Origin of the sequence: Micromonospora rosaria, assembly GCF_001567585.1 — a bacterium.
In the GTDB taxonomy this organism is placed as follows: Bacteria; Actinomycetota; Actinomycetes; order Mycobacteriales; family Micromonosporaceae; genus Micromonospora; species Micromonospora rosaria.
This window is the reverse complement of record NZ_LRQV01000002.1, coordinates 1-54,674: the sequence shown is the minus strand read 5'-3', so window position 1 is coordinate 54,674 and position 54,674 is coordinate 1. Positions and strand designations below refer to the sequence as shown.

56 protein-coding genes, 1 tRNA gene and 2 pseudogenes are annotated in these 54,674 nt (G+C 73.7%); 32 read left to right on the top strand and 27 right to left on the bottom strand.

All coding sequences use genetic code 11. The annotated features are described in order from the left end of the window. Positions 1–266: 266 nt before the first annotated feature. Positions 267–635, bottom strand: a pseudogene (locus AWW66_RS36285) (glycosyltransferase); the annotation flags it as partial. A gap of 713 nt (positions 636–1,348) precedes the next feature. Between AWW66_RS36285 and AWW66_RS34750 the strand changes: the two are divergent. Next, entirely contained in the window at positions 1,349–1,891 is a 543-nt protein-coding gene (locus AWW66_RS34750; RefSeq protein WP_211271807.1) for an SRPBCC family protein, read from the top strand. Continuing rightward, positions 1,888–3,063, top strand: a complete 1,176-nt coding sequence (locus tag AWW66_RS00990; RefSeq protein ID WP_067359375.1) for a zinc-dependent alcohol dehydrogenase — start codon at positions 1,888–1,890, stop codon at positions 3,061–3,063. Before AWW66_RS34750 ends, AWW66_RS00990 begins: the two co-directional genes overlap by 4 nt. Positions 3,064–3,275: 212 nt before the next feature. On the opposite strand, the gene AWW66_RS00985 is transcribed toward AWW66_RS00990, so the two are convergent. Next, a complete protein-coding gene (locus AWW66_RS00985) occupies positions 3,276–3,872 on the bottom strand; it encodes a TetR/AcrR family transcriptional regulator (RefSeq protein ID WP_067359374.1) in 597 nt (198 codons plus the stop codon). 95 nt (positions 3,873–3,967) lie between these two features. On the opposite strand from AWW66_RS00985, the gene AWW66_RS00980 reads away from it, so the two are divergent. The 3 genes from AWW66_RS00980 (at position 3,968) to AWW66_RS00970 (ending at position 6,621) form a co-directional block, all read left to right on the top strand. After that, positions 3,968–5,017: an NAD(P)-dependent alcohol dehydrogenase gene (locus tag AWW66_RS00980; RefSeq protein ID WP_067359373.1), complete on the top strand. Its 1,050-nt coding sequence runs from the start codon at positions 3,968–3,970 to the stop codon at positions 5,015–5,017. Between the two features lie 349 nt (positions 5,018–5,366). Continuing rightward, positions 5,367–5,442 (top strand) — tRNA-Arg (locus AWW66_RS00975). A 318-nt stretch (positions 5,443–5,760) separates the two neighbouring features. Further along, positions 5,761–6,621, top strand: a complete 861-nt coding sequence (locus tag AWW66_RS00970; RefSeq protein WP_083978115.1) for a pPIWI-associating nuclease domain-containing protein — start codon at positions 5,761–5,763, stop codon at positions 6,619–6,621. A gap of 524 nt (positions 6,622–7,145) precedes the next feature. Here the strand turns inward: AWW66_RS00970 and AWW66_RS00965 are convergent. After that, positions 7,146–8,117: a PaaX family transcriptional regulator gene (locus AWW66_RS00965; protein ID WP_067359371.1), complete on the bottom strand. Its 972-nt coding sequence runs from the start codon at positions 8,115–8,117 to the stop codon at positions 7,146–7,148. A gap of 477 nt (positions 8,118–8,594) precedes the next feature. On the opposite strand from AWW66_RS00965, the gene AWW66_RS00960 reads away from it, so the two are divergent. Together AWW66_RS00960 and AWW66_RS00955 are read left to right on the top strand one after the other, a co-directional pair. Next, complete coding sequence (locus tag AWW66_RS00960; RefSeq protein WP_211271806.1) at positions 8,595–9,932, top strand: extracellular catalytic domain type 1 short-chain-length polyhydroxyalkanoate depolymerase; 1,338 nt, start codon at positions 8,595–8,597, stop codon at positions 9,930–9,932. A gap of 188 nt (positions 9,933–10,120) precedes the next feature. Continuing rightward, positions 10,121–10,570, top strand: coding sequence for an SRPBCC family protein (locus AWW66_RS00955; protein WP_169807037.1), 450 nt, complete (start codon positions 10,121–10,123; stop codon positions 10,568–10,570). 212 nt (positions 10,571–10,782) lie between these two features. Here the strand turns inward: AWW66_RS00955 and AWW66_RS00950 are convergent, their stop codons facing one another. Continuing rightward, complete coding sequence (locus AWW66_RS00950; protein ID WP_067359370.1) at positions 10,783–11,799, bottom strand: DUF1996 domain-containing protein; 1,017 nt, start codon at positions 11,797–11,799, stop codon at positions 10,783–10,785. Positions 11,800–12,106: 307 nt separating this feature from the next. Next, complete coding sequence (locus AWW66_RS00945; protein ID WP_067359369.1) at positions 12,107–13,027, bottom strand: sulfite exporter TauE/SafE family protein; 921 nt, start codon at positions 13,025–13,027, stop codon at positions 12,107–12,109. A 209-nt stretch (positions 13,028–13,236) separates the two neighbouring features. Between AWW66_RS00945 and AWW66_RS00940 the strand changes: the two genes are divergently transcribed. Then, positions 13,237–14,214: a zinc-binding dehydrogenase gene (locus AWW66_RS00940; protein ID WP_067359368.1), complete on the top strand. Its 978-nt coding sequence runs from the start codon at positions 13,237–13,239 to the stop codon at positions 14,212–14,214. Beyond that, a complete protein-coding gene (locus AWW66_RS00935) occupies positions 14,211–15,614 on the top strand; it encodes an MFS transporter (RefSeq protein WP_157527043.1) in 1,404 nt (467 codons plus the stop codon). Before AWW66_RS00940 ends, AWW66_RS00935 begins: the two co-directional genes overlap by 4 nt. A gap of 85 nt (positions 15,615–15,699) precedes the next feature. Here the strand turns inward: AWW66_RS00935 and AWW66_RS00930 are convergent, their stop codons facing one another. The 3 genes from AWW66_RS00930 to AWW66_RS36280 form a co-directional block, all read right to left on the bottom strand. Further along, complete coding sequence (locus AWW66_RS00930) at positions 15,700–16,299, bottom strand: ATP-dependent Clp protease proteolytic subunit (protein ID WP_067359367.1); 600 nt, start codon at positions 16,297–16,299, stop codon at positions 15,700–15,702. Between the two features lie 147 nt (positions 16,300–16,446). Continuing rightward, the gene (locus tag AWW66_RS00925) at positions 16,447–17,193 is read right to left on the bottom strand and encodes a methyltransferase domain-containing protein (protein WP_067359366.1); all 747 of its coding nucleotides are present in this window, start codon (positions 17,191–17,193) and stop codon (positions 16,447–16,449) included. Positions 17,194–17,394: 201 nt separating this feature from the next. Then, a complete protein-coding gene (locus AWW66_RS36280; protein WP_067359365.1) occupies positions 17,395–17,820 on the bottom strand; it encodes a helix-turn-helix domain-containing protein in 426 nt (141 codons plus the stop codon). Between the two features lie 249 nt (positions 17,821–18,069). Here AWW66_RS36280 and AWW66_RS00915 point away from each other — a divergent pair, with 249 nt between their 5' ends. Next, positions 18,070–19,083: a potassium channel family protein gene (locus AWW66_RS00915; RefSeq protein ID WP_067359364.1), complete on the top strand. Its 1,014-nt coding sequence runs from the start codon at positions 18,070–18,072 to the stop codon at positions 19,081–19,083. A gap of 132 nt (positions 19,084–19,215) precedes the next feature. Here AWW66_RS00915 and AWW66_RS00910 read toward each other — a convergent pair whose 3' ends face one another. From AWW66_RS00910 to AWW66_RS35875, 3 genes are all read right to left on the bottom strand, one after another. Next, positions 19,216–20,250, bottom strand: a complete 1,035-nt coding sequence (locus AWW66_RS00910; RefSeq protein WP_067359363.1) for a 2-oxoacid:ferredoxin oxidoreductase subunit beta — start codon at positions 20,248–20,250, stop codon at positions 19,216–19,218. After that, a complete protein-coding gene (locus AWW66_RS00905) occupies positions 20,243–22,087 on the bottom strand; it encodes a 2-oxoacid:acceptor oxidoreductase subunit alpha (protein WP_067359362.1) in 1,845 nt (614 codons plus the stop codon). The genes AWW66_RS00910 and AWW66_RS00905 overlap by 8 nt, the downstream gene beginning before the upstream one ends. A gap of 253 nt (positions 22,088–22,340) precedes the next feature. After that, positions 22,341–22,472, bottom strand: a complete 132-nt coding sequence (locus tag AWW66_RS35875; RefSeq protein ID WP_281179549.1) for a hypothetical protein — start codon at positions 22,470–22,472, stop codon at positions 22,341–22,343. A gap of 220 nt (positions 22,473–22,692) precedes the next feature. Here AWW66_RS35875 and AWW66_RS00900 point away from each other — a divergent pair, with 220 nt between their 5' ends. Beyond that, positions 22,693–23,070, top strand: coding sequence for an NADH-quinone oxidoreductase subunit A (locus AWW66_RS00900; protein ID WP_067359361.1), 378 nt, complete (start codon positions 22,693–22,695; stop codon positions 23,068–23,070). Between the two features lie 36 nt (positions 23,071–23,106). Here the strand turns inward: AWW66_RS00900 and folP are convergent, their stop codons facing one another. Beyond that, positions 23,107–23,976: a dihydropteroate synthase gene (gene folP, locus AWW66_RS00895; protein WP_067359360.1), complete on the bottom strand. Its 870-nt coding sequence runs from the start codon at positions 23,974–23,976 to the stop codon at positions 23,107–23,109. Positions 23,977–24,180: 204 nt separating this feature from the next. Between folP and AWW66_RS00890 the strand changes: the two genes are divergently transcribed. The 5 genes from AWW66_RS00890 to AWW66_RS00870 all read left to right on the top strand — a co-directional run bounded on the left by AWW66_RS00890 (position 24,181) and on the right by AWW66_RS00870 (position 27,603). Beyond that, entirely contained in the window at positions 24,181–24,903 is a 723-nt protein-coding gene (locus tag AWW66_RS00890) for a DivIVA domain-containing protein (protein WP_067359359.1), read from the top strand. Then, positions 24,900–25,418: an SRPBCC family protein gene (locus tag AWW66_RS00885; RefSeq protein ID WP_067359358.1), complete on the top strand. Its 519-nt coding sequence runs from the start codon at positions 24,900–24,902 to the stop codon at positions 25,416–25,418. Before AWW66_RS00890 ends, AWW66_RS00885 begins: the two co-directional genes overlap by 4 nt. Positions 25,419–25,508: 90 nt before the next feature. Continuing rightward, a complete protein-coding gene (locus tag AWW66_RS00880; RefSeq protein ID WP_067359451.1) occupies positions 25,509–26,090 on the top strand; it encodes a DNA-3-methyladenine glycosylase I in 582 nt (193 codons plus the stop codon). Positions 26,091–26,103: 13 nt separating this feature from the next. Then, positions 26,104–26,733: a hypothetical protein gene (locus AWW66_RS00875; RefSeq protein WP_067359357.1), complete on the top strand. Its 630-nt coding sequence runs from the start codon at positions 26,104–26,106 to the stop codon at positions 26,731–26,733. Between the two features lie 117 nt (positions 26,734–26,850). Then, positions 26,851–27,603 carry an SDR family NAD(P)-dependent oxidoreductase gene (locus AWW66_RS00870; protein ID WP_067359356.1) on the top strand — a complete coding sequence of 251 codons (753 nt, stop codon included), beginning with the start codon at positions 26,851–26,853 and terminating at the stop codon, positions 27,601–27,603. Positions 27,604–27,640: 37 nt separating this feature from the next. Here AWW66_RS00870 and AWW66_RS00865 read toward each other — a convergent pair whose 3' ends face one another. Then, positions 27,641–28,426: an enoyl-CoA hydratase/isomerase family protein gene (locus AWW66_RS00865; protein ID WP_067359355.1), complete on the bottom strand. Its 786-nt coding sequence runs from the start codon at positions 28,424–28,426 to the stop codon at positions 27,641–27,643. Positions 28,427–28,429: 3 nt separating this feature from the next. Further along, the gene (locus tag AWW66_RS00860; RefSeq protein ID WP_067359354.1) at positions 28,430–29,248 is read right to left on the bottom strand and encodes a PaaX family transcriptional regulator; all 819 of its coding nucleotides are present in this window, start codon (positions 29,246–29,248) and stop codon (positions 28,430–28,432) included. 189 nt (positions 29,249–29,437) lie between these two features. Between AWW66_RS00860 and AWW66_RS00855 the strand changes: the two genes are divergently transcribed. Both AWW66_RS00855 and AWW66_RS00850 read left to right on the top strand, forming a co-directional pair. Continuing rightward, complete coding sequence (locus AWW66_RS00855) at positions 29,438–29,605, top strand: DUF3117 domain-containing protein (protein ID WP_007455245.1); 168 nt, start codon at positions 29,438–29,440, stop codon at positions 29,603–29,605. A gap of 153 nt (positions 29,606–29,758) precedes the next feature. Further along, a complete protein-coding gene (locus AWW66_RS00850) occupies positions 29,759–31,234 on the top strand; it encodes a leucyl aminopeptidase family protein (RefSeq protein WP_067359352.1) in 1,476 nt (491 codons plus the stop codon). 46 nt (positions 31,235–31,280) lie between these two features. On the opposite strand, the gene AWW66_RS00845 is transcribed toward AWW66_RS00850, so the two are convergent. After that, positions 31,281–31,889, bottom strand: a complete 609-nt coding sequence (locus tag AWW66_RS00845; protein WP_067359450.1) for an O-methyltransferase — start codon at positions 31,887–31,889, stop codon at positions 31,281–31,283. Positions 31,890–32,491: 602 nt separating this feature from the next. Between AWW66_RS00845 and AWW66_RS00840 the strand changes: the two genes are divergently transcribed. Together AWW66_RS00840 and AWW66_RS00835 are read left to right on the top strand one after the other, a co-directional pair. Further along, on the top strand, positions 32,492–33,739 hold the full coding sequence (locus AWW66_RS00840; RefSeq protein WP_245647805.1) for a S1C family serine protease: 1,248 nt from the start codon (positions 32,492–32,494) through the stop codon (positions 33,737–33,739). A gap of 75 nt (positions 33,740–33,814) precedes the next feature. Next, positions 33,815–34,255: a twin-arginine translocase TatA/TatE family subunit gene (locus AWW66_RS00835; protein ID WP_067359350.1), complete on the top strand. Its 441-nt coding sequence runs from the start codon at positions 33,815–33,817 to the stop codon at positions 34,253–34,255. 186 nt (positions 34,256–34,441) lie between these two features. Here the strand turns inward: AWW66_RS00835 and AWW66_RS00830 are convergent, their stop codons facing one another. The 3 genes from AWW66_RS00830 to AWW66_RS00820 all read right to left on the bottom strand — a co-directional run bounded on the left by AWW66_RS00830 (position 34,442) and on the right by AWW66_RS00820 (position 37,613). Next, positions 34,442–35,587 carry an Mrp/NBP35 family ATP-binding protein gene (locus AWW66_RS00830; protein ID WP_067359349.1) on the bottom strand — a complete coding sequence of 382 codons (1,146 nt, stop codon included), beginning with the start codon at positions 35,585–35,587 and terminating at the stop codon, positions 34,442–34,444. Positions 35,588–35,752: 165 nt separating this feature from the next. Continuing rightward, positions 35,753–36,334 (bottom strand): DUF1003 domain-containing protein, encoded by a 582-nt coding sequence (locus tag AWW66_RS00825; protein WP_067359449.1) that lies wholly within the window; start codon positions 36,332–36,334, stop codon positions 35,753–35,755. Then, positions 36,327–37,613, bottom strand: a complete 1,287-nt coding sequence (locus AWW66_RS00820; RefSeq protein WP_067359448.1) for a magnesium transporter MgtE N-terminal domain-containing protein — start codon at positions 37,611–37,613, stop codon at positions 36,327–36,329. Before AWW66_RS00820 ends, AWW66_RS00825 begins: the two co-directional genes overlap by 8 nt. Before the next feature lie 33 nt (positions 37,614–37,646). On the opposite strand from AWW66_RS00820, the gene AWW66_RS00815 reads away from it, so the two are divergent. Continuing rightward, a complete protein-coding gene (locus AWW66_RS00815) occupies positions 37,647–38,516 on the top strand; it encodes a PhzF family phenazine biosynthesis protein (protein WP_067359348.1) in 870 nt (289 codons plus the stop codon). A 152-nt stretch (positions 38,517–38,668) separates the two neighbouring features. Continuing rightward, complete coding sequence (locus AWW66_RS00810) at positions 38,669–39,133, top strand: hypothetical protein (RefSeq protein ID WP_396890420.1); 465 nt, start codon at positions 38,669–38,671, stop codon at positions 39,131–39,133. 324 nt (positions 39,134–39,457) lie between these two features. On the opposite strand, the pseudogene AWW66_RS00805 reads toward AWW66_RS00810, so the two are convergent. Then, a pseudogene (locus tag AWW66_RS00805) lies at positions 39,458–40,144 on the bottom strand (HAD family hydrolase); the annotation flags it as partial. Positions 40,145–40,274: 130 nt separating this feature from the next. Between AWW66_RS00805 and AWW66_RS00800 the strand changes: the two are divergent. Both AWW66_RS00800 and AWW66_RS00795 read left to right on the top strand, forming a co-directional pair. Further along, positions 40,275–41,195 carry a DMT family transporter gene (locus tag AWW66_RS00800; RefSeq protein ID WP_211271810.1) on the top strand — a complete coding sequence of 307 codons (921 nt, stop codon included), beginning with the start codon at positions 40,275–40,277 and terminating at the stop codon, positions 41,193–41,195. A gap of 99 nt (positions 41,196–41,294) precedes the next feature. Beyond that, entirely contained in the window at positions 41,295–41,717 is a 423-nt protein-coding gene (locus AWW66_RS00795) for a VOC family protein (protein WP_067359345.1), read from the top strand. A 157-nt stretch (positions 41,718–41,874) separates the two neighbouring features. On the opposite strand, the gene AWW66_RS00790 is transcribed toward AWW66_RS00795, so the two are convergent. Both AWW66_RS00790 and AWW66_RS00785 read right to left on the bottom strand, forming a co-directional pair. Further along, the gene (locus AWW66_RS00790; RefSeq protein ID WP_169807036.1) at positions 41,875–42,705 is read right to left on the bottom strand and encodes an SDR family NAD(P)-dependent oxidoreductase; all 831 of its coding nucleotides are present in this window, start codon (positions 42,703–42,705) and stop codon (positions 41,875–41,877) included. Between the two features lie 234 nt (positions 42,706–42,939). Beyond that, complete coding sequence (locus AWW66_RS00785) at positions 42,940–43,455, bottom strand: DUF4190 domain-containing protein (protein ID WP_067359343.1); 516 nt, start codon at positions 43,453–43,455, stop codon at positions 42,940–42,942. 117 nt (positions 43,456–43,572) lie between these two features. On the opposite strand from AWW66_RS00785, the gene AWW66_RS00780 reads away from it, so the two are divergent. Then, complete coding sequence (locus AWW66_RS00780; protein ID WP_067359342.1) at positions 43,573–44,478, top strand: SDR family NAD(P)-dependent oxidoreductase; 906 nt, start codon at positions 43,573–43,575, stop codon at positions 44,476–44,478. Positions 44,479–44,511: 33 nt separating this feature from the next. On the opposite strand, the gene AWW66_RS00775 is transcribed toward AWW66_RS00780, so the two are convergent. The 3 genes from AWW66_RS00775 to AWW66_RS00765 all read right to left on the bottom strand — a co-directional run bounded on the left by AWW66_RS00775 (position 44,512) and on the right by AWW66_RS00765 (position 47,691). Then, on the bottom strand, positions 44,512–45,033 hold the full coding sequence (locus AWW66_RS00775; RefSeq protein ID WP_067359341.1) for a DUF4190 domain-containing protein: 522 nt from the start codon (positions 45,031–45,033) through the stop codon (positions 44,512–44,514). 175 nt (positions 45,034–45,208) lie between these two features. Beyond that, positions 45,209–45,616 carry a CoA-binding protein gene (locus AWW66_RS00770; RefSeq protein WP_067359340.1) on the bottom strand — a complete coding sequence of 136 codons (408 nt, stop codon included), beginning with the start codon at positions 45,614–45,616 and terminating at the stop codon, positions 45,209–45,211. A 26-nt stretch (positions 45,617–45,642) separates the two neighbouring features. Next, positions 45,643–47,691, bottom strand: a complete 2,049-nt coding sequence (locus tag AWW66_RS00765) for an intein-containing Rv2578c family radical SAM protein (RefSeq protein ID WP_067359339.1) — start codon at positions 47,689–47,691, stop codon at positions 45,643–45,645. Between the two features lie 92 nt (positions 47,692–47,783). Between AWW66_RS00765 and AWW66_RS00760 the strand changes: the two genes are divergently transcribed. Next, positions 47,784–48,203 carry a thiol-disulfide oxidoreductase DCC family protein gene (locus AWW66_RS00760; protein WP_067359338.1) on the top strand — a complete coding sequence of 140 codons (420 nt, stop codon included), beginning with the start codon at positions 47,784–47,786 and terminating at the stop codon, positions 48,201–48,203. 50 nt (positions 48,204–48,253) lie between these two features. Here AWW66_RS00760 and AWW66_RS00755 read toward each other — a convergent pair whose 3' ends face one another. The 3 genes from AWW66_RS00755 to trxA form a co-directional block, all read right to left on the bottom strand. Continuing rightward, a complete protein-coding gene (locus AWW66_RS00755; RefSeq protein WP_083978112.1) occupies positions 48,254–49,204 on the bottom strand; it encodes an HTTM domain-containing protein in 951 nt (316 codons plus the stop codon). Next, the gene (locus AWW66_RS00750) at positions 49,201–49,641 is read right to left on the bottom strand and encodes a hypothetical protein (RefSeq protein WP_067359337.1); all 441 of its coding nucleotides are present in this window, start codon (positions 49,639–49,641) and stop codon (positions 49,201–49,203) included. Before AWW66_RS00750 ends, AWW66_RS00755 begins: the two co-directional genes overlap by 4 nt. Before the next feature lie 142 nt (positions 49,642–49,783). After that, positions 49,784–50,146 carry a thioredoxin gene (trxA, locus tag AWW66_RS00745; protein WP_067359336.1) on the bottom strand — a complete coding sequence of 121 codons (363 nt, stop codon included), beginning with the start codon at positions 50,144–50,146 and terminating at the stop codon, positions 49,784–49,786. 638 nt (positions 50,147–50,784) lie between these two features. Here trxA and AWW66_RS00740 point away from each other — a divergent pair. The 6 genes from AWW66_RS00740 to AWW66_RS00720 form a co-directional block, all read left to right on the top strand. Continuing rightward, positions 50,785–51,321, top strand: a complete 537-nt coding sequence (locus AWW66_RS00740; protein WP_067359335.1) for a hypothetical protein — start codon at positions 50,785–50,787, stop codon at positions 51,319–51,321. A gap of 53 nt (positions 51,322–51,374) precedes the next feature. Continuing rightward, on the top strand, positions 51,375–51,998 hold the full coding sequence (locus tag AWW66_RS00735) for a TrmH family RNA methyltransferase (protein WP_067359447.1): 624 nt from the start codon (positions 51,375–51,377) through the stop codon (positions 51,996–51,998). Between the two features lie 196 nt (positions 51,999–52,194). Next, a complete protein-coding gene (locus AWW66_RS00730) occupies positions 52,195–52,893 on the top strand; it encodes a DUF6758 family protein (RefSeq protein WP_342671905.1) in 699 nt (232 codons plus the stop codon). 116 nt (positions 52,894–53,009) lie between these two features. Further along, positions 53,010–53,168 carry a hypothetical protein gene (locus AWW66_RS34180; protein WP_169807035.1) on the top strand — a complete coding sequence of 53 codons (159 nt, stop codon included), beginning with the start codon at positions 53,010–53,012 and terminating at the stop codon, positions 53,166–53,168. Positions 53,169–53,174: 6 nt separating this feature from the next. Beyond that, entirely contained in the window at positions 53,175–54,047 is an 873-nt protein-coding gene (locus AWW66_RS00725) for a PH domain-containing protein (protein ID WP_067359333.1), read from the top strand. Positions 54,048–54,147: 100 nt separating this feature from the next. Next, positions 54,148–54,674 (top strand): SigE family RNA polymerase sigma factor (locus AWW66_RS00720; RefSeq protein WP_157527039.1); only part of this gene is annotated, 527 nt, incomplete at its 3' end.

Sequence of the window (54,674 nt, the reverse complement as noted above, 5' to 3'; positions counted from 1 at the left end):
TCCACCGCGTGCGTCCCGGCCTGGCCGCGAATGCGAGTGCAGACCAAGCGCCGTTGTTCCATCAACGATGCTTCTCCAGCGCGGGCACCACCGTGGCCGGCGCCGGCATGGCAGCGATCTGCGCAGCGACCTGCTGGGCCGCGGTCCGCATCGCGTCGCCGGTCAGACGAACTCGGCGTCCACCTCGGTAGCCGCGGCGATGACGGCAGGACCGGGATCGCCTTCGTTCGGGCCGGCGAGGGTACTGCGGCTGACAGGACCCGGGGCCGGTCACCGGCGGTCCGGAGCCAGTCGGGGACGGCACCGCCACCGGAAAAGGGGACCGGCCGCATGCTGAGCCCGTCCGCCGCCGGGATGCCGTGCAGGCTGGGCGGTGTCGTGGTGATGGTCAGGGCGGGCGCTGGGACGTCGAGCCCGGCGAAGGCCAGACTGCCCGTCACCGCCCGGAACAGCTCGGCGGCCGGCCACAGCGACGTCTCCTGCAGGGTCGACGCGATCCCCAGGCGGCCGGCGACGACGGCGCCGGCCTCGGTCAGCGACTCGTAGACGATCAGGTCGGGCCGTTCCCGTTCGGCGAGCGCCAGCAGCGGGTCGATCAGGGCCCGGTTGGCGCGGCCGAACAACTCGCCGACCATGCCGTAACCGGCGGCCCCACGCATCTCGGCGCGAGCAGGTCAGCTCCTGGTCCGCCGGGGGCGCCGGCCGGTCGCAGTGACGATGAGTCCTCTCCGACGCCCGCTGAGCCGCCCCGGGCCCGTAGTGCGGTCTCCGCCAGCAGTCGATTGGCGAGGTTCAGGTGGTCTGCGGCGGGTATGCCGGCTCCATAGTTCGCCGCCCGGTTCGCCGCGGAGCGGGAGGCTCGGCCGGGTGCGATCGGATACGGAGGCTACCTGTGACTGGACTGGCAGTCCGAGAGTCAGCAAACGCGAGGCAGGCGGAGGTGCAGCGGCGGGGGCGCGGGCTCGGCTGGATGAGTCTCGGTCTGGGCGTGGCACAGCTGGCGGCGCCGGAGGCGGTGCGCCGGATCAGCGGCGTGGACGACTCCGCGACGTCTCGGGCGGTGGTTCCGCTGGTCGGGGCGCGGGAGCTGGTACACGCGGCCGGGCTCCTGACGAGCCGGCGGAAGGGCGTCTGGGCGTGGACGCGGGTCGTGGGTGACGCGATGGACCTGACGTCGCTCGGAATAGCCATCGCCCACCGCTGCGGGCACCGTCGGCGGCGGCTCCTCGGTGTCACCGGCGCCGTCGTCGGGATCACGGTGCTGGACCTACTGACCGCCGTGCAAGCCACCCGGGCGAGGGCGGTCGGCCCCGGGCCGGCGGTACGGGGCGCACGCGGAGGAGGACCCATGGAGCTGACAGCCACGACGACCGTTCGTAAGCCCTCGCAGGAGGTCTACGCGTTCTGGCGCGATCTGGGCAATCTTCCGACGTTCATGGCTCACCTGGAGGAGGTCCGGTCCACCGGTGGCCGTACGAGCCATTGGTCGGCCAGCGCTCCGTTCGGTAAGAGCGTCGAGTGGGACGCGGAGATCGTCGACGAGGTGGCCGGCGAGAAGATCGCGTGGCGGTCGACCGGGAACCCCGACGTGCCGAACGCCGGTACGGTCCGGTTCGTGCCCGCCCCCGACGGCGTGAGCACCGAGGTACACGTCCTGCTGACCTATGACATTCCGGGTGGAGCGGTCGGCAAGGCGGTGGCCAAGTACTTCGGCGAGGAACCGCACCAGCAGCTCGACGACGATCTGCGCCGGCTCAAGCAGGTGCTGGAGACCGGCGAGGTGCTCCGCTCCGAGGGCGCCCCGTGGGGCAAGCGGGCCCGCAAGGAGTTCCCGCAGCGTCCGGCGCAACCGCTGTCGGATTCCGAGCTCGCGAAGGGAGCGGACGCGTGAGGGCGAACACCTGGGCGGGCCGCAACAAGGTCAAGGTCCGTGACGTACCGGACCCGAAGATCCTGAACAAGCGCGATGCGATCGTAAAGATCACCTCCACCGCGATCTGTGGCTCGGACCTGCATCTGGTGGACGGATATGTCCCCACGATGCAGAACGGCGACATCATGGGCCACGAGTTCATGGGCGAGGTGATCGAGGTCGGATCGGGAGTGCCCGCGGACAAGCTACGGGTCGGCGACCGGGTCGTCGTGCCGTTCCCCATCGCCTGCGGCGCGTGCGGCGCCTGCGCCGCCGAGCTGTACTCCTGCTGCGAGAACTCCAACCCCAACGCCGGGATCGCGGAGAAGATGTTCGGTCACCCGGTCGCCGGGATCTTCGGCTACTCGCATCTGACGGGCGGCTTCGCCGGCGGTCAGGCGCAGTACGCGCGGGTGCCGTTCGCCGACGTCGGTCCGTTGAAGATCGAGTCCGACCTGACCGACGAGCAGGTGCTGTTCCTCTCAGACATCCTGCCAACCGGCTTCATGGGTGCCGACCTGTGTGACATCCAGTCCACCGACGTGGTGGCGGTGTGGGGCGCGGGCCCGGTCGGGCAGTTCGCCATGGACAGCGCCCGGGTGCTCGGCGCCGCGAAGGTCATCGCCATCGACAAGGAGCCGTACCGGCTGCAGATGGCGGAACGGGCGGGCCACACGACGATCAACTTCGACGAGGTCGACGTGCGGTCCCGCCTGCTGGAGATGACCGGCGGGCGGGGACCGGACAAGTGCATCGACGCGGTGGGCATGGAGGCGACCCACGGTGCCGCGCACGTCCACGCCTACGACCGGGTCAAGCAGGCGGTACGCCTGGAAACCGAGCGCCCCCACGCGCTGCGGCAGGCGATCCTGTCGTGCCGCAGCGGTGGCATCGTGTCGGTGATCGGCGCGTACGGCGGCTTCCTCGACAAGTTTCCCGCCGGCGCGTGGATGAACCGGGCGCTGACCCTGCGTACCGGGCAATGCCACGTGCAGCGTTACATGAAGCCGCTGCTGCAGCGCATCGAGCGCGGCGAGATCGACCCGACCCGGGTCATCACCCACACCCTGCCGCTCGACGAGGCCGAACGCGGCTTCGACATCTTCAAGAACAAGCAGGACCACTGCGAGAAGGTCGTCCTCAAACCCTGACGATCACCCGCATCCGGCGACGCCGGCGTGCGCGGTGGCCGGACGCGGCCTCTACCCGGAGGCGCCGGTCATGCTGACTCGCATGACGGCGACCACAGGCCAGCGGCTATCGCTACGAACAGGAGCACCGGCGACGCGGCGACAGTGCCGAGCACCATCCCCGGGAGTGTGTCGAGATGACACACTCCCCGGTCCGTGATCGCGGTCGACAGTCAGGCCTGCGGCGTGGTGGTCGGTGAGATCGCCCCGCGCACGCATGCGGCCAGGAGTGTGCGCCGCCGGTCGTGGTCCTCATCGGGTTCGTCGGCGGTCGCGGCGTAGACGACGCTCGCCGCCGACCAGGAGAACGCCATGCTGAGGACCAGGGTGAACAGGTCGAAGGGGTCGCCCGCCCGCACTCTGCCGGCGGCCTGTGCCCGGGCGATCGCCGTCAGCTTCGGCTCGTGGTCGGCTGCCCGGCCCAGGCCGCCGGTGGGCTGCCGTTCCAGGCGCAGCCATGTCAGCAGCCGGACCAGCTGCGGGTTGCGCAGGTTCTCGTCGTACATCGCCACCGCCGATCCGGGCAGGTCGTCCGCGTCGAACGGGATCGCGTCCATGAGTTGACGCGCGCGGTCGGCGATGACGGCGTCGAACAGGCCGTCCTTGTTGCCGAAGTAGCCGTACATCTGGGCCTTGTTCGTGCGCGCCGCTGCGGTGATGCGGTCGATCCGGGCTCCGGCGATGCCTCGTTCGGCGAACTCGGCGGCGGCGGCGTCCAGGATGCGGCGACTGGTGGCTGCGCCCTTGGCGGTTACGGGACCTGGGGACATGGAACCACTCTAACTAACCGACGAGTCGGTTGCTTTCGGCGCGCCAGCCGTCTACGTTGAGAAAAGACAGAACAGTTTGTTTGGAGGGGGTTCCCGTGCGGACGACCATCGGATGGCAGAGCGTGGACGGTACTGCCGCCCTGCAGCGGGCGGCGTTCGAGCGGCGGGATCTGCGCAGCGACGACATCGCGGTCCGCATCGACTACTGCGGCGTCTGCCACAGCGACCTGCACCTCCTCAGCGGCATGATGCCGCACTACAAGAATGCCGCCGGCATCGTGCCCGGCCACGAGTTCACCGGCACGGTCGCCGCCGTCGGCGCCGCAGTGACCCGCTTCGCTCCCGGCGATCAGGTCGCCGTCGGCACCCTCATCGACTCATGCGGGGCCTGCCGCATGTGCCAGGTCGGCCAGGAAAACTTCTGCCACGCGGGCCCGACCAGCACGTACGGCAGTCCCGACCGGATCGACGGCACGATCACCAAGGGGGCGTACAGCCGCGAGTACGTGCTGCGGGAGAAGTTCGCGTACCCGTTGCCCGACGGCCTCGACCCGGCCGGCGCGGCTCCGCTGATGTGCGCCGGCATCACCATGTGGGAGCCGCTGCGCGAGGCGGGAATCGGCCCTGACAGCCGGGTGGCGGTCGCCGGCCTCGGGGGCCTCGGCCATCTCGGTGTCAAGCTCGCCGCTGCGCTCGGCGCTGAGGTGACCGTCCTGAGCCGTACCCCCGGCAAGTCCGACGACGCCCGCAAGCTCGGCGCCACCGATCTGCTCGCCACCACCGACGACGCCCAGCTCGCGCGGGCCGCCGGCAGCTTCGACCTCATCCTGGACACCATCTCCGGCCCGCACGACCTGTCGCCGTTGCTGCGGCTGCTGACTCTCAACGGCACTCTCAGCGTGCTCGGCTTCCCCATGCAGACTCCGGTGAACCTCATGGAGCTGACCTCCGGCCGCAAGAAGCTCAGCTCATCGGGGACCGGCGGCACCAGGCACACGGCCGAACTGTTGTCCTTCGCCGCTGAGCACGACATCACCGCCGACATCGAGCTGCTGCCCTCCGCCCAGATCCAGCAGGCCTTCGACCGCCTCGAACGCGGCGACGTCCGCTACCGCTTCGTGCTGGACCTCGCCGACCTGGACTGACACCACCGCCGCCGACAACTCCCACCACCAGTTCTGGCTCTTCCGCACCGACGCCTGCACGGCCACGGAGCGGCCCGCGCCGAGAGGCACGGGCCGCTCCGGCGCGTCCCCTGAAATCTGATCTCCGCTGATGCGCGCGCCGTGTGCTCGCCAGCAGAGACCACCACCGGCCAACCGGTACCAACACGGTTCACCACGGCCGACCGCCGGTCGAAAACCGGGTACGTGTGCTCGAGATGTGGTCCTGGCTGGAAGAACAGCGCCCGGACGACGCGGGCGACCCCGGGTCAATGCGGGCCACGCCCTGCCACCCCAGGTGAACCCCCAGGTCGCTAGACTAGGCCCTCGCGCCCCCGTAGCTCAGGGGATAGAGCATCGGTTTCCTAAACCGTGTGTCGCAGGTTCGAATCCTGCCGGGGGCACCATTGCGAGGCTCTGACCAGCAAGAATTTCGACAATGCATAGATCTTCCGCTATGGAGTTCTGAGTCGCCCCCCGAGAACCCCCCCAGTAACGCAGGCGGGCGACCAGGTTCGGCAGTCTAGGTGGACCGCAACATGGGCGAGCGTGGGCGACGGCCGACATGGCGGTCGCTGGCGGACCGGCCGCGTCTCCACACCTTGATCTTGGTCCCACTCGCCCCGCGCGAAACTCCGAGAACATGTCGGACGCCCGCCGTAACATTGGCGCGGACATCGGAGGTCAGGGTGCCACGGAAGATTACCCCTGCGCAGTACAAGCGCATGATCGACGACGAGAACCGCAGGCGGAAGAAGGCCGTCGACGACTACAACCGCCAGGTCCGCGCGCACAACCGTGAGCTGCAGCGGGTCGTCGACAAGCACAACCGCGAGGTGCGCGCGCACAACGCGCGGGTGCGTTCCAATCGGCAGCGACTGGCCACCGAGATCGCGCGGCTCAACCGCCAGCGGTCGGCGACCCGCTACGTCACCGTGCAGACCTCCGCCATCGCGCTGCACACCGCGTACGCCCTCGTCGACGAGCAGTCCGAGCAGTGGAACGAGCGCGGGCAGGAGCTGGCCGATCTGGCGGAAGCCGAGACTGCTAACAGCGCGCAGGTCGTCAACACCCTGCTGGGCGAGTCGGATGCCGATGCGGAGGGCATCGAGGAGACGTCACTCACCGACGAGCTGTCCGCGCTGTCAGCGGACCTGCACTCACGTTGGGAAGGCGCACGGTTCGCAATCAACCCGCGCAATCCTGACGCCGCGCGGCACTTCTGCACGAGCGCCCGCGAGGTCATCGTGGAGTTGCTCAACCTGGCGGCGCCCGACGCCGCGGTGTTGGGCGCCAAGCCGGACTGCAAGCGAGGACCGGACGGAGTGCAGGTCGCACGTCGGGAGAAAATCAACTACTTGCTCGACCGCAACGGCGCTAGCTACGAGGCCCTGGGCGACTTCGTGGAGACGAACGTCAACGACGTGATGAACCTGTTTTCCCAGTTCAATAAGGGCACGCATGGTGCTGCGGGACGCTTCGACATCCCCACCCTACGGACGATCAAGCACCGCGTGGAGGACTCCATCCGGTTCCTGTCCTCGCTGGTCCGAGGTGTCCAGCTGTCAAGCGGCGACGTCGGGTAGAGCCCCACGGCGCAAAGCCGTATCACCCGGTGGGCGGTACGGCTGGCCCCGGACGTCGAGGGCAACGAGTTTTGTTGTGGACTGAAGGGCCGGGAGAGCTGCCCCGGTTCCGTGTCCGCCGGTCACGGTGGGCGCGCCCGGGATCGCCGCGCCACGGCCGCGATACGCCATCAACGCTGCCGCCGGGCCGGGTACGCCGCTGAGCCGGCCGAGGTGTCCCGCTGGGAGGGGCGGCAGGCAGAGCCCGCTCCAGAGGACCACTCCTGCATCGAACGACCGTCTCCATGTCCGTGAGGACAAGGAAGTAGGGCGACGCAGCAGGAGGCGTACGCCATGGGCGGCGAGGACCGAGCCGCCGACTCCCCACAACATCTGGAACACGTCCCGGGGGGCATGGGCCTGCCTAACCGAAGGGCCCGGTGAACAACCGGGTCGAGGCGTGGCCGGGGCGGCAGGCACCAGTCGTGACCTTCGGCGTGAGCGAGGCGGCACCGGGCGCATCGCCCGCTGCCCGGCCCGCCCGGCTACCGGTCCGTGCCCTGCTCGGTGGGCGCGAGGGTGCCGAGGTCGGCGACCGTGTGGGCGCGAATGTCGACGCGCGCCCCGGCGGCGTACCGCTCGGCGACGGCGCGGACGTGGTCCTGCGCGGGTTCGGCGAGCCCGTCGTACACCGCGACGAAGGCGGCGCGGGCGTCGTGCCGGGGCAGCCCGGCCGGCATCACCTCGGCGGGCAGGAGCGGGTCCAGGGTCGGGAAGCGGCGGTACGCGTCCATGACCTCGGTGCGGGCCCGGACGGCCGCCGCGCCGGTGACGTCCCCCGCCCGGACGTGGGGCAGCAGGGCGGTCCAGTGCCGGATGAAGGCGTCGTACTGCCGGGCGAGGCCGGCGGTGTCCCAGGCGTCGATCGGGGCCCGGTTGCCGGCGGCCTCGATGTCGACCTGGCGGGCGCGGAACACGCTGGTGGCGCCGAGCGCGACGGTCGAGAGCGCGGCCCGGGACGTGTCGTCCAGCTCGTGCGGGGACACCCACAGCCCGTCGTACAGCGGGGCGTACCCCAGCCAGCGGAGCTGGCCCCGCAGGGCACGGCGCTCGGCGGTCGCCTCCTGCGGCAGGGAGAACGCGACCAGGGTCCACCAGCCGTCCCAGGACTCCGCCTCGGCGGCGAACCGGGCGATCCGGCCACCACCGTGGGCGAGGTTGTCGGCGGCGGGTCGGGTCAGCCGGTAGGAGCTGTGGCGGCCGTGCCGGCCGCTGTCGAGGACGCCCCGGCGGGCCAGGCGGCTGATGGCGGTCCGGGCGCCGGCGGTGGTGACGCCCGACTCGGCCAGCAGCGCCACCAGGGCGGCGGAGGGCAGCCAGGAGCGGGTCCGCAGGGTGTAGTCGGCCAGCAGCGTCACGGCCAGGCTCTGCGGTGAGCTGCCGGCCTGTCTGCGCGGCAGGACGGCGTCGGCCGCGGCGTCCCGGAGGATCTCCTCGATGCTGAACGGGCTGACCACGCGACACTCCGGCGCAGATCGGGGTGGACACCAGTGTCCTGGCCGCCCCGATTATCGCAGCCGCCCCACTGTGGACGCCGCCCGCGCCCGTGTCACCGGGGCACCCGGACTGCGGGCGACCCGTGCCACGGAGGCGTTCGGGCCGTGGGCGTGCGGGCAGCGGAAACAGCACCCCTGCCCATCGGCATCAATCGATTGACAGTTCCGTGGACCGGGAGAAGAATAACTGCCACACGTCTGGTGCTGTGGGAGCCGGCGACACCGACGGGGACCGCGACCGACCCTTCCCGGGCGAGGGGGACCGGCCGGCGGATTCCCGGCACCGGCACGCCCCCGGTCATCTCCACCGTCGACCGGATGCTCGACGGTGGGGCCGGTCCGGCGTGTCGTTTCCGAGCACGGTGCGGTGCCACCTCCGGCGGTCTGCCGGCCGGTGACGCGCGCACCGCCCATGAGGCAGCAGAGGGAGTGAGACGCGTGAGAACCCATCGCCGGCTGCTGGCCGGCTGCGCCGCGTTCGTCGCGGTGATCGGCCTGGCGCAGGTACTGCCAGGTCTGGCCACCCCGGCCGTCGCGGCGTCGCTGGTCGAGGTGACCAGCTTCGGCAACAACCCGGGCGGGATGCGGATGCACGTCTACGTGCCCGACGTCCGCCCGGCCAACCCCGCGATCGTGGTGGCCATGCACGGCTGCGGCGGCTCCGGGCCGGGCTTCTACTCGAGCAGCGAGTTCGCCGCGCTGGCCGACCAGTACGGCTTCGTCGTCATCTACCCGACCGCCACCCAGCAGGCCGGGTTCGGCAACTGCTTCGACACCTGGTCCGAGGCGGCCAAGCGGCGCGGCGGCGGCAGCGACCCGGTGTCGATCCTGTCGATGATCAGCTACGTCCAGCGGCAGTACGGCGGTGACCCCAACCGGGTGTACGCCACCGGCAGTTCCTCCGGCGGCATGATGACCAACCAGATGCTCGCCCTGCACCCCGACGTGTTCAAGGCCGGGGCGGCGTTCATGGGGGTGCCGTACAACTGCTTCGCCAACGCGGCCGACTACCCGCCGGGGGCCAGCAGGTGCACCGGCGGAAGCATGGACCGGACCCCGCAGCAGTGGGGGGACGCGGTCCGGCAGGCGTACCCGGGCTTCACCGGCGTCCGGCCCCCGGTGCAGTTGTGGCACGGCACCAACGACACCTTCGTGCCGTACCAGCTGTTGCAGGAGACGATCGAGCAGTGGACCGACGTGTTCGGCCTCAGCCAGACTCCGACGTCCACGGACACCCCGCGCGCCGGCTGGAACCGCCGTCGGTTCGCCGACACCACCGGCACCGTCCGGGTCGAGGCGTACAGCATCCAGGGTGCCGGGCACAGCCTGCCGTCCGCCGGCATGGCGGCGTCGGCGATCGCGTTCTTCGGTCTCACCGGCACCCCGCCGACCACACCCCCGGTCACCCCGCCCACCACGCCGCCCACCACCCCGCCGACCACGCCTCCGGTCACCCCGCCCACCACCACCCCACCGGTCACCGGGGCCTGCTCGGCGAGCTACCGGCAGGTCAGCTCGTGGCAGGGCGGCTTCCAGGGTGAGGTCACCGTCCGCGCCGGCACCTCGGCCGTCAACGGCTGGACCGTCGGGCTGACCTTCCCCGGCGGGGTCACCGTCAGCCAACTGTGGAACGGCACGCTCTCCGGCAGCGGCCCCGCCTACACCGTCCGGAACGTCTCCTACAACGGCGCGATCGGCGCGAACGGCTCGACCGTCTTCGGCTTCCTCGCCAGCGGTACCGCCAGCACGCCGACGCTCACCTGCGCCAGCCCGTGACCTGTCCGCCGCCCCGGCGGCGCCGGCGGGACCGCCCCACAGGGCGGACCCCACCGGACGCCGCCGGGGCGGCCACCGGCCGGGTGTAGCCGACGGGCCGGTACGCGGAGGGCCTCACACCACGCGGAGTCCGCAGGGTGCGGCCTCGACGGAACCGGCCGCCCCGAATCGTGCCTACGATGTGGTGCATGTCGATGACGGTCGAGTCGATAACGGTCGAACGGCGCGTCCAGTCCGACCGTGGCACCGTGTGGCGGACGATGAGCGACCTCGACCGGTGGGCGGAGCTGGTGCCCACCGTGACGGAGATCAGCCGGATCGACGGCACCGGGCCGATCACGGTCGGGAGCCGCTTCCGGGTACGCCAGCCGGGGCTGATGGCCGCGACGTACGAGATCACCGACTGGCGCCCGGAGGAGGGGTTCACCTGGGTGGCCCGCTCGGCGGGTGTCCGGACCAGGGCGGACCACTGGCTGCGGTCGGACGGGGCCGCCGTGCGGCTGCGGTTGGGCATCGAGTGGACGGGTGCCGGATCACGCCTGGTGCGGCTGCTGTACGGCAGGCGCACCCGGCGCTACCTCGAACAGGAGGCCGCCGCCTTCGCGCGGCTGGCCGAGCGCCCCGACGGTGAGCGGTAGCGCCGACGGTGAGCGGTAGCGCCGACGGGTCGGTCGGGCCGCGCCACGGCCCAGCCGGGGAGCCCGCCGAGGGGCAGGACGGCATCCGGACCAGGTGTAGGGCGGCCCCGACACGCCGTGTCGGGGCCGCCCGGCGACGGCCGGTGGGTGCGGGTTCGTCTCCGGTCAGGGGCCGGTCGGTGTGCCCGGGGCCGGCGGCGTGATCCCGACGGTCACTGCTGGATCCACTGCCCGTTGGTGCCGCAGACGTACCCGGCGACGATGCAGTTCTCCACCCGGTACCGCAGGGCCGCCACGTCCCAGGCGTTGAAGAAGTCCCCGTGGAACGTGTACCCGGGGGCGGTGGTGACGTTGGCGCCGTTGCGGGTACCGGCCAGGGTGAGCCCACCGCCGGTGACCGGGTACGTGATCAGGAACTCCAGCCTCGGCACCGGCACCGGGTGGCTGGCCGGGCAGGTGCCGCCGAGCCCGCCGAGGCCGAACGCCATGTGGCTCTTGTGGTCGGCGCTGTCCAGGTTCCGCCCGTCCCAGCAGGTCGGGAAGTCGAGGTACGTCTCCAGTTTCGAGCCGGCCGGGCAGGCGAGGAAGTCCCGGCTGGACTGGCTCTGCCCCCGGCAGGACCAGCGGGCCGCCGGGTTCTGGTCGGCGGAGGTGGCCAGCGGGTTGCCGACCACCATCTTCAGCCCCTGCGGGTGCGGCTTGACGTTGAGCCGGTCGGTGATCCCCTGGTAGTAGATGGTGACCGACTCGGGGGCGACCGGCCGGCCGTTCTGGTACAGCGTCGGCACCCAGTACGCGGAGCGGTCCGCCTGCGGGTCACAGTTCGTCCCGCCGTTCACCAGCGAGGCGAGGTTCGTGTACGCGTTGGTGGTCAGGTTGCCGAAGAACTCGTGCACGTGCGAGGCGCCCGCCTGGCCGGGGCGCACGATCGGGTCGTCGGGGGAACGGCCCTTGCTCGCGCAGTTGGCCCGGAACTCCGAGCCGCGTACCGGGGCCGCCTGGAGGGCCAGCGCGGCGGCCTCCTGCTCCGGGCTGAGCTCGTACCGGTGGTCGGCGTGGCTGTCGGTGACGGCCGGGCCGCCGGTGGTGGGCCGGGCGTCGGCGGCCTCGCGGTCGGCGACCGTCCCGGCGGCGGCCAGGGTCAGCAGGGCGACGCCGAGCGCGCCGACGCGGCGCAGCCAGTGGTGTCGGGTCGGGCCGGCGACGCTGCGCCGTCCGGTGAGCGGCATGACTCCTCCTCGCCCGGGTGGCGGGGGTGGCCCGGCCGGCCCGGGGTTGACGGGGCGGATTCGTGAGAGCGCTCTCCAGGTCTTGATAAGGGCAAGCAACGACATCTGTCAATGAAAAGAAGCCGAATTCCAGTTACGGCACGAATCCCCCGCCCGCACCCCGCCCCCGGGCCCGCGCGCCGGGCCCGCCGCCCGCGCCGGGCCGGGCTGTCCCCGGGCCGTGCTCCACCGGCACGACCGCCGGGCGCGACGCCGGACACGACGCCGGGGCCGGGGGAGTCCCCCGGCCCCGGCGTCGTCGGTCGGATCAGGCGGTCGGCGCGGGGATCTCCGCCTTGTCCTGCTCGGCGTGCTCGGCGGCCCGGCGGTCGGCCAGGTGCGCCCGGATCGAGTACGCCAGCGCGGCGGCCCAGACCAGCACGATGACGGCGTACGCGGTGTACCGGGTGCCGTCCGGCGCGTCGATCCAGTCGCTGCGCAGCAGGGAACGGCTGTTGGTCAGGATGATGATGCCGCCGACGGCGGAGCCGAGCACCCGGGGCGGGACGTGCCGGACCAGCCAGGCCGCGATCGGCGCGGCGATCACGCCGCCGATGAGCAGCGCGGCGACCCAGCCGAAGTCGATGTTCTCGCTGCCCAGGCCGACCAGGAAGCCGAGGCTGGCGGCGATGGCGATGAGGAACTCGCTGGTGTCGATCGAGCCGATGACCTTGCGGGGTTCGAGGCGACCGCTGGCCAGGATGGCGGGGGTGCCGACCGGGCCCCAGCCGCCGCCCCCGGTCGAGTCGACGAACCCGGCGACCAGGCCGAGCGGGGCGAGGAAGCGCTTGCGCAGCGGCTTGTGCAGGCGGTCGGTGGGCAGGCCGAAGGTGGTGAACCGGATCAGGATGTACAGACCCAGGGTCAGCAGGATCAGCGCCATCACCGGCGCGGCGACCTCGGTGGAGAGGCTGGACAGGAAGGTGGCTCCGGCGAACGCGCCGATCGCGCCCGGGATGCCGATCTTGATGACCACGGGCCAGTTGACGTTGCCGAAGCGCCAGTGCGAGACGCCGGAGGCCAGCGTGGTGCCGATCTCGGCGAGGTGGACGGTCGCGGAGGCGGCGGCGGGGTTGGTGCCGATGGCGAGCAGCAGCGTCGTCGACGTGACGCCGTACGCCATGCCGAGGCTGCCGTCGACGAGCTGCGCGCCGAGGCCGACCAGGGCCAGCATGATGAGTTTCCGCATGGTGGGGGTTCCTCCGGGGGGCGGTCCGGGCCGGGGCCGGCGGTGTGGCGCGGGGGGTGATCAAACTTGGGTTTGCCTACTTAATTAGTCGGGATTATGGGCCAGGTAGGTCCGGTAGGGCAACGGGCGATTCACGGAGTGGGACGTACACCACTGCGGTGGACCGGCGGGGTTGACCTCAGCCGGGGTTGAGGGTGTCGGATCGACGGATGCGAGCCATCCAGCTTCACGAGTTCGGTCCGCCCGGCAACCTCGTCCTCGCCGACCTGCCGGACCTGCGGCCCGGCCCCGGCCAGGTACGGATCCGGGTCGAGGCCAGCGGTGTGCACCTGCTCGACACCGGCCTGCGCCGGGGCGAGACCGGCGGCCCGATGCCGCCGCCCCGGCTGCCCACCATCCCCGGCCGCGAGGTCGCCGGGACCGTCGACGAGACCGGGACCGGGGTCGACCCGACCTGGCGGGGACGGCGGGTCGTCGCCCACCTCGGCATGGTGCCCGGCGGATACGCGGAACAGGCCGTCACCGCCGTCGACACCCTCTTCGAGGTGCCCGAGCACCTCGGCTTCCCCGAGGCGGTGGCGGCGGTCGGCACCGGGCGTACCGCGCTGGGCGTGGTCGAGGCGGAGCCACCGACCGCCGACGACGTCGTCCTCGTCCCCTCGGCGGCCGGCGGCATGGGCTGGTTGCTGGCCCAGGCGGCCCGCCGCGCCGGGGCGACGGTGGTGGCCGCCGCCCGGGGCGCGGACCGCGTCGGGCGGCTGCGCGACCTCGGCGCGGACCTGGTCGTCGACTACGGCCGGGCCGACTGGGCCGACCGGATCCGGCAGCAGACCGCCGGGCTGACCCTGGTGTACGACGGGGTTGGCGGCGAGGTCGGCCGGACCGCCCTGGAACTGCTCGCGCCCGGTGGCCGGCTGCTGATGTTCGGCTGGTCCGCCGGCGCGCCCACCCGCTTCGACACCGACGACGTGGTGGCCCGGTCGCTGACGGTCGGCTGGCTCGGGCAGCGGATCCGCGCCCTGCCGGGTGGCATCCCCGGCCTCGCCGGCCGGTCCCTGCGGCTCGCCGCCGACGGCTGGTGGCAGCCGCTGGTCAGCACGTACCCGCTGGCCGACGCCGCCACCGCGCACGCCGACCTGGAGAACCGGCGGGCGCTGGGCAAGGTCGTCCTGACGGTCACCCGATGAGTCCCACCGCCGGCGGCCCGACCGGCCCCACCCCGGCCCCACCCACCGCCGGCCCCACCGGCGACCCGGCCCCGGCCGGCACCGATTCCACCGGCGGGGCGGCGGGCAGGGCCGACCCCGGCGCGCCGGCCGGGGGAGCGGGCGCCCGGCTGGTCCGGCCGTTCCGGCGGTCCGGGTACCGGTGGCTCGCCGCCACGCTGGCGTTGAGCACCTTCGGCAACGGGGTGTGGTCGATCGCCCTGGTCTGGGAGGTGATCCGGATCGGCGGCGGCCCGACGGCGCTCTCCGTGGTGGCCGGGGCGGCGGCGGTCGGCCTGGTGGCCTGTTCCCTGCTGGGCGGGGTGGTCGCCGACCGGGTGCCGCAACGGCTGATCCTGCTCGTCGTCGGGGTGGTGCAGACCGGGGCGGCGGGCGGGGCGGCGCTGCTCTCCGCGCTGGACGTGACCCGGGTCTGGCACCTGGTCGCGGTGTCGACGCTGGTCGGGGTCGGCAGCGCCTTCTTCTATCCGGCGTACTCGGCGTGGGTGCCGTCCCTGGTCCCCCCGGCGGACCTGCTGGCGGTCAACGGCTTCGAGGGCATGATCCGGCCGACGCTGCGGCAGGCCCTGGGGCCCGGCGCGGCCGGGCTCGCCGTCGGCGCGCTCTCGGAGGGGGCGGCGCTGGGCATCGCCGCCGCCGCGACCGCGCTGACCGTGCTCACCCTGCGGGCGATCCCCGCCACCGCCCCGGCCCGCCCCGACCCGACCGACGGGGAACCGCCCGCGCCGGGGGTCGCCGCCGTCCTCGCCGACCTGCGCGCCGGGTTCCGGATCCTGGTCCGGACGCCGTGGCTGCTCGCCACGCTGATCTTCGGCTGCCTCATGGTGCTGGCCATGATGGGCCCGCTCCAGGTGCTCGTCCCGTTCCTGATCAAGGAGCGGATGGGCGGCGGGGCGGCGGAGCACGCGTACGTGATGGCCGCCTTCGGCGTCAGCGGCGCGCTGGCCTCCCTGGTGACGGCGGCCCGCCCGCTGCCCCGCCGGTACCTGACCTTCATGATCATGTTGTGGGGCGCCGGCTGCCTGCCGTTCGTCGTCATCGGCACGGCGCGGCACCTGTGGCAGGTGGTGGCCGCGGCGACGGTCCTGGGGGCGGCCTTCTCCGCCGCCACCGTCCTGTGGGGGACCCTGCTGCAACGCCGGGTGCCGGCGCACATGCTCGGCCGGGTCTCCTCGCTGGACTTCTTCGTCTCGATCAGCCTGTCGCCGGTGTCGATGGCGCTCGCCGGCCCGCTGGCCGAGGCCATCGGGCTCGGCCCGACCTTCGCGGTTGCCGGGATCGCCCCGGTGCTGCTCGCCGGGGTGGTGATCGTCTGGGCGCGGCTGCCCGCCGACGAACGCCGCCACCCACTCGACGGGTGAGCCGGCACCGGGCGCGGCCGGGGGAGCCGACCGGCCGGCACCGGGGGGCCGCCGCCGGCACCCCGCCGACCGGCGGGCCGGGCGGTCACCGCTCGGCGAGTTGGTCGGCGTGCGCGATCACCTGGTCGACCAGGCCGTACTCGCGGGCCTGTTCGGCGGTGAACCAGCGGTCCCGGTTCCAGTCCCGCTCGATCTCCTCGACACCGCGACCGCTGTGCTCGGCGATCAGCCGCTGCATCGTCCGCTTCACCTGGAGCATGTTCTCGGCCTGGATGGTGATGTCGGCGACCGTGCCGCCGAAGCCGCCGGAGGGCTGGTGCATCAGGATCCGCGAGTGCGGGAGCGCGTACCGCTTGCCGGCCGTCCCCGCACAGAGCAGGAACTGCCCCATCGACCCGGCCAGGCCGAGGGCGAGCGTGGCGACGTCGTTGCGGACGTACCGCATGGTGTCGTAGACGGCCATGCCGGCGCTGATCGAGCCGCCCGGCGAGTTGATGTAGAGGACGATGTCCCGCTCGGCGTCCTCGGCGGCGAGCAGCAGCATCTGGGCGCAGATCCGGTTCGCCGACTCGTCGGTGACCTCGGTGCCGAGGAAGATGATCCGTTCCCGCAACAGCCGCTCGAACACCTGGTCACCGAAGGACGGCTGCCCGCCGTCCAGCATCCGCACGTCGTACCCGGTCATGCTGGGCCTCCTCCCACCGTGCCGGTGGGCGGGCCACGCCGCCCGGGGTACCGGCCCCACCAGCGTGCGACCGGCGCGGACCCGGCGACGAGGCTTTCTGCCGGGGGCAGATCTGCCCCCGGCAGAACCGGGCCGGAGCCCGCGGCGTCAGCGGCCGATCAGGGCGAAGACCCCCCAACCGAGGTGTTCGCGCTGGTACCGGGTGTAGCGGACGGGTTCGGTGCGCAGCTCGGCCCGCACCTCGGCGGCCAGGTCGTCGTCGGGGTTCCCGTCGAGCCAGCGGCGGAGGTTGAGCCACTGTGCCGCCTGGTACCGGTCCCAACTGTCCTGATCGGCCAGCACCATCTCCACGACGTCGTACCCCAGGTCGCCGAAGCGCGCGACCAGCTCGGGCAGCACCAGGAAGTCGTCCGCGTCGCCGGCGAGGCAGGCCCTGGCGGTCTCCTGGTCCGGCACCTGCTGACGCCAGTACGGCTCGCCGACCAGCATCAGGCCGCCGGGGCGGAGACTGCCGGCCAGCAGGTCGACGGTGCCGGCCACGCCGCCGCCGATCCAGGTGGCGCCGACGCAGGCGGCGAGGTCGACCGGCTCGTCCGCGACGTACCCGGTGGCGTCGCCGTGCACGAAGGTGACCCGGTCGGCGACGCCGAGTTCGGCGGCGCGGGCGCGGGCCTGCGTGGTGAACACCGTGCTGATGTCCACCCCGGTCCCGGTGATCCGGTGGTCCCGGGCCCAGGTGCACAGCATCTCGCCCGACCCGCTGGCCAGGTCGAGCACCCGCGTCCCGGGGGCCAGGTGCAGCGCCCGGCCCAGGGCGGCGAGCTTGTCAGGGGTGAACGGGTTGTGGATGCGGTGGCTACTCTCGCGGATGGTGAAGATGCGTGGAAGATCCACGGAAGGTGCTCCTCGGGTCTGCTGCGGTCAGGGCGCGGGGGAGGGACAGCCGACCGGAGTCGGCCGCCGTGGCTCGGACCGTCATCAACACACCTCGCTCAGCACGGACACCACCAGAACAGGGGCAACGTAGCCCTCCCGGGGCGGCGCCGCCACCGGTTTCGGGCCCCTGCCGCACCCCGAGCGGACCTGCGACCCCGGCTAGACCAGCACCAGCGGCCGTCGGCCCACGCCGGCCCGACCACAGTGCGACAACCCGGGGGTACGCGGACCGAGCCGGACCGACCCGCCGGCCCCGTCGCCCCGGCCGGCCGGGGCCCGCTCCAGGCGGGCCAGGCCCACCCGGACGACCTCGGGGTGAGCGGTCGTGCGGGGCCCGACCGGCACCCGCGGCTCCACCCGGCGCAGGTCGTCGCGGGCCTCCTCCAGCAGGTCCGACAGGTGGATGCCCAGCGCCCGGCAGACCGCCGCCAGCACCTCGGAGGAGGCCTCCTTGCGCCCGCGCTCCACCTCGGAGAGGTACGGCACGGAGACCCCGGCGGCCCCGGCCACCTCACGCAGGGTGCGCCCCTGCCGCCGCCGGAGCCGACGCAACACGTCACCGATCACCCGTCGCAGCAACGACATGTGGCCCTCACCTTCACCGGTCGTCAACGGGACAGTCCCATCATGCCGGCTGCGACCCGTTCGCGTTGTCCCGCGACCCGCCGGCCGTCACGCTGCGTCGTGGACCTCTGGCGGTCCGCCGAGTTCCGTCCGGCCGGCTGGCCCGTCCGGCGGGCGGCGCGGGTCCGGACCGTGAACCTCGCCGTGCGGAGATCGCACCAACCGCTATGTTGTGCACGTGCACTCGACCGCAGTGGCCAAGGCCCGAGGGTGATCCATTTTCCGGCGCAGCGGCGTGGCCCGCTCAGCGCCCTCAGCCTGCGGCTGGCCGCCGCCGTCGGCCTGGTCTTCGCCGTCGTCGCCGTGGTCTACCTGGAGCGGGACGGCTACCGGGACGTCAACGAGGACGGCGTCACCCTCCTCGACTCCTTCTACTACGCGGTGGTGTCGCTCTCCACCACCGGGTACGGCGACATCACCCCGGTGAGCGACTCGGCGCGGCTGGTGAACGTCGTGTTCATCACCCCGGCCCGGGTGCTCTTCCTGATCATCCTGGTCGGCACCACGCTGGAGGTGCTGACCGAGCAGTACCGGACCGGCCGCCGACTGTCCCGCTGGGGGAGAACCGTGAAGGACCACGTCATCATCTGCGGCTACGGCACGAAGGGGCGCAGCGCGGTCTCGGCCCTGCTGGAGAACGGCATGGACAAGTCCCGGATCGTGGTGGTCGAGCGCAGCGGGCCCGCCCTGCGCCAGGCCACCTCGGCCGGGCTGGTCGCCATCGAGGGCTCGGCGACCCGCTCGGCGACCCTCAACGAGGCGCACGTCCGCAGCGCCAAGGCGGTGATCATCGCCACCGACAGCGACGACGCGTCGGTCCTGGTGGCGCTGACCGTCCGCCAGTTGACCGCCGGTCAGGTCCGGATCATCGCGGCGGCCCGGGAGGCCGAGAACGCCCCGCTGCTCAAGCAGAGCGGCGCGCACCACGTGATCGTCTCCTCGGCGACCGCGGGCCGGCTGCTCGGCCTCTCCACCTCCGCGCCGCCGCTGATCGATGTGGTCGAGGACCTGCTCACCCCCGGCCAGGGGATGGCCCTGGCCATGCGCTCCGCCGAGCGCCAGGAGGTGGGCCGTTCCCCGCGTGAGCTGGAGTGCCTGGTCATCGCCCTGGTGCGGCGCGGCAAGGTGGTCACCCTGGCCGACCGGGCCGGCGCGGTCATCGAGACCGGCGACATGCTGGTGTACGTGCGCGACGACCGCCCCCAGCCCGCCACCACCGCCTGACCGGCACCGACAGACCGACCCAGCAGGGCCGGAACCAGCAGGAGCCCCGTGACCGTCAGCGCCTCCTGACCGGCAACGACGCGGTGGCCGCCCCGAGCGGGACGGCCACCGTGTCGTTCAGGCGCTGGGGGCTCAGACGATCGTCCAGGTGTCACCGCTGGCCAGCAGGCCGGCGAGCTGCTGCTCGGGCGTCTCGGTCTGCGCCGCCGTGGCGTCGGCCACCTGCTGCTGCACCACGCTGTCGTAGGTGGGCCGGCGGACCGAGCGGAACACCCCGATCGGGGTGTTGCGCAGGTCCAGGCCGGGCAGCCGGGACAACGCGAAGGCGTACGCCGGGTCGGTGACCCCCGCGTCGTGCACCACGATCTGCTCGGCCGGGGTCTCCGCCGTCGGGCGGACCTCCAGGCCGAAACCGCCCGGCGGGTGGACGACGCAGTACTCCCCGTCCTTGCCGAAGGTGATCGGCTGCCCGTGCTCCAGCCGGATCAGGTGGTCGTCCCGGACACCCGGGTCCTTGAGCTGCTCGAACGCGCCGTCGTTGAAGATGTTGCAGTTCTGGTAGATCTCCACGAACGCCGAACCCTCGTGCTCGGCCGCCGCGCGCAGCACCGACTGGAGGTGCTTGCGGTCGGAGTCGATGGTCCGGCCGACGAAGGACGCCTCCGCGCCGAGCGCCAGCGAGATCGGGTTGAACGGGGCGTCCGCCGACCCGGCCGGGGTCGACTTGGTGATCTTGCCGACCTCGGAGGTGGGCGAGTACTGCCCCTTGGTCAGGCCGTAGATCCGGTTGTTGAAGAGCAGGATCTTCAGGTTGACGTTGCGGCGCAGCGCGTGGATCAGGTGGTTGCCGCCGATCGACAGCGCGTCGCCGTCCCCGGTGACCACCCAGACCGACAGGTCCGGCCGGGACACCGACAGGCCGCTGGCGATCGCCGGGGCGCGGCCGTGGATCGAGTGCATCCCGTACGTGTTCATGTAGTACGGGAACCGCGACGAGCAGCCGATGCCGGAGACGAAGACGATCCGCTCCCGGGGGATGTTCAGCTCCGGCATGAACTGCTGCACGGCGGCCAGGATCGCGTAGTCACCGCAGCCGGGGCACCAGCGCACCTCCTGGTCGGACTTGAAGTCCTTCGCGGTGAGCTTGAGGGCGACGGGCTCAGACATTCTTCAGGACCTCTTCCAGCGTCGTCTCCAGCTCGGCGGCCGTGAACGGCAGACCCCGGACCTGGTTGTAGCCGATCGCGTCGACCAGGTACGTGGCCCGGATCACGTGGGCGAGCTGGCCGAGGTTCATCTCGGGGATGACCACCCGGTCGTAGGAGCGCAGCACCTGACCGAGGTTGGCCGGCATCGGGGCCAGGTGCCGCAGGTGCGCCTGGGCGATGGACAGGCCACGCTGGCGCAGCGCCCGGCAGGCGGCGCCGATCGGCCCGTACGTCGAGCCCCAGCCGAGCACCAGCACCCGGGCGTCGCCGTCCGGGTCCTCCACCTCGACGTCCGGCACCGGGATCGTCTCGATCCGGGCCGCCCGGGTCCGCACCATGAAGTCGTGGTTCGCCGGGTCGTACGAGATGTCGCCGGTCTTGTCGGCCTTCTCCAGGCCGCCGATGCGGTGCTCCAGCCCCGGGGTGCCCGGGATGGCCCACGGCCGGGCCAGCGTCACCGGGTCCCGCAGGTACGGCAGGAACGCGCCGTTGTCGCCGTTGGGCTCGGTGGCGAACTCGACCCGCAGGTCGGGCAGGGAATCCACGTCCGGCAGCAGCCACGGCTCGGAGCCGTTGGCGACGTAGTTGTCCGACAGCAGGATCACCGGCGTGCGGTAGGTCAGCGCGATCCGGGCCGCCTCCAGGGCGGCGTGGAAGCAGTCCGCCGGGGACTTCGGGGCGACCACCGCGACCGGGGCCTCGCCGTGCCGGCCGAACAGCGCCATGTTCAGGTCGGCCTGCTCGGTCTTGGTCGGCATGCCGGTCGACGGCCCGGCCCGCTGCACGTCGACGATGACCAGCGGCAGCTCCAGCGCCACGGCCAGCGAGATGGTCTCGCCCTTGAGCGCCACGCCGGGACCGCTGGTGGTGGTGATGCCGAGCGCACCGCCGTACGACGCGCCGAGCGCCGCGCCCACCGCCGCGATCTCGTCCTCGGCCTGCATGGTGGTCACGCCGAACCGCTTGTGCTTGCTCAGCTCGTGCAGGATGTCCGAGGCCGGGGTGATCGGGTACGCGCCCAGGAACACCGGCAGCCCGGAGCGGACCCCGGCGGCCACCAGGCCCAGCGAGAGCGCCGCGTTGCCGGTGATGTTCCGGTACGTCCCCGGCTGCATCTTCGCCGGCTTGACCTCGTACCGGACGGCGAAGTCCTCGGTCGTCTCGCCGAAGTTCCAGCCGGCCCGGAACGCCGCGATGTTCGCCGCGACCAGCTCCGGGCGCTTGGCGAACTTGCGCTCCAGGAACCGGATCGTCGACTCGTACGGCCGCGAGTACATCCACGACAGCAGGCCGAGGGCGAACATGTTCTTGGCCCGCTCGGCGTCCTTCTTGGAGATGGCGTGCTCGGCCAGCGCGCCGACCGTCATTGAGGTCAGCGCCACCGGGTGCACCGCGTACCCGTCGAGCGAGTCGTCGTCCAGCGGGCTGGTGGCGTACCCGACCTTGGCCAGGTTGCGCTTGGTGAACTCGTCGGTGTTGACGATGATGTCCGCGCCCCGGGGCAGGTCCACCAGGTTGGCCTTGAGCGCCGCCGGGTTCATCGCGACCAGCACGTTCGGCGAGTCACCGGGGGTCAGGATGTCGTAGTCGGCGAAGTGCACCTGGAAGCTGGACACGCCCGGCAGGGTGCCGGCGGGGGCCCGGATCTCGGCGGGGAAGTTGGGCAGCGTCGAGATGTCGTTGCCGAGCTGCGCCGTCTCCGAGGTGAACCGGTCACCGGTGAGCTGCATGCCGTCGCCGGAGTCCCCGGCGAACCGGATGACCACCCGGTCGAGCTGACGGATCTGCTTGCTCACGCCTGCACCTCGCTTCGCTGCGCGCGGTCCCCCGGGCGGCTGAACATGATGGTGACCTCGCCTTGCCCGGTCACGTGACCTCCTCGACGACCCGCTGCGCCGGGTGCCCGTGGCTGGGCCCGGCCCCGCTGTGTACCTCTCCCGAGAAGCGTACGTCCCGCAACGCGCCCGGTAACCGTGGAGGTCCGACGACTGGGAACGGAAAACGAGAGTTTTACCGCTGTTTTGCCTTGTTCAGCGTCGTGAGGGTAATTCAGATCACCGCTGCGGCGGCCGGGTCACCCGCCGGGGCGACCGCACGGCCCCGGGCCGTCGGGCTCCGGGAGGCGACGGCGACCCCGGTGCCGTGGGACGCCGCCGTCGCCTCGTCCGGTTCCAACGCCACGGTCGACAGCGGCACCGCCGCCGTCGCCGGTGACCGGTGCGCTCCGGCGACCGGGGACCGCCTGCGGAGGCGAGCCTCCGAGGGGGTCCGGCGACCTCCGGGACCGTGGGATGGAGACTCATTATTCGGTACCGATCGCCGTTGAACAGCGGTCCCGTCGGAAACAAATGCGTAACGTGTTCGGGACGGCTGCGCTGTGCGCCCGGTAGGCTGACCCACCGTGACCGGCTACCTCGGCTCGTACGCCACGCTGGGCCTGCTCCTGCTCGCGAGCGTCCTGTTCTTCCTCGTGGCGTTCGGGGCCAACCGGCTGCTGCGGCCGGCCCGCCCGGCCGACCCCGTGAGCAAGCGGACCACCTACGAGTGCGGTCTCGACCCGGTCGGCGGCGACTGGGCGCAGATGAAGATCCGGTACTTCGTCTACGCGTACCTCTACCTGCTCTTCGCGGTGGAGGCGGTCTTCCTCTTCCCCTGGGCGGTGATCTTCGCCCGGCCCGGCTTCGGCCTGGTCACCGTGGCCGAGATGGCGGTCTTCGTCGCGGTGCTGGCGCTGGGCATCCTCTACGCCTGGCGGAAGAACATCCTCCGCTGGAGCTGACCCGTCCGACGCGGCCCCCGTCGGGGGACTGACCCGTCAGGCCAGGCCGCGACGGGTCCGGGCGGGCGGCCGGTCGCCCCGGACCGAGGCCACCATGTCCAGCACCCGCCGGGTGGGCAGCACCTGGTGCGCCCGGAACACCCGGGCCCCCAGCCAGGCCGAGACGGCGGTCGCGGCCAACGTCCCCTCCAACCGCTCCGGCACCGGCAGGTCCAGCGTCTCGCCGACGAAGTCCTTGTTGGAGAGCGCCACCAGCAGCGGCCACCCGGTGGCGGTCAGCTCGTCCAGCCGGCGGGTGATCTCCAGGCTGTGGCGGGTGTTCTTGCCGAAGTCGTGCGCCGGGTCGATCAGGATGCCGTCGCGGCGTACCCCCAGGGCGACCGCGCGCTCGGCGAGCCCGGTCACCGTCGTGACCACGTCGGCCACCACGTCGTCGAAGGCGGCCCGGTGCGGCCGGGTCCGGGGGGCGAGCCCACCGGCGTGCGAGCAGACCAGCCCGGCCCCGGTCTCGGCGGCCACCCGGGCCAGCGCCGGGTCGGCCCCGGACCAGGTGTCGTTGAGCAGGTCGGCCCCGGCGGCGACGGCCTCCACCGCCACCTCGGCCCGCCAGGTGTCGATGGAGATCACCACGTCGGGGAAGGCGGCCCGGACGGCGGCGATGGTCGCCACGGTCCGGCGGATCTCCTCGGCCACGTCGACCTCGACCCCGGGGCCGGCCTTCACCCCGCCGATGTCGATGATCTCCGCGCCCTCGGTCACCGCCCGCTCCACCGCGCGCAGCGCGCTGTCCGCCGCGTAGGTGGCCCCCCGGTCAAAGAACGAGTCCGGGGTGCGGTTGACGATCGCCATCACCACCAGCTCACCGGGGGCGAAGGTCCGCCCACCCAGCCGGAGCGCCTCGGCCATGCCCGCCTCCTGATCCTGGTCGACCCGATCCCGGCAGACCGGTCCGCTGTCGGCAGCGGGCTGCCCTGCCGGCCCGCCGCGTCGCCGGTTGGTGCCGACGCTAGCCGGTGCGCCTGCGGGGGTCGGGCACCGGTCCGCGTACTGATCTGGATCCATAGGGTGGGAGGACTCGCTCCGGGCCGGTCGGCATGCCACGATCTGTCCATGGGTCAGGTTCTCCTGCTGTTGGTCGTGGCGTTGACCGTCGGCGCGGTGGTGTTCGGGGTGACGGTCGTGGTCACCGGTCGGGATCCCGGTCTGGTGCCGGTCGAGCCGGACGGGCGGGCCGTGCCGCTGCCCGGTGGCCGCCCGCTGCGGGAGTCAGACGTGGGGACGGTCCGCTTCGACACCGCGCCGCGTGGGTACCGGATGGACCAGGTCGACCAGGCGCTGCGCCGGGCGGCGTACGACGTCGGCTACAAGTCCGAACTGATCGAGGTGCTGGCGGCCGAGGTCGCCGCGCTGCGCGACGGGCGGACCGACGAGGCGGAGGCGCTGCGCCGGACCCGGGAGCAGGCGGTCGCCGGCGCGGCCGGCCCCCGTCCGGCCGGCCCCGACCTGCCCCCCGGCTCGGCGCTGGCCGGCGGCCCGGCGGCCGGCGAGCCCACGGTGACCGGTGCGGCCGGCGAGCCGGCGGAGACCCGCGTGGCCGGCGAGCCGGCGGTGACCGGCCTGGCCGACGAGCCGGCGCGGGCCGCCGCCGACGAGCCGACCACCGTCGAGGTGCCACCCCGCACCACCCTGACGCCGGAGCCGGCGGGCGGGGCGGAGCCGGGCACCCCGTCGGAGCCGACCGCCCAGGCGGCGGCCGACAGCCGGCCGGACCCGGCGACCCGACCGGCCTCGGACGCCCGCTCGGAGCCGGTCGGCCGGTCGGAGCCGGCGTGACCCCGACGGCGGGCGGCGGCTCCCCGGGCGCGGAGGGCGCGGGCTTCCGTGAGGCGGCCCGGCCCGGTTCCGGCGAGGTCACCGCGACGGTGATCGTCGACGCCCCGGCGGAACGGGTCTTCGCGGCCTTCACCGCCTGGGAACGACAGTCCGAGTGGATCCCCTTCACCCGGGTACGGATCGTCGAGGGCGACGGCGGCGAGGGCAGCCTGATCGAGGCGGTCACCGCCCTCGGCCCGGCGGCGCTGCGCGACGAGATGCGGGTGGTCCGGGTCGACGCCCCGTACGAGGTGGGCGTGGTGCACTGCGGCAAGCTGCTGCGCGGCCCCGGGGTGCTCCGCTGCACCCCGCTCGCCGAGGGCCGTACCCAGGTCGTCTGGCACGAGTGGTTCCACCTGCCGGGCGGTACGGCGGGCCGGGTCGCCTGGCCGGTGGTCTGGCCCGGCTCCAAGTTCAGCCTGACCCAGGCGTTGCGCAAGTTCGGCCGGCTGGTGGAGCAGGGCCGGCTGCCCTGACTGTGAGGTTGGCCCTGACCCTGCGACCCGGGTCGCACCCCGGCCCCACGGACGGCGGGGACGTCGGTGGGGTGGCCTAGCGTGGTACCCGTGACTGACCTGGTGATCGGTGCCGACGGGCTGCCCCGCTGCGGCTGGGGGGCGGGCACCCCGGACTACGTGACCTACCACGACGAGGAGTGGGGCCGGCCGCTGCGCGGCGACGACGCCCTCTTCGAGCGGATCACCCTGGAGGCGTTCCAGTCCGGGCTCTCCTGGCTGACCATCCTGCGCAAGCGGCCGGCGTTCCGGCTCGCCTTCGACGGCTTCCGGATCGAGACCGTCGCCGGCTACGGCGAGCCCGACGTCGAGCGGCTGCTCGCCGACGCCGGCATCGTCCGGAACCGGGCCAAGATCGAGGCGGCGGTCCACAACGCCCGCGCCGCGCTGGCCCTGCCCGACGGGCTCGACGCGCTGCTGTGGTCCTTCGCCCCGCCGCCCCGGGCGGCCCGGCCCCGGTCGGGCGCGGAGGTGCCGGCGCTGACCGGGGAGTCCACCGCGCTGGCCAAGGACCTGAAGCGGCGCGGGTTCCGCTTCGTCGGGCCGACCACGGCGTACGCGCTGATGCAGGCCACCGGGATGGTCGACGACCACCTGGCGGGCTGCCACGTCACCGCCGTTCCGGCGGCGTGATGGGATTGACCCCATGACGGACACCGACCACCGTGGCACCGGCCGGCACCGGGCGGCCGACGACCTCGGCGGCGCCGCCTGGGCGGTGCTGCTCCCGGCCGACCGCTACGACGCCGAACGCCTGGTGCACCACGACACGCTGGAGCTGACCGGCCCGGACGGCCCGGCCCGCCCGCGCCCCGGCGACCCGGTCGCGGTGCTGGTCGACGAGCCGCCCCGCCTGGTCGCGCTCGGGCGGGTCGCCGGAGCGCCCGGCCAGCGGCGGGAGGACCCGGAAGACCCGCAGTCGGAGGTGACGCCGGCGTCGCTCGTGGTGTCGTACACCCGGCGGGCCTTCGACGAGCCGGTGCCGCTGCCCGGGGTGGTCCTCGACGCGCCGGTCAGCGCCCTGGCCCCCGGCGCCTGGCAGGACCTGGCCGACCGGCTCGGGCCACCGCCGGAGCGGCGGACCTGGCTGGTCAGCCTGGACCTGCCGATCGAGGCGGCGACGGCGGCCGAGGCGGTCGGCCTGTTCTGGTCGTACGTGCAGGAGCTGGGCCCCCGGGAACTGCCCGCCTACGTCTCCCCGTCCGGCGACGAACTGGCCATGCAGGCCTTCGTCCTCGGCGCCGAAGCCAACCAGGACCCCGAAGAAGACGACTGACCCCCGCCCCGCCCCCGACCCGTCTCCCGGTCGGGCCGCAGGTTTGGGTGGGGCCGGTCCGGTTATGCGGGCGGGCGGGGGTCGGCGCCGGGTCGGGCCTGTGCGGAAGGGGGACCGATGCGGTTTCGGGACAGGGTCGTGTTCGTCACCGGTGGTGCCTCCGGGCTCGGGGCGGCCACCGCCCGGCGGTTCGCCGCCGAGGGCGCCCGGGTGGTCATCGCCGACATCGACACCGGGCGGGCCGAGCAGGTCGCCGCCGACCTGCCGGACGCCCTCGCGGTCACCGTCGACACCGGCGACGCCGCCTCGGTCGAGCAGGGCGTCGCGGACGCGGTCGGGCGGTACGGCCGGCTCGACGTGATCTTCAACAACGCCGGCATCGACGGCCGACAGCAGGTGCTGCACGAGATGGACCTGGAGAACTGGGAGCGGGTCCGCAGGATCAACGGCGACGGGGTCTTCTACGTCCTCAAGTACGGCATCGAGGCGATGCTGCGCGGGGGCGGCGGCGCGATCGTCAACACCTCGTCGACCGCCGGGCTGACCGCCCAGGACAACATCTCCCCGTACACCTTCACCAAGGCCGGGGTGGTCGGCCTGACCCGGTCCGCCGCCGTGGAGTACGCGGCGCGCAACATCCGGGTGAACGCGGTGGCGCCGACGGTGGTGATGACCCCGCTGGTGGAGAACTTCATCCAGGGTGCCCCGGACCCGGCGGCGATGCGCGAGCGGATGGAGTCGTTCAACCCGAAGCCGGGCATCCCCACCCCGGACGACGTGGCCGGGGTGGTGCTCTTCCTCGCCTCCGACGACGCCGCCTGGATCACCGGGCACACCGTCCCCATCGACGGCGGCTACGTGGCCCGCTGAGGCCCCGGTGGACCGGGGTCCCGGCCGGAGCGCTGCCTCAGCGGCCCTCGAAGACCGGCTTCCGCTTCTCGACGAAGGCGTGGGTGGCCGCGTGGTGGTCGGCGGTCGCCCCGCAGATCGCCTGCGCCTGCGCCTCGGCGGCCAGCGCGTCGGTGAGGGTGCCGGCGTCGGCGATGGAGAGCTGCCGCTTGATCGCCCCGTACGCGACGGTCGGGCCGGCGGCCAGCCGGGCGGCCAGCTCCTGCGCGGTGGGCAGCACCTGCTCGTCGTCCTCGACCAGCCGGGTGAGCAGGCCCAGCCGGCTCGCCTCCGCCGCCGGCACCGGCTCGGCCAGCATCAGCAGCTCGACCGCCTTGGCGTGACCGACCAGCCGGGGCAGCGTCCAGGAGGCGCCGGTGTCCGCGGCGAGCCCCACCCCGGCGAAGGCCATCAGGAAGCGGGTCTTCGGGCCGCCGATCCGGAAGTCGGCGAGCAGGGCCAGCGACGCGCCGGCACCGGCGGCCATCCCGCGTACCGCCGCGACCACCGGCTTGGGCAGGTGGGCCAGCCGGGCCGCGATCGGGTTGTAGTGCGCCAGGACCGTGGCCAGCGGGTCCGGCCCGGCCAGGGCGTCGACGTGCTCGCGCAGGTCCTGCCCGGCGCTGAACGCGGTCCCCGCCCCCGCCAGCACCACCGCCCGGCAGGTGCGGTCCTGCTCCAGCTCGGTCAGGGCCTCCCGCAACGCCTCCTTCAGGGCCACGTCGAGCGCGTTCAACGCGGTCGGGCGGTTCAGCGTCAGGGTGACGACGGCGTCGGTGCGGTCGACGAGCAGGGGCTCGGTCACGGGCTAACGACCCTTCTGTCGGGGGAGGCGGGTCCCGGCGTCGAGGCACTGCTCGACGTACCGGTCGGCGGCCGGCCGCAGCCGGGCCGCGTGCCGGTCGAAGAAACTGGCCGCGCTGGTGCCGGGCCACTTCTCGGGCAGCAGCGCCGGGGGCAGCTGCGGGTCCCGGAACAGGAAGGTACGCCACGCGTGCACGAGCTGGAACCGGGCCGCGTACGCCTCCTCGTCCGGGCTGCGCACGGTCACCCCGGTCAGCAGCGGACGCTGGTCGGCGACGAACCGCTCGTACGCCCGGCCGATCTCGGTCAGGTCCCAGGCGCGGCGGACCAGGCCCATCGCGCCGGGGGTGCCGGCGGCGTGGGTGGCGGTGAACCGCTCGTACCGGACGCCCGACTCCTCCAGCAGCAGGTCGACCTCGTCCGCGGTCCGGGTCGCCACCCAGGTCTGTTCGTCCAGCGTGCCGTACCCGAGGAAGGTCAGGTTGGCGGCGAGCCGCTGCCGGTCACGGCGGCCGGTGGGCGGTTCGAGGACGAGCAGATCGAACCGTCCGTCCCAGTTGATCCGGCCCGTCCGGTAGATCCGGGCTGCCGCTTCGTCCAGTCGCCGGGCGGCTTTCGGTGTGATCGAATACCCCGGCCCGGAGGAGAGCCGGAGCGGGTCGAGCCACCCCTGCCGGACCATCCGGGAAACGGCGGTTCGCACCGCCGGTGGCGCAATTCCCAGCGGTGCGAGCAGCTTGACCAGGGAAGCGACCGGTGCGCGGCCACCCCTGGTCCGTAGGTGGTCGCCGTACAGGTCGAAGAGTGCCGACCGTGCCTGCATGACCGCACATTGTGACAGGGCTTCCCAAGATATGCTAGACGCTGTTACATCCTTGCTGCGTCAGTTTGGGTCCGGCGGTGTTCATCAGGGAAAATCGTTGGTCGACACCCCGCGAAGGCTGCGGTGGTCATTGCGATGGAGGCTGTGGGGCAACCCACCGACCCTGGTGTAGGTCTGAGGGGAGACAACATGGCGGCGATGAAGCCGCGGACGGGCGACGGTCCGCTGGAAGTCACCAAGGAGGGCCGGGGCATCGTCATGCGAGTCCCGCTGGAAGGTGGTGGCCGGCTCGTCGTCGAGATGACTCCCGACGAGGCCAATGCGCTCGGTGACGCGCTGAAGGCAGCCGCGGGCTGACCGAGGCACGGTCCGGGCGACCGTCGTCGTGCGGACGGTTCGCCAACCCCTGAGCCACCGGCGCCGCCGGTGGCTCAGGGTTCTTCATCCTCATCCAACCGGACGTGGGGCGCGGTGCGTGCGCCCCACGCATATCTGGAGGTACGGACCAGCGTGCTGGCCTTCCGCCTGGTGGCCGAGCCGGACCGGCTCGACACCCTCGTGCTGCCCATCCGGCTCGACGCGGTGGACCGCGACGACACCCCCGGGGCGGTGCTGCCGGCCAGCACGCTGGCCCTGCCCGACGAGGTGCGCGCCGAGGTCGACGCCCTGATCCCGGCCGCCCGGTGCACCGGCCGGGCGGGTGAGTCGGCGACCCACCTGCGGCTGGCGCAGGCCCCCGGCCGGTTGCTGCTGATCGGCGTCGGCGACGGCGACGAGGCCGGCTGGCGGGCGGCCGGGGCCACGCTGGCCCGGTCCGCCGCCGAGCAGGAGCACGTCACCGTGGCGATGCCGGCCGACGCCACCGCCGAGGCGGTCCGTGGGCTGGTCGAGGGGCTGCTGCTCGGCTCGTACCGGTTCCGGCTCACCGAGGCCGGGAAGCGGCCGGCGCTCGCCGCCGTCGACATCGTGGTCGCCGACCCGGCCGCCTGCGCCGGCGCCGCCGAGACCGCCACCGTCACCGCCCGGATGACCCGCCTCGCCCGGGACCTGACCAACACCCCCTCCTCGACGAAGAACCCGCAGTGGTTCGCCGAGCAGATCGAGGCCGCCGCCACCGGTCAGCCCGGCCTGCACCTGCGCGTCCGCGAGCCCGACGAGCTGGCCGCCGAGGGGTTCGGCGGGCTGCTCGCGGTGGGCACCGGCTCGGCCAGCGGCCCCCGCCTGCTGGAACTGGGCTGGCAGCCGCCGGACGCCCGCACCCACGTGGTCCTGGTCGGCAAGGGCATCACCTTCGACACCGGCGGGGTCTCCATCAAGCCCCTGGCCGGCATGAAGCTGATGCGCAAGGACATGGCCGGTGGGGCAGCCGTCGCCGCCGCCACCCTGGGCGCGGCGGCGCTGGGCCTGCCGGTCCGGGTCACCACGCTGGTCCCGCTCGCCGAGAACATGGTCAGCGGCCGGGCCTTCCGCCCCGGCGACGTGGTCCGCCACTACGGCGGCCTGACCAGCGAGACCACCAACTCCGACGCCGAGGGCCGGCTGGTGCTCGCCGACGCCATCGCGTACGCCGTCGCCGAACTCGCCCCCGACCTGCTGGTCGACCTGGCCACGCTGACCGGGGCCAACGCCGTCGCCCTGGGCCCCCGCACCGCCGCGCTGTACAGCGAGAACGACGACCTGGCCGGCGCGCTGGTGGCGGCGCTCGGCGCGGCCGGGGAGAAGGCCTGGCGGATGCCGCTGCCGGCCGACTACGTGGAGTACCTCGGCAGCGAGATCGCCGACCTGTACAGCGCGCCGACCCAGGGGGCCGGCTCGGTCACCGCCGCGCTGTTCCTCCGTGAGTTCACCGGGGACCTGCGGGAGCGCTGGGCGCACCTGGACATGTCGGCCCCGTCCTGGGCGGGCGGCGACGACGCCGAACTGACCAAGGGCGCCACCGGCTGGGGCGTCCGGGGCCTGCTGCGCTGGCTGGCCACCCTCGACTGACGGCGGGCCGGGTCGGGCCGCCGGCCCGACCCGGCTGACCGGCGGATCAGCAGCGGACGGCGGCGAGCAGGCCGTGGCCGACCGGCAGCAGGGCCGGGATCCAGTGCTCGGACTCCCGGATCGCCTTGATCGACTCGCGGACGGTCACCGTCTCCGCGTCCCGGGCGGCCGGGTCACCGATCCGGCCACCGGCCAGCGCGCCGTTGAGGACGAGCACGCCCCCCGGTCGGAGCAGCCGCAGGGCGGCGTCCACGCAGGCGTTGAAGCCGGTCGCCTCGGCGTCCACGAAGACCAGGTCGTACGCGCCGTCGGCGAGCCGGGGGAGCACGTCGAGCGCCCGGCCCGTGATGATCCGGGTACGCCCGGCGGGGAAACCGGCCTGGGCGAAGATCCGGCGGGCGATCCGCTGGTGCTCCACCTCCACGTCGATGGTGGTCAGCACCCCGTCGGGGCGCATCCCGCGCAGCAACCAGACACCGCTGACCCCGGTGCCGGTGCCGATCTCCACCACCGCGCGGGCGTTGCCGGCGGCGGCGAGCAGCCGCAGCGCCGCCCCGGCGCCCGGGGTGACCGCGTCGACCCCCACCTCCAGGGCGAGACTGCGGGCGGTCCGCGCGACGATGTCCTCGGTGACGTACGACTCGGCGAACTGGATGCTCTGGGCCGTCGAACTGCCGGAACCGGCGACCGTGGCGATGGGACACCTCCGGGCGGCGAGAGTGGTGCAGGGGTGGGTTGGCGCTATGAGCCTAGATGCGGGCGCAAACGGGTGCCGCCGGGGCGGTCCCAGCCGCAACCGCTGACCCCATCCGGCACTTCCGTGCAATCCTGGAAGCGGTCTCCCGTCGGCCGCGACCGGTCCGGCTCGTCGCCGGGACGCGCGGTGGGGGACCGGGGACGGAAGTGGGAGGCACCGACGTGACCGACGGCTGGGACTGGCGCCAGCCCGGGGGAACTCCGGCACCGGCGGGACCGCCGGCAGCCGGGGCCCCACCGGCAGGGCCGCCGACGGGGCCGCCGACCGAGGCCGGTATGCCTCCGGCGGCGGAGGCACGATTCGGGCCGGCTCCGTCGGCACCACGCTACGGCCCGGCGCCGTCGGCAGCCTCCGGCTACGGCCCGGCTCCGTCGGCAACGTCCGGCCACGGCCCGGCGTCGGCGGCAGCCGGCTACGGCCCGGCGACAGCGGCCGGCTACGGCCCGGCGTCGTCAACGGCCGGTCACGGGCCGGTGCCGGGCGGGTACCCGGTCGGCGGGGTGTCCCCGCTGCCGCAGGCCGCCCCGGTGACCTCGGGCGGGCCGGCCTCGCCCTGGTGGTCCGACGCGCTCGCCGACCCGTGGCGGGACCCGGCCGCGCCCACCGCCGTGGTGGTACGGACCCCGCCGGCCGGCGGCACCGAACCGGAACCGGTCAGCGACCCGGACGCCCCGGGCCGGCTCAGCCTGCGGCACCTGCTGTTCATCCCGCTGATCACCGCCCTGCTCGCCGGCAGCCTGGGCGGGGCGATCGGGTACGCCTTCGCGGTGCGGGGCGGGGCCGGTGCCACCACCGTGCTCGGCGCCGGTTCCGCCGAGCCCCCGGCGCTGGCCCAGCGCCGCCCGGAGTCGCTGGCCGGGGTCGCCGAACGGGTCCTGCCCAGCGTGGTGACCGTCCGGGTGAGCGGCGTCGGCGGCACCAGCGAGGGCTCCGGCTTCGTGGTCAGCGCCGACGGCCACGTGATCACCAACGACCACGTGGTGGCCGGCGGGACGGGCCGGGCGTCGGTGGTCTTCCACGACGGCAGCACGGCCTCGGCCACCCTGGTCGGCCAGGACCCGGAGTCGGACATCGCGGTGATCAAGGTGGCCCGGACCGGCCTGCGCCCGGTGGAGTTCGGCGACTCCGACGGCCTCGCCGTGGGGGACCCGGTGCTCGCCATCGGCTCGCCGCTCTCGCTGGCCAACACGGTCACCGCCGGCATCGTCAGCGCCCTCGACCGGACCATGCAGGCGGGCGAGCCGGGTGGCCCGGTGCGCTACTACGCGGCCATCCAGACCGACGCCGCGGTCAACCACGGCAACTCCGGCGGGCCGCTGGTCGACGGGGCGGGCCGGGTGATCGGGGTCAACTCGACGATCAAGTCGCTGGTCGCCGAGGGGCAGGAGGCGGGCAACATCGGCCTCGCCTTCGCCATCCCCATCAACCAGGCCAAGCGGGTCACCCAGGACATCATCGGCACCGGCAAGGCCCGCCGTACGGTGATCGGGGCCCAGGTCGGTGGCCCGGGTCAGGCCACCGGCGCGGGCGTACGCCTGGCGGCGGTGGAACCGTCCGGCCCGGCGGCCGGCGCGGGCCTGCGCTCCGGCGACATCATCCTCAAACTCGCCGGGCGGCCGATGAACGAGCCGACCGACCTGATCGCCATGGTCCGCAAGTTCGCCCCCGGCTCGGTGGTGACGGTGGAGTACCGGCGTGGATCGAGTCGGCAGAACGCCTCGGTGACGCTGGCGGCGGACGCCAAGTAGCGACCGGTCACCCCCTCCCCGACCGGCCCCTGACGTGCGTAGTCTTGCGGAGACGCCGATGAGGAGGCCCGCGCAGTGTTCGAGAACCTGAACTGGTGGGAGATCGGTGCGCTACTGCTGCTGGCGCTGCTGATCTTCGGTGACCGGCTGCCCCAAGTGATCAGCGACGGCCTGCGGATGGTCCGCAACCTGCGCAACATGGCGAACACCGCCACCACCGACCTGAGCCGGGAGCTGGGCACCGACATCAAGCTGGAGGACCTGCACCCCAAGGCGTTCATCCGCAAGCACCTGATCTCCGAGGAGGACGAGCAGGCGATCCGCAAGCCGTTGCAGACCGTCTACGACGACCTCCGCGCGGACGTCACCGGCGTGCACGACGAGCTCAAGGAGGTGGCCTCCGCCGCCGACCTGCGCTCGACCGGCGGCACCTCGACCACCACGTCGAGCGCCCCCGCCGCCGCACCGGCCCCGACGCCCGCCCCCCGGGCGCGCAGCTACGACGACGCCACCTGACCCCCGCCGCACACGTTCCGAGGGGTACGGCAGACCGCCCGGAAGCGGCAGACCGCCCGGAAGCGGCAGCCTGACCGCCCGCCGGAGCCGGCCACAGCGCGAGCCGCAGCGGTGCGGACGGCGCGGCCGGCGTACCCGGTGTCGGGTCGCCGGCCGCGAACGCGCAGACGGTGGATCAAGGGCGGGTCAGCGACCGGCCGGCTTGAGCCCGAGCGGCTTGCCGAGCAGCGACTCCCGCCGGAGGGCGAGCCGGTCGGCGACCTGCCCCAGCGCCCGGGCGGCCGGGGACTCCGGCTCGGCCAGCACGATCGGGGTGCCCCCGTCGCCGGCCTCCCGGACCCGGGTGTCGAGCGGCACCTGTCCCAGCAGCGGCACCTGCGCGCCGATCGTCCGGCTCAGCGAGTCGGCCACGGTCTGGCCGCCGCCCGCGCCGAAGATCTCCATCCGGGAGCCGTCCGGCAGCTCCAGCCAGGACATGTTCTCGATGACGCCGACCACCCGCTGGTGGGTCTGCAACGCGATCGCGCCGGCCCGCTCGGCCACCTCGGCGGCGGCGGCCTGCGGGGTGGTCACCACCAGGATCTCGGAGTTCGGCAGGAGCTGGGCCAGGGAGATCGCCACGTCGCCGGTGCCCGGCGGCAGGTCGAGCAGGAGGACGTCCAGGTCGCCCCAGTAGACGTCGGCGAGGAACTGCTGCAACGCCCGGTGCAGCATCGGGCCGCGCCACACCACGGCGGCGTTGCCGGCGGTGAACATCCCGATCGAGATCACCTTCACGCCGTGCGACTCCGGCGGCATGATCATGTCCTCGACCCGGGTGGGGCGGCCGTCCGCCCCGAGCATCCGGGGCACCGAGTGGCCGTAGATGTCCGCGTCGACCACGCCGACGGAGAGCCCCCGGGCGGCCAGCGCGGCGGCCAGGTTCACCGTCACGCTGGACTTGCCGACGCCCCCCTTGCCGCTGGCGACCGCGTACACCCGGGTCCGGGAGCCGGGCTGGGCGAACGGGATGACCGGCTCGGCGGCCCCGCCCCCGCGCAGCTTCGTCTGGAGCTCCTGGCGCTGCTCCTGGCTCATCACCCCGAACTCGATCTCGACACCGGTGACGCCGGGCACCGCGCCCACGGCCTCGGTGATGTCGGAACGCAGTTTGTCCTTCAGCGGACAACCGGCCACGGTGAGCAGCAGCTCGACCCGGACCACGCCGTCGTCGCCCACCTCGGCGGAGCGGACCATGCCGAGGTCGGTGATCGGCCGGCGGATCTCCGGGTCGTTGACGGTGGCCAGGGCGGCCTGGACGGCGTCCGCGACGGTGCTGACGGGTGCTGACATGACCGCAATGCTACGTCGGCGGCCGGCCGGGGCGTCCCGACCGGGGCGCGGGTGTGAGCGAAATCGACGTCGGCCGAGGGGTGGACGGCTCTGCCCAACCAGTGGGACGATCGGGGCGGACGCCGCCCGCCTGGCCCCTTGAGGCAGGCGGCGTCCGCGATCCGGTCAGTCGCCGTCCAACTCGTCGCGGGGCTCGTCGAGGCCCTCCCGGCCGCCGGCACGGTGGGTGACCCGGTCCTGCTGGCGGCGGTCCAGCCGCTGCCGCCGCTCGTTCGCCTCGTCCAGCTCCTCGGCCAGCCGGGCCAGCTCCGAGCGGAGGAAGTCCCGGGTCGCCACCTCACCCATCGCGATCCGCAGCGCCGCGATCTCCCGGGCCAGGTACTCGGTGTCGGCCTTCTGCATGGTCGCCCGCCGCCGGTCCTCCTCCAGCGCCACCCGGTCCCGGTCCGCCTGCCGGTTCTGCGCCAACAGGATCAACGGCGCGGCGTACGACGCCTGCAACGACAACACCAGGGTCAGGAAGGTGAAGGTGTACGGGTCGAAGCGCCAGTCCGGCGGGGCCAGGGTGTTCCAGCCCAGCCAGATGCCGATGACGATCGTCATGTAGACGATGAACATCGCCGTACCCATGCCCCGGGCGATCCCCTCGGACCAGCGCCCGAACGCCTCCGGGTCGATCCGGGGCAGGCGGATGCCCCTCGGCTCGCGCGGCTGGTCCAGCCGCTGGGGCCGACGCTGCTCAGTCATCGGCACCGTCCCGGGCCGGGCCGGTCAGGACGCCCTCCACCGGGGCGTCCCGGTCCCGCCAGTCCGGCGGCAGCGACTGGTCCAGCACGTCGTCCACGGTCACCGCGCCGACCAGCCGGTTGTTCTGGTCGATCACCGGCATGCCGACCAGGTCGTAGGTGGCCATCCGGCGGGTGATCTCCGGCAGCGGGGTGGCCGGGCGCAGCGGGTCGATGTCGTTGACCACCAGCCCGCCGAGCAGGTCCGCCGGGGGCTCCCGGAGCAGCGCCTGGAAGTGCACCATGCCCAGGTACCGCCCGGTCGGGGTGGTCATCGGGGCGCGGGTGACGAAGACCTGCGCGGCCACGGCGGGGGAGAGCTGCTGCTCCCGGATCCGGGCCAGCGCCTCGGCCACCGTGGCGTCCGGCGGCAGGATGACCGGCTCCGAGGTCATCACGCTGCCGGCCGTACCCGGCGTGTACTTCAGCAGTTGCCGCACCGGGTCGGCCTCACCCGGGCGCATCAGGTCCAGCAGCACGTCCTGCTCCGGCGGGGACAACTCGTTGAGCAGGTCGGCGGCGTCGTCCGGGTCCATCTCCTCCAGCACGTCGGCGGCGCGTTCCCGGTCCAGCGCGGCGAGGATCTCCACCTGGTCGTGCTCGGGCAGCTCGCTGAGCACGTCCGCGAGCCGCTCGTCGTCCAGGGCGGCGGCCACCTCGTTTCGCCGGGCGTCCGGCAGGTCCTGGAGGGCGTTGGCCAGGTCGGCCGGGCGCATGTCCTCCAGCACGGCGAGGAGGTTGGCGGTGCCCCGGGCGTCGGCGATCCCGGTCAGCCCCCGGACCCGGTCCCACTCCACCTGGTGCAGGTGGCCCCGCCGGGCCAGCCGGCCGGCCTGCTCGCGGACCGCGACCCGGCTCAACGACCACTCCCCGCCCCGGGAGCACTCCATCGCCACGTCGACCACCGTGCCCGCCTGCCCGCCCGGGTCGAGCTGCACCCGACGGTCCAGCATCTCCTCCAGCACCAGCAACTCGTTGGGGCGCTTCTCGAACCGGCGCAGGTTGAGCATGCCGCTGCCCAGCACCACCGCGTCGGCGTCGATCGAGGTGATCCGGTTGATGGAGAGGAAGATCCGGCGCCGCATCGGCATCTCGGCCACCAACCCCACCACCTCCGGCGGGCGCTGGGTGGCGCGCAGCCGGGCGACCGCGTCACGGACCCGACCCACCTGGTCACCGTTGGGGTCGAAAACCGCCACCCCGGCGAGACGGGCGAGGTAGACCCGGTTCGGCGTACTCACGGCCACCAGCCTAAGCGCCTAGTGTTTGTCAGCATGTCGACCTTGGCCTACGAGATCGTGGACGTCTTCACCGACCGGCCCTTCGCCGGCAACCCCCTGGCCGTGGTGTTCGGCGCCGACGGGCTCGCCGCGGAGCAGATGCAGGCGCTCGCCCTGGAGTTCAACCTGTCCGAGACGGTGTTCGTGCTGCCACCGACCCACGTCGGGGCCACCTACCGGGCGCGGATCTTCACCCCGACCGCCGAACTGCCCTTCGCCGGGCACCCGAGCGTCGGCGCGGCGGTCACCGCCAGCCGCCGGGGCCTGTTCGACGGGGGACAGGTCACCCAGGAGTGCGGCGCGGGGGTGCTGCCGATCGAGGTGACCGGCGACAGCGCCACGCTGACCGGCGGCATCCCCACGCTCGGCCCCGAGCTGGACCCGGAACCACTGCTGGAGATGGCCGGGCTGACCGCCGACGACCACGCCGGCCCGGCCCCCCGGGTGGCCGGCTGCGGGCTGGAGTTCCCCTACCTCCCGGTCCGCCCGGACGCGGTGGCCCGGGCCCGGGTGAACACGGCGGCGGCACAGCGGTACGGCGTGGAGCATGTCAGCGTCTTCTCCTGGAACGCCGAGGCGCAAACCGCACACGCCCGGGTCTTCGTCCCCGGACTCGGGGTGCCGGAGGACCCGGCGACCGGTTCGGCCGCGCTCGGGCTGGGGGTCTGGCTGGTGGCCAGCGGCCTGCTCCCCGGTGACGGCCGCTCCGCGTACCTGGTCCACCAGGGCGTCGAACTGAACCGCCCCTCCTCGCTGGCCTGCACGGTCACCGCCGCCGGCGGCACGGCGCTCGGCGCCACCGTCACCGGCCAGGTCGTCCCGATCGCCCGGGGCGAGATCGTCGTCCCACCCTTCCTCGGCTGAGGTGCAAGGAAGGGCCCCCTGTTAACGCTTCCGGTAGAGGAAGGGGCCCCTGTTAACACTCGGGGCCGACAGCGCCCCCGCCGGTACGGGAGGATGCACGGGTGACTGACGAGCTGGCCGGGCGCAGCACGACGCCACTGGTCGACGAGGCGATGAAGAAGGCCGCCGTGGCCTGGGTGAATGTGCCCGGCGGCCCGGCGTACGCGGTGTGGTGCCTGCCCCTGGAGGGTGCCCTATTCGTGGTCAGCGGGCCGGGGGAGCAGCGCGCCCCGGGGCTGGCCGACGCCGACCGGGCCGAGGTGACCCTGCGCGGTGACCACGGCGGGCGGATCGTGACCTGGCCGGCCCGGGTGACCCGGGTGCGGCCGGGCACCGACGCCTGGGAGACGGCCGCCCCGCTGGTCGCGGCGAAGCGGCTGAACGCCCCCGGCCCCACCGCCGACCTGGTGGCGCGCTGGGCCGCCGAGGGGTGTGCGCTGAGCCGGCTGTCACCGGAGGGGGAGCCGGTCGCCGGGGACGCGCTGCCGGACGGCTCCCTGGCCGAACCGCCACGGGACGCCCCGCCGGTCCGGGCGACCCGCCGGCCGTTCCGGCTGCACCGGGTCCGGCGTCGCTGAAACGGCACCGCCCCGGCCGCCGCCCACACCGCCCAGGTCAACGCCCGCCCCGTCCGGCACAACGGCCGTCCCGCCTGGTGCGGAGCCCGTCCCGCCCGGCGTGAAGGCCGCACCGGCCGGCGTGAGGGCCGTCCCGCCGGGCACGGGGGCCGTCCCGCCTGGCGCGGAGGCCGTCCCGCCGGGTACGGCGGACGCACCGGCCGGCGTGAAGGCCGTCCCGGCCGGCGTGAAGGCCGGGACGGCCAGCGCGGAGGTCGGGCTGCCGGGGGTGTGGCGGGCTGCGAGGGCGGTCGGCCGGTCGGGCGGGTGCCGGGCCGGACCGCGCGGCGCGGGGGTGACGAGGTCGACGACCTCGGCCAACGATCGCAGGACCGGGCCGGGCCAGGCGTGCTCGGGGTTGAACACCAGGTGCCCGGCCAGGTCGGGCGAGGCCAGCCGGAACGCGGTCAGCCCGGCCCGTTGCGCCCCGGTCAGTTCCTGGCTGCCGCCGTCCCCGACGTACAGGCAGCGCTCGGGGGGCAGCCCGAGTCGCCGGCAGGCGGCCAGGTAGAGCGCCGGATCGGGTTTGCAGCGCCCGAACTGCACCGAGAGCACCCGGACGTCCAGCAACGGCGCGACCGCCAGGTGGGGCAGGAAGGCGGGCAGCTCGTGGGTGCAGTCGCTGATCAGTCCGGTACGGATGCCCCGACCGCGCAACGCGGCCAGGGTGGACACCGCGTCGGCCCGGAGCCGGGTGTCGGCCCGTACCGCCCAGTGCCGGGTCACCATGGCCGCGCGCAGCGCCCCGTCGGACGGGTGGACGCCGGCCTGGGCGCAGACCCAGCGCAGGGTGGCCTCCGCGCCGCCCAACCGCCCGCTGGCGCGTTCGTAGAAGGTGCGGTCCAGCACCTCGACCAGCCGGTCGGTGGAGCAGCCGAGCAGTTCGGCGGTGCAGCGGTGCGCGGGACCGCGCTGGACGGGATGGGTGAGGGTGCCGAAGAAGTCGAACAGCACCGCCTGGAATCTGGGCATGCGAAAGGGCTCCGGGCGTCGAGGGGGAGGGTCGCCGGACGGGAAAGATCGTAACCGAGCGGTCGCCCTCCGTGTCGTGTGAGGATTGCACTCCGTGCCATCCGCGCAATCCCGCCCGCCCCTCGACCCGATGACCACGGGGGCGCTCGCCCTCGCCGTCATCGCGGTCTCCTCCTCGGGGCCGCTGGTCGTGTTCGCCGCCGTCCCGGCGCTGGCGGTCGCGTTCTGGCGGAACCTGCTGTCGCTGGCCGTCCTCGGGCCGTACTCCCTGGTCCTGCGGCGGCGCGAGTTCCGTGCCCTGGTGCGCGGGCCGGGCCGGCGGGAGGGGTTGTTCTGCGTGCTCTCCGGGGTGGCGCTCGCCGCCCACTTCGCCACCTGGATGCCGAGCGTGCAGTTCACCTCGGTGGCGGTGGCCACCGCCCTGGTCGCCACCCAGCCGGTGTGGCAGGGCGTGATCGCGCGGGTCCAGGGCCGCCGGCTGCCGGGCCTGGTCTGGGCGGGCATCGGCCTGGCCGTGGCCGGCGCGGTCCTCGCCTCCGGCGCCGACTTCGGCGTCTCCGCGCGGGCCTTCGCCGGGGACCTGCTCGCGGTGGCCGGCGGCCTCTTCGCGGCGATCTACACCGCCCTCGGTGAACGCGCCCGGGTCAGCATCAGCACCACCACCTACACCACCATCTGCTACGGCGTCTGCGCCCTGATCCTGCTGGTGGTCTGCCTGGTCGGCGGGCTGCCGCTGGCCGGGTACGACCCTGCCGCCTGGGCCGCCATCCTCGGTCTGGTGGCCGGCGCCCAACTGCTCGGTCACTCGATGTTCAACTACGCGCTGCGCCGGGTCTCGGCCACCACGGTCAGCGTGCTGATCCTGCTGGAGGTTCCGGGCGCCGCCCTGATCGCCTGGGTGTGGTTGGGGCAACTGCCCCGGCCGTTGGCCCTGCCGGGGCTGGCCCTGCTGCTGGCCGGCGTCGTCGTGGTGGTCGTCGGTAGCGCCCGCGCCGGCCGCCGGGTCCCGCCGGTGGCGGTCCCGGCGGATCCCGCCCCGCTCCGCGACTGACCCGCCGCCGCCCCGCCAACGGCCTGCCGCCGGCCTGCCGACGGGCCGCGAGCGGTCCGGCGGCGCGAATCTGTCGGTCGGTCCGGTTACGGTACGTCCATGGCGTACGACTTCCAGGTCACCATCGACGCGGCCGATCCGCACCCCCTCGCCGACTGGTGGGCGGAGACGCTCGGCTGGGAGGTGGAGCCCTCCGACGAGGCGTTCATCCGCCGGATGATCGAGCAGGGCTGGGCCGGCGAGGAGGACACCACCGTGCACCGTGGGGTGCTGGTCTGGCGGTCCGGCGCCGCGATCGTGCACCCGGAGTCCGGCCAGCGGGTGCTCTTCCAGCAGGTTCCCGAGGCCAAGACGGTGAAGAACCGGGTCCACCTGGACGTCCGGGTGGGAGCCGACCGGGTCGAGGCCGAGGTGGCGCGGCTGACCGAACGCGGGGCGACCTTCCTGCACCGGGGGCAGCAGGGGCCGCAGTCCTGGGCCACCCTCGCCGACCCCGAGGGCAACGAGTTCTGCGTGGCCTGACCGGCGTGGATGCCGCCCCGCCGGTCCCGGGCCAGCACCGCCGGTTTCGGGCCAGCACCGCCGTGCCGGTTCGGCAGCACCGCCCCGCCGGCCGACCCGGGCCGACACCGCCCCGCCGGCAAACCGGGGCCCAGCACCGCCATGGCGGTCCGGGCGCTCAGCCGGGGAGTCCCACCGCTCGGGCGCTGGCCGTCCAGAGCCGCGCGGCCAGGTCCGGGTCGGTCGCCTTGCGGAAGGCCCGGTGCCGCCGCCGGTTGTAGTGGTACCCGCCGTTGGTCAGCCGGGCCGGGTCCTGGCAGGCCAGCCAGAGCAGCGTCTCCGCGCCCCGCTCGGGGGTGCGGAAGGGCAGCACCCGCATGCCGAGGGCGACCAGCGGGCTGTCCGACCCGAACCGGGTCCGTACCACGCCGGGGTGGAAGGAGTACGCCGGCACGTCCGGCCAGCGCCGGGCCGCCTCGGCGGTGAAGAGGATGTTCGCCTGCTTGCTGGTGCCGTACGCGCGCATCGGCCGGTACCGGCGCAGGGCGGCGTTGAGGTCGTCCGGGTCCAGGACGCCGCTGCGGTGCGCGCCGGAGGCGGTCACCACCATCCGCCCGACCCGGTCGGCCAGCAGGTTGCTGAGCAGGAACGGGGCGAGGTGGTTGGCCTGCATGGTCAGCTCGAACCCGTCGACGGTGCGGACGGGGCGCAGCACGATCGCCCCGGCGTTGTTGGCCAGCACGTCGATCCGGTCGTACGCGGCGCGCAGCCGCTCGGCGAGCCCACGGACGTCGTCGAGGACGGCGAAGTCGGCGCGGAACAGTTCCGGCTGCTCGCCGGCCGCCTCCCGGACCTGTTCCCCGGCGGCCCGCAGCCGGGCCGGGTCCCGCCCGACCAGCGCCACCCGGTCGCCCCGACGGGCCAGGGCCACGGCGGCGGCGAGCCCGATGCCGGAACTGGCCCCGGTCACCACCACGAGCCGCTGCCGCCGCCCAGTGAGATCTTCCACAGGTCCGTCCACCCCGGTCATGGCGTGAGGCTACCGTGACGGCACCACGACCCTTGCGGTCGTGAAGTGCCGAGAGCGGGTCCGAGGGCGTCGAGCCGACGTACCCGGCCCATGACGCGTACCTTGTCGTTCACCCCGCCGCAGTGACGCGGCCCGGTGCGGCCCGGCGGGGTGCCGACCGGCGACCCGCCGGGGACGCCACGCCCCCGGCCGTCCGACGGCGCCGCGGGACGGTCAGGGAGAGGTGCTGGTGGACGAGGCGATCGCGAAGATGATCGCGGCGGCGTAGAAGAGCACACCCAGCACGATCAGCGCGGTGAGGATCCAGCCGACGATGATGGCGGCCTTCGCCGTCCCCTCGCCGCCCTCGCCGGTCTGCCGGATCTGCTTCAGCGCGACGTGCCCGAGGATCGCGCCGATCGGCGCGGTGACGCAGGAGGCGAAGCCGACCAGGGAGAGGATCAGGGCGGCCACCGCCATGTTGTTCGTGCGGGGGGCGGGCGGGCCGTAGCCGTAGCCGGGCGCGGCGTACGGGGCCGGACCGGCCGCCGGGTACCCGCCGGCGGAGTACCCCGCCCCGCCCAGGTACGGGTCGGCCGGCGCGTACGGGTCCTTGCTCACCGGCTCGGCGGCGAAGGGCTGGCCGGAGGCGTGGTACAGGGGATCGGCCGGGGGTGTCGACTGTGGCTGCTGGGGTGAGGCCGACCAGGTCGGGTCCGGCCAGTTGTCGGGAGGCGAGGGGTTCGTCATGTTCTCTCCGTCACGTGCGGCTGCGCCGTCAGGGTAGCCAGCCACAGGCAAACCCCGATCACCGCGCCACCGGGTGCCGCGTTGCCCACGCCGTCCCGACCGGGCAGGATCGCGGTCATGGCGATTGACGCGCGGGCCGGGGAGCGTTCCGGCAGCCGACCGAGGCGGGACGCGAGCCGCCCCGGCTTCGCCCGGCGCACCCGGGCCACGGGCCCGGCGGGCGGGCCGGGACACGACGAGCCGGTGCCGCTGCCCGACCCGGTGACCATGCGGCTCGACGGGAAGGTCGCCCTGGTCACGGGGGCGGGCAGCGCGGACGGGATCGGGTACGCGACCGCGCGTCGCCTCGCCGACCTCGGTGCCCGGGTGGCGATCGTCTCCACCACCCGGCGGATCCACGAGCGGGCCGGCGAACTGGGGGTGACCGGTTTCGTCGCCGACCTGACCGACGAGTCGGAGGTCGGTGCCCTCGCCGACGCGGTCACCGAGCAGCTCGGCGACGTCGAGGTGCTGGTCAACAACGCCGGCCTGGCCAGCCGGGCCAGCCCGGAGGTGCTCCGCCCGGTGGCCCAGCTCAGCTACGACGAGTGGCGGGGCGAGATCGACCGGAACCTGACCACCGCGTTCCTGTGCAGCCGGGCCTTCATCGGCGGGATGGCCGAGCGGGGCTGGGGGCGGATCGTGAACCTGGCCGCCACCGCCGGCCCGGTCAACGCGCTGCCCACCGAGGCGGCATACGCGGCGGCGAAGGCGGGGGTGGTCGGGCTGACCCGGGCGCTGGCGATGGAGATGATCGCCGACGGGGTGACCGTCAACGCGGTCGCCCCGGGGACGATCCACACCGCCGCCTCCACGATGGCCGAGATCAAGCAGGGGCTCGGTACCCCGGTCGGCCGCCCCGGCACGCCCGACGAGGTGGCCGCCGCGATCACCTTCCTCTGCTCGCCGGCCGCCTCGTACATCACCGGGCAGATGCTGGTGGTCGACGGCGGCAACAGCGTCCGGGAGTCCGAGTTCCGCTGACCCGTCCGCCGGCTCGCGGCGGAACGGGCCGGCTCAGCGGTACGAGCCGGTGCCGCTGTCGGTGCCGGCCCAGACGACCAGGGCGATCCAGCCGAGACAGGCGAGCACGTACAGCGCGGTGAAGACGTAACCGAGGATCAGTCCCCAGGTGGCGAGCTGGTCGCCCGCCTCGCCGGTGCGCCGGATCTGCCGCCTGGCGACGTGCCCGAGGACGATCCCGGCGGGGGCGAAGACGAAGGCGAAGACCAGCGCCAGGATCGCCGCCACGTTCGTCCCGTGCCGGGGCGGCTCCGGTGGCGGCCCGTACTGCCCGTACGGCACCTGGGGGGCGTACGACGGCTGGTGGCCGTAGTGCCCGCCCGGCTCGGTCGCGTGCGGCCCCGGACCCGGGTACGACCCCGACCCGGCCCAGCCGGGGGCCGGCTCCCACCGGGGGCCCGGATCGGCCGGTGGCGGCCCGAGGCCGGGCGGGAGGGGTGGCTCGTACGGCGACGGCGGCTGCTCCGCGCCGGCCGGTTCCTGGCCGGGCCGGTCGGGCGGCGGTGGTTGGCTCATCGGTTCACCCCTTGCGGCGTACGACCTGTGGCGACGGGCCCTCCCCCTGCCGGACGCTACCGGGCGCGGTGGAGCTTGTCAGGGCGGTTGCGCCGACCGGCGGGGTGACCGGTGAGGAAAGGCCCCGGTCAACGCATCCGGTGGTGGCAGGGGCCCCTTCTCGACCTTCCGGGCGTCAGGGCAGCCGGGTCAGGTTGGCGGCGGCGCGTTCCACGATCAGGCAGCGGTCCTCGACGTAGTCGACGCCGGCCTCCTCGGCGATCCGGCGGGCCTCCGCCGAGACGATCCCGAGCTGCAACCACACCGCCGGCGCGCCGATCGCCACCGCCTGGCGGACCACCTCGACCGCGTCGGCCGCCGGCCGGAACACGTCGACCAGGTCGACCGGGTGCGGGATGTCGGCCAGCGTCGGGTACGCCCGCTCGCCGAAGAGCTCGTCGACGGTCGGGTTCACCGGGATGATCCGCCAGCCGTACCGCTGCATCTGCGCGGGCACCCGGTGCGCGGCCTTGGCCGGGTCACGGGAGGCGCCCACCACGGCGATCACGGCGGCGTCGGCGAGGATCTGTCGAGCGGTACGCACCCCGCGACTCTAGCCTCCCGGGCCGCTCAGAGCAGGGTGAGTTGCTCGGGCGCCGCCCCGGCGGGCGGCTCGGGCGGCCGGTGGTCGTCGCCGGCCGCGACCCGGTGCAGCCCGTGCCGGCGGGCGGCGATCCGGACCCGCGCGGTCACCTCCCGCTGGTACGCCTGCGGCGCGTACGCCCCCGACCGGTACAGCTGCCGGTACCGGGGCACCAGCCGGGGGAACTCCCGGGCCAGCCAGTGCGCGTACCACTCGCGGGCGCCGGGGCGCAGGTGCAGGGCGAGCGGCGTCACGCTGGTCGCCCCGGCGGCGGCGATCGCCGCGACGGTGCGCTCGATCGACTCGTCGTCGTCGGTCAACCCGGGCAGGACCGGGGCCATCAGCACCCCCACCGGCAGGCCGGCGTCGGTCAGCGCCCGGACGGCGTCCAGCCGCCGGCGTGGGCTCGGCGTGCCCGGCTCGACCGCCCGCCACAGCGCCTCGTCGACGAAGCCCACCGAGTACGCCAGGCCGACCCGGGTCACCTCGGCGGCCTGGCGCAGCAGCGGCAGGTCCCGCAGGATCAGCGTCCCCTTGGTCAGGATCGAGAAGGGGTTGGCGAAGTCCCGCAGCGCCTCGATGATCGGCGGCATCAACCGGTACCGCCCCTCGACCCGCTGGTAGCAGTCCACGTTGGTGCCCATCGCGACCGGCGCGCCCCGCCACTTCGGCGCGGCCAGCTCCCGCCGGAGCAACTCGCCCGCGTTGACCTTGACGACCACCTTCCGGTCGAAGTCCGCGCCCGCGTCGAGGTCGAGGTAGGTGTGACTGTTGCGGGCGAAGCAGTTGTGGCTCACCACGCCGTCGGCGATGAAGTCGCCGGTGCCGGTGGTGAGGTCCCACAGCGGCAGCGCCAGGCCGAGCGGCTCGATCCGGACCACCCGGAGATCGCCCGCGCACTTCAGCGCGGCCCCCTCGATCGACCGCGGGCGGGTGGCGGCGGGATCGGTGAGGTGGAAGAACCGGAGCCGGGCGGGCAACCCGCCGGTCAGCCGGACCTGCCGGAGCCGCGTCGGCGCGCGGGGCTCCTCCCGGACCCAGGTGAAGCCGAACCGGCGCAGCCCGGCGGTGACCCGCTCGACGGTGGCGTCGTCGCGGGCACCGATGCGCAGCACCCCCTGGCGGCAACTGCCCCGGGCGTCGAAGGCGCCGGCCAGGAAGCCGAGCCACCAGCCGTCCGCCGGCTGCGCCGGCCACCGGGCCAGCTCGGTCACCGTCTCGCCGCCCGGCTGCCCGGTGACGACGACCGTGGCCGTCGCCGGCCGGCCCGGTGCGGTCGGACCGCCGGCCGGGCGGCGGGCGCGTACGCCCTCCCCGGCGAGGAAACGTGCGCTGCGGTCGGCGGCCTCGTCGTCGGCCAGGGTCAGCCGGACGCGGCCGTCCCCAGTGTCGGCGACGCCGGCCGCGCCCAGCACCGCGCAGAGGTACCCCCGGCGGTAGCCGGGTGACGGCTTCGGCGGGGCCGTGAAGCGACCGGTACCGAGCAGCCGGTTGCTGGTGGTCAGCCGGGGCCGCCGGGCGTTGCCGGGCGGGCCGGCGGCGACGTACTTCCAGCCGCGTTCGGTGAGGAACCGGTGGTCGCCCCCGGCGACGAGGCTGGTGCCGTCGGCGAGGGTCACCCGGTAGGCGGGTTTCACGGTCGACCACGCGTCGAGGACGGTGGTGACGACGTACCGGCGGTAGGTGCCGCACCGCCGGGTGCCGTAGATCCGGTCGCCCGGCCGCACCGCCTCGATCGGCTTCGTCCGGCCGTCGGCCATCAGGATCGGGGTGTCGCCGGAGAGGCAGTAGACGCAGGCGTGGCTGCACCCCCGGTACGGGTTGACCGTCCACTGGAACGGCACCCGGGAGGTGCCGGGCACCCGGTTGAGGATCGACTTCGCGCGCACCTCGTAGAAGGTCATCCCGGCGAAGCCGGGGGTGTCGAAGGTGCGCGCGACCGCGCCGGGCAGCGCCAGCGGCAGGGGTGGAGTCGCCGGCGCCGACCCGTCGGGAAGCCCCTCGTCCGGGGGAGCGGAGAGGTTCTCCCAGCGCATGGGGCCTAGTCGAACACGTGTACGAACGAAGCGCAAGTGACGCGCCGAACACCCCTGCCGCACCCGGTGCTCCGGGGTGCAGGATGGGAGTCATGGAGACGTCGACCTTCGTCTACGACGGCGACTGCGCGTTCTGCACCCGCTGCGCCCAGTTCGCCGAGCGCCGCATCCCCACCCGGGCGCGGCTGCTGCCCTGGCAGTTCGCCGACCTCGACAGGCTCGGGTTGGCGGAGGCCGACTGCGACACGGCGGTGCAGTGGGTGGGCGCGGACGGGTCGCGGGCCGCCGGCCCGGACGCCATCGCCCGGCTGCTCGGCGACAGCACCCCGTTCTGGCGGGTCGCCGGGGCCGGCCTGCGCTTCCCGCCGGTCCGGCTGGTGGCCTGGCCGGTGTACCGCTGGGTGGCCCGCAACCGGCACCGGATGCCCGGCGGCACCGCCGCCTGCTCGCTGCCCCAGGAGGCCCGGGAGCGCCTCTACGGCCCGACCGGGCGGCCCACGGCCGACTCCTGACCCGCCGCCCCCCACGGCCTCCTGGGCCGTCGCGTCGCCCTGACGGGCTCCTACACCGCCGGGTTGCCCCGGACAGGCTCGTGCGCCGTCCCGCGGTCCCGGGCGGGTTCCGGGACGGTCGTGCCGTCCCCGCTCGGTGCGGGTGACGCCGCTGCGCGGTCGGTCGCGCCGGGGCGCGGCCGGGTGACGAGCCGGCGGGCCCAGACGACCGGCCGGACCCGCTCCAGCGGCAGGAAGCTGGCCATCGCGACCAGGTGCGGCGCGAACGAGATGGTGATCGTCGCCATGGTCACCAGGTGGAACGAGTAGAAGAAGCCGACCGTGGCCAGCCGCCAGCGTTCCCGCAGCACGAAGACCACCGGGCTGAGCAGCTCGAAGGCGACGATCCCGATCTGGGCGACGATCAGCAGGTACGGCACCTGGGCGATCAGGTCGGCCAGCTCGGTGCCGCGCCGGATGATCGCGCGGGCCAGCACGGAGCCGGTCAGCCAGTCCAGCCCGCCGAAGCGCAGCTTCGCCCAGGCGGCCAGGAAGTACGTGCAGATCACCGCGATCTGGGTGACCCGCAGCGCCCAGCCGCCCGCCTCGGTGCGGGTCGGGTCGCCGTGCCGGGCCCGGCCGACGGTGGGCAGCACGGCCAGCGCGACGAGCAGGGCGAACCGGTCGTGGTCCACCTTCCCGTAGCTCATCGCGATGATCATCCACTGGAAGTAGAGCAGGAAGACCGGCCAGCCGAGCAGCCTCGGCGCCCGCCCGGACGCGGCGAGCAGGGCCAGCCCCAGCAGCGCCCAGAAGATCACCGAGACCAGGGCGGCGGTCGGGGTGGGCAGTGGCAGCACCCGACCGATGAACAGCGGCTGGTACAGCTCACCGGGCACGCTGACCCGGGTCCGTACCCACGGGGTGAAGAAGACCAGGTCGGCCGCGACGAAGAGGTAGACCAGGGTGCGGAAGGCGGCCACCCGGCCCCGGGGGACCGGCTCGGTCAACCAGCGGATCATCCGGTCGCCTGCCAGCGGACCACCGTCTCGTCGGTGTACCGGCCGGTGGGCCGGCCGTCGACGATGCCGTGCCAGCGGATGACAATGCGTACCTCGGCCAGCTCCGGCGCGTCGGGGTGCCGTTCGGCGTACGCGTCGGCCACCTCACGGAGCCGCGCGGGCTCGGCGACGTACCGGCTCTGCTGGCCCTCGATCTCGGCCCGGCGGATGCCGGTGGCGTCCTGACCGAGTTCGATCAGGCTGCCGGTGCGGTCGACGCCCTCCACCCGGGTGTCCGGCGCGGGGCGGTCGGGCGGGTTGGACGTGGCGTACATCCGGAACGGCCCGAACGGGAAGTGGTCGTCGCTGCCCCAGACGGTGCCGGCCAGCAGGACGGCGAGGCCGAGTGCGGTGGCACCCACGCGGATCGCCCGGCCCCGGGTGGTCAGTGTCTCCATCGGCTGGTGACCATACTCGGTACGCAGCCGGGTCCGGTACGGCCGTTCGGCCGGTTTGTCCCCGTCTTCCTCCCCGGCCGGCCCCGGTACGCAGCCGGGCCGGACCCCGGTGCGGGGTCCGGCCCGGCTGCGGCGGTGCGGGTCAGTGCTTGTGCTCGGCCAGCTGCTTGCGGACCTGCTCCATGTCCAGCGCCTCGACCTGCTCGATTAGGTTCTCCAGGGCGGACTCGGGCAGGGCGCCCGGCTGGGCGAAGACGATCACGCCGTCGCGGATCGCCATGACGGTCGGGATGGAGCGGATCTCGAACTTGGCGCCGAGCTCCTGCTGCGCCTCGGTGTCGACCTTGCCGAAGACGATGTTCGGGTGCTTCTCCGAGGAGCGCTCGTAGACCGGGGCGAACCGCTTGCACGGACCGCACCACTCGGCCCAGAAGTCGACCAGCACGATGCCGTCCTTGCCGGTCACCTCGTCGAAGTTCGTCGTGGTCAGCTCAACGGTTGCCATTGCACTCTCTCCGATCACCGCAGATTCGCGTACGTCCCCTGGAACGACGGAGGGTCCTCCCGGCATTCCCGACCACGTGGCGACGAAACGCCGAGCAGTCGTCGGGCGACCCTCCGAAGTATCGACATACATCTGTCATGCGTGGATCGGCCGATCGCAAGTGCAGTGCGCAATTGCGTGACCACCCGTGATGGGAGCGTTTCCACCCCGTTAACCACCCTGACCTGCTACGACCCGGTAACTTCTGCGTTGACAAGGGTTGATGCGAGCTGCGGAGATCGCCTGTGAGGTGGATCTCCGTGACTCTCAGTATTGTTACGAAAAGATAAATGTGACCTCGGTCTCTGTTGGTCCCGCGCCCCGCTGAGGCAGAATCTTCCCCATCAGAGCGTGGGCGGCGGGTGCCGGGGAGGGCCCCGCCGCTCATTGCGTCTCCCCCCGGTCGGGCGTCGGAGCAACCCTGTCGGTGTGACATTTCCGCGCGGTACCCCGTCGTGCTGACGGTGGTGCCCCGTCGCGCCGGCTTTCCCGCCCGGGGCCGGGCGCGCGACCCCGCCCGCCGCCGTTCCCGCTGGCCACTTGGCGCGGGACGGCTCCGGCGGGCGGCCCGGCGCATATGCTGACGCCGGAGGTCGCCCATGAGCCACTCCGTCGCCGGGGAACCACCCGCAGCCGGCCGCCCCGCCGGGCCGCCGGCCGCCGCCGGCTACCGCGCCGCCGAGTGGGACCTGCTCACCGGCCTGCCCGGCCGGGTCGTGGTGGTCACCACCGCGCCCGCACCCGGTCGGGCCGACCGGGGCGTCCCGGCGGGGCTGGCCGGCCTGGACGCGGTGGCCGCCGGCCGGGCCTTCGACAGCGACCTGGTCCGGGCCGTGGTCGCCGCCATCTACGCCCGCCCCGACGCGCCCCCGCCGGCCGGCGCACGCCCCGCCGACGTGGTGGACCTGCTGGCCGCCTGCCGGGCCGTGGTCCGGGTGCTCGACCGCCGGGCCGACCCCGCCGACTCGGCCGCGTACCGGCAGTGGGTGCAGTCGGTGGCCGCCCGGGTCTGCCGGGCCGTCCCCGCCGTCGACCGGGCGCCGTCGCCGTTCGGGCCGCCCGGTTCCGCCGTCCGGCTCAGCCCGGCCGACCAGCGGTTCCTGGACCGGCTGGGCAGGGCCCTGGGGCTGCGCTGAGCGGCGACCCGTACCCTCTTGAGACCGTGACCGGTGAGCATCCTCCTGTGACCGTGACCGGTGAGCAGCTCGACGTCGGCGTCGGCCCCTGGCCCGGCGAGCCGCCGGCCGACCCCCGCTACGACCCGGAGCTGCTCGTCGCCGGCGACCGGCGCAACGTCGTCGACCGGTACCGGTACTGGCGGCGGGAGGCGGTCGTGGCCGACCTGGACCGGCGTCGGCACGACTTCCATGTGGCCATCGAGAACTGGCAGCACGACCTCAACATCGGCACGGTGGTCCGCAACGCCAACGCCTTCCTCGCCGCCGAGGTGCACATCGTCGGCCGTCGCCGGTGGAACCGGCGGGGCGCCATGGTGACCGACCGCTACCAGCACGTCCGGCACCACGAGACGATCGAGGAGTTCGTCGGCTGGGCGGCGGGGGAGGCGCTGCCCGTGGTCGGCATCGACAACCTGCCCGGCTCCCGCCCGCTGGAGACCACCACCCTGCCGCGCCGCTGCGTGCTCCTCTTCGGCCAGGAGGGGCCGGGGCTGTCCGATCCGGCCCGCGCCGCCTGCGACCAGCTCTTCTCCATCGCCCAGTACGGCTCGACCCGCTCCATCAACGCGGGGGTGGCCAGCGGGATCGCGATGCACGCCTGGATCCGCGCCCACGCCGGCCCGCCGCCGGGCTAGCGCGACCGGCCCACCACCGGGCTCGACCGGCCGGGCTGCTCCGCCGGGCCGGCTCCGCCGGGCTGCCACCGGGCTGAATCGGCCGGGGGCTGGCTCCGCCGGGCTGAATCGGCCGGGCTGGTCCGGCGGCCCCGCCGCCGGGGCGGATTCGTCCGCTCGGCTTGACGGGGCGCTCCGATAGGAGAACGGTGGAGTTGTGAGTGTCGCGGTGAGTTGTCCACGATGCGGCGGGTCGGTCCGGCCCCCGGACCTGATGCACCCCGAGTCACGCTGTCTCAGTTGCGGCCCGGTCCCGCCGTTGCACGTGCCGGCGCACATCGGAGCCGAGATCGTGGCGAGCGTCGTCGAGCGGATCGCCGCCGACCTGGACCCGCCCGGCCGCCCCGGCGTGCCGCTGTGGTGCCCCTGGCCGCTGCCGACCGGCTGGACGCTGACCGGCGTGGCGTACGCCGGTGACGACCGGACCGGGGTCCGGGCCACCGCGGTGGCCTGCGCCGGGCCGGCGCCGCTCGGCGGCGGACCGGCCGACGTGGTCTTCGTCGCCGAGGAGCCCGGGGTCGGTCTCGGCACCCGGCTGGCCGGGACGGTCGGCCCTGATCCGGGGCCCGAACTGGTCGAGGCGTTGTCCGACCCCGGTCCCCGCCACCCCGAGCACCACAGCACCGCGAAGATCAAAGTGGCCGGTCACCCGACTCCACTCTGGCCGGTGACGTCATCGGCCGATCGCAGCGCGTACGCCGGCGAGGCTCGGGGAATGTGGCTTCATGCGATAGCCTGGCCGGCGAGCGCGGGGCATCTGCTCGCGGAGGACGTGGTACTGCACGACCTGACCGAGTGGACGCCACCCGAGCTCGTGTACGGCGCACCGTCTCCGTACCTGCAGGGGAGGGCTTGACAAACCTCCCCGGGTGTCGGAGAAAGGACGCAGATATTCACTGTACGACACCTTACTGATACTGTGGGTGCCGCTGCGGTAATGGACCCGGCGCCGCGCGAGAGGATGGGACCGCCATGGTCAAGAAGGTTCTCACCTGGGCCGGTATCGCGTTCCTGGTTTTCTTCGTCGCCTACCGACCGAACTCCGCGGCGGACGTCTTCAAGTCGCTCGGTGGCGGCATCGTGGACATCGCTGAGGGCTTCGGCGACTTCTTCACCAGCATCGTCGCCTAGCCGCCGATGGGTAGCCCCTCGGGTCCACCCTTCGACCCTGACGACCCTGACCGGGCACGCCGCGAGGGGGACACCGAGCCGATCCCCCGGTACCGGGACGACGGCCCGGACCCCACCGCCGGGCCCGGTGACCGCCCGGTCTTCTCCGACGACATCGGGTACGGCGATCCGGACCCGTACGCCGGGGAGGGGCGCTCCGGGCGGGCCTGGGTCCGTGATCCCGAGGCCGGCTACCAGCCCCCCAGCATCTCCGAGGAGGAGTTGGCCGGCCTGCGGGTCGACGCCTCCGGGATGCCGCTCGGCCCGCGCCGGGTGCTGCCCCTGGAGGACGAGCCCAGCTCGCTGGTCGCCCGCTACCTCTTCCCCACCGAGCGGTACCGGGGCGAGTGGAAGCGGCACTGGATCCACCTCACCACCCCGATCCTGGTCGGCGTGGCCGCCACCTTCGTGCTCGGCTACCTCTCCGGCTTCCTCGCCGGGCAGGACGTGGGCGCGCTGACCACCGTCGCGGTGCTGGTCTGGTTCGCGGTGATGGGCTGGGTCGCCTGGCGGGTCGCCGACTGGTGGTACGACCGGTTCATCCTGACCAACAAACGGGTGATGGTGGTGAACGGCATCATCACCCGCAAGGTCGCGATGATGCCGCTGGCCCGGGTCACCGACATGAAGTACGAGCAGAGCCCCACCGGCCGGGCCCTCAACTACGGCACCTTCGTGCTGGAGTCCGCCGGCCAGGACCAGGCGCTCCGCGAGATCAAGAACCTGCCCAACCCGAACGAGCTGTACCTGCGCGTCGTCGAGGAGATGTACGAGCCGCAGGCGGTCGAGGCGCGGCTGGGCAAGGAGGCCGACGAGGCGAAGGCCGACGACGGCGCCTGAAGGTTGTCGTCCGAACATCGGAGCAACTGCGAACCATCCGCCGTCGACCGGGCCGGCCCGGTCGTGACAGCCTCGGTACGACGGGGTGCGGAGGTGTGCGGTGGCGAGCAGGGACCCGCTGGAGGAGGAGTTCCGGGAGTTCGTCGCGGCCCGCTCCGGTGCGCTCCTGCGCACCGCGTACCTCCTCGCCGGGGACTGGGCCACCGCGGAGGACCTGTTGCAGACGGCGCTGACCAAGACGTACCTGGCCTGGCGGCGGCTCGGCGGGATCGACGCGGTCGAGCCGTACGCCCGGCGGGTGCTGGTCAACACCTCCACGAGCTGGTGGCGGCGGCGCTGGCACGGTGAGCGGCCGACCGACGTGCTGCCGGAGTCCGCGGCGGTCGACGAGATGGAGCAGCAGCTCGACCGGGACGTGCTCTGGCGGCACCTGCGGGCGCTGCCGAACCGGCAACGGGCGGTGCTGGTGCTGCGCTACTACGAGGACCTGTCGGAGGGGCAGACGGCGGCCCTGCTCGGCATCTCGGTCGGCACGGTGAAGAGCCAGACCGCCCGCGCCCTGTCCACCCTGCGCCGCCGCCTGGGCGACCAGGCGCTGCCCGAGCTGTCGGCCGTCCCGGCCCCCCG

What these genes read in the sequence shown, in the direction of transcription:
- AWW66_RS34750 (WP_211271807.1), top strand. Translation starts at nt 1,349, where the DNA reads ATGGAGCTGACAGCCACGACGACCGTTCGTAAGCCCTCGCAGGAGGTC.
- AWW66_RS00985 (WP_067359374.1), bottom strand. Translation starts at nt 3,872, where the DNA reads ATGTCCCCAGGTCCCGTAACCGCCAAGGGCGCAGCCACCAGTCGCCGC.
- AWW66_RS00970 (WP_083978115.1), top strand. Translation starts at nt 5,761, where the DNA reads ATGATCGACGACGAGAACCGCAGGCGGAAGAAGGCCGTCGACGACTAC.
- AWW66_RS00955 (WP_169807037.1), top strand. Translation starts at nt 10,121, where the DNA reads ATGTCGATGACGGTCGAGTCGATAACGGTCGAACGGCGCGTCCAGTCC.
- AWW66_RS00950 (WP_067359370.1), bottom strand. Translation starts at nt 11,799, where the DNA reads ATGCCGCTCACCGGACGGCGCAGCGTCGCCGGCCCGACCCGACACCAC.
- AWW66_RS00945 (WP_067359369.1), bottom strand. Translation starts at nt 13,027, where the DNA reads ATGCGGAAACTCATCATGCTGGCCCTGGTCGGCCTCGGCGCGCAGCTC.
- AWW66_RS00940 (WP_067359368.1), top strand. Translation starts at nt 13,237, where the DNA reads ATGCGAGCCATCCAGCTTCACGAGTTCGGTCCGCCCGGCAACCTCGTC.
- AWW66_RS00935 (WP_157527043.1), top strand. Translation starts at nt 14,211, where the DNA reads ATGAGTCCCACCGCCGGCGGCCCGACCGGCCCCACCCCGGCCCCACCC.
- AWW66_RS00930 (WP_067359367.1), bottom strand. Translation starts at nt 16,299, where the DNA reads ATGACCGGGTACGACGTGCGGATGCTGGACGGCGGGCAGCCGTCCTTC.
- AWW66_RS36280 (WP_067359365.1), bottom strand. Translation starts at nt 17,820, where the DNA reads ATGTCGTTGCTGCGACGGGTGATCGGTGACGTGTTGCGTCGGCTCCGG.
- AWW66_RS00910 (WP_067359363.1), bottom strand. Translation starts at nt 20,250, where the DNA reads ATGTCTGAGCCCGTCGCCCTCAAGCTCACCGCGAAGGACTTCAAGTCC.
- folP (WP_067359360.1), bottom strand. Translation starts at nt 23,976, where the DNA reads ATGGCCGAGGCGCTCCGGCTGGGTGGGCGGACCTTCGCCCCCGGTGAG.
- AWW66_RS00890 (WP_067359359.1), top strand. Translation starts at nt 24,181, where the DNA reads ATGGGTCAGGTTCTCCTGCTGTTGGTCGTGGCGTTGACCGTCGGCGCG.
- AWW66_RS00875 (WP_067359357.1), top strand. Translation starts at nt 26,104, where the DNA reads ATGACGGACACCGACCACCGTGGCACCGGCCGGCACCGGGCGGCCGAC.
- AWW66_RS00870 (WP_067359356.1), top strand. Translation starts at nt 26,851, where the DNA reads ATGCGGTTTCGGGACAGGGTCGTGTTCGTCACCGGTGGTGCCTCCGGG.
- AWW66_RS00860 (WP_067359354.1), bottom strand. Translation starts at nt 29,248, where the DNA reads ATGCAGGCACGGTCGGCACTCTTCGACCTGTACGGCGACCACCTACGG.
- AWW66_RS00855 (WP_007455245.1), top strand. Translation starts at nt 29,438, where the DNA reads ATGGCGGCGATGAAGCCGCGGACGGGCGACGGTCCGCTGGAAGTCACC.
- AWW66_RS00830 (WP_067359349.1), bottom strand. Translation starts at nt 35,587, where the DNA reads ATGTCAGCACCCGTCAGCACCGTCGCGGACGCCGTCCAGGCCGCCCTG.
- AWW66_RS00825 (WP_067359449.1), bottom strand. Translation starts at nt 36,334, where the DNA reads ATGACTGAGCAGCGTCGGCCCCAGCGGCTGGACCAGCCGCGCGAGCCG.
- AWW66_RS00815 (WP_067359348.1), top strand. Translation starts at nt 37,647, where the DNA reads ATGTCGACCTTGGCCTACGAGATCGTGGACGTCTTCACCGACCGGCCC.
- AWW66_RS00810 (WP_396890420.1), top strand. Translation starts at nt 38,669, where the DNA reads ATGAAGAAGGCCGCCGTGGCCTGGGTGAATGTGCCCGGCGGCCCGGCG.
- AWW66_RS00800 (WP_211271810.1), top strand. Translation starts at nt 40,275, where the DNA reads ATGACCACGGGGGCGCTCGCCCTCGCCGTCATCGCGGTCTCCTCCTCG.
- AWW66_RS00795 (WP_067359345.1), top strand. Translation starts at nt 41,295, where the DNA reads ATGGCGTACGACTTCCAGGTCACCATCGACGCGGCCGATCCGCACCCC.
- AWW66_RS00785 (WP_067359343.1), bottom strand. Translation starts at nt 43,455, where the DNA reads ATGACGAACCCCTCGCCTCCCGACAACTGGCCGGACCCGACCTGGTCG.
- AWW66_RS00780 (WP_067359342.1), top strand. Translation starts at nt 43,573, where the DNA reads ATGGCGATTGACGCGCGGGCCGGGGAGCGTTCCGGCAGCCGACCGAGG.
- AWW66_RS00775 (WP_067359341.1), bottom strand. Translation starts at nt 45,033, where the DNA reads ATGAGCCAACCACCGCCGCCCGACCGGCCCGGCCAGGAACCGGCCGGC.
- AWW66_RS00765 (WP_067359339.1), bottom strand. Translation starts at nt 47,691, where the DNA reads ATGCGCTGGGAGAACCTCTCCGCTCCCCCGGACGAGGGGCTTCCCGAC.
- AWW66_RS00760 (WP_067359338.1), top strand. Translation starts at nt 47,784, where the DNA reads ATGGAGACGTCGACCTTCGTCTACGACGGCGACTGCGCGTTCTGCACC.
- AWW66_RS00755 (WP_083978112.1), bottom strand. Translation starts at nt 49,204, where the DNA reads ATGATCCGCTGGTTGACCGAGCCGGTCCCCCGGGGCCGGGTGGCCGCC.
- AWW66_RS00750 (WP_067359337.1), bottom strand. Translation starts at nt 49,641, where the DNA reads ATGGAGACACTGACCACCCGGGGCCGGGCGATCCGCGTGGGTGCCACC.
- trxA (WP_067359336.1), bottom strand. Translation starts at nt 50,146, where the DNA reads ATGGCAACCGTTGAGCTGACCACGACGAACTTCGACGAGGTGACCGGC.
- AWW66_RS00740 (WP_067359335.1), top strand. Translation starts at nt 50,785, where the DNA reads ATGAGCCACTCCGTCGCCGGGGAACCACCCGCAGCCGGCCGCCCCGCC.
- AWW66_RS34180 (WP_169807035.1), top strand. Translation starts at nt 53,010, where the DNA reads ATGGTCAAGAAGGTTCTCACCTGGGCCGGTATCGCGTTCCTGGTTTTC.
- AWW66_RS00725 (WP_067359333.1), top strand. Translation starts at nt 53,175, where the DNA reads ATGGGTAGCCCCTCGGGTCCACCCTTCGACCCTGACGACCCTGACCGG.